Raw genomic sequence first — 57,671 nt, forward strand, 5'->3', positions numbered from 1 at the left:
AGGACGTCCGCCGGGAGGCGGACCGTGCCCGAGGCCGTGGCGAGCAGGTCGACACGGGCCCCGATCTCGTGGGCGAAGCCGGTCAGGCGGGCGGCGTCGGCGGGGGCGCGCGTGTCGACCAGGGCCACGACGACGTACCGCTCGCGCGGGTAGCGGGCGTGCAGGGCGCGGATGGTGTTCAGGACCGTGTTGCCGGTGGAGAACTCGTCGTCCACCAGGACCAGCGGGCCCTGGGAGGCCAGCAGGGCCGGGTCCTCGGGCAGCAGGAGGTGGGAGGTGGCGTGCGAGTGGGACTCCTCGAAGCCGCCCGCCGGGGCGACGCCGGGGACGGGTCGGCGCGTGGAGTGGAGGTACGGCGCGTCACCCAGGCCGTCGGCGACCGAGTGGCCGAGGCCGGTCGCGGTCTCCGCGTAGCCGAGGACGACCGCCCGGCGGGCCTCCTCCTCGCCCAGCAGGTCCCGTACCCGGCGGCCCAGGGCGAACCCGTGGCCGTACACCACCGACGGCGACTGCGGCACGTGCTTGCCCAGCACGTTGGACACCAGCAGATGCGCCCTCCTGGGGTTGCGGCGCAGCGCGAGCCCCAGCAGGCCCGTCAGCCCGTCGTCGCCCACCAGCTCGACCCCGAGCCGCTCGGCGACCCAGGTGCCGGACCAGACCCCGTCGTTCACTGCCTTGTTCATGCGTTCCTTGTCACGAGCCCTCGTAATGAACGGTGCGGTCAGTCGGGAACGGCGGCGGCGAGCAGCTCCACGAAGCCGACGTCCTCCCGGGCGACGCCGAAGACCTCGGCGCGCAGCAGGGTCCGCTCGGCCCACGCGCGGTGCGGCTTCACCTCGTTCATCTTGTTCGTGTACGCCGACCTCAGCACACCCCCGCCGCAGCGCTCCGGCCGCAGGATGTCCGCCGCGTCGCTGAACTCCTCGTGGCTGACCACCGACAGCGCGTGCACGGGCAGGACGTGGGAGGGGTGGATGCAGGTCTTGCCGAGCAGCCCGTTGGCGTGGTCCAGGGAGATCTCCCGCAGCAGCCCGTCCATCGCGTGCGCGATCAGTCTCTCGCGCAGCTCGACCGCCTGCACCTCCAGGAAGGGGCTCTGCCGCAGCTGCGGTTTGAACATGCGCTCCTGCACCCGGAAGTACTCCCACACCGGCCCGGTCACCGTGAACCCGGTGCCGTCGGCCCGCCCCAGCATGTTCACCACGTCGGCGATCACGGAGGCGACGACCTGGACGTCGTAGGCGGTCATGTCGGGGGCTCTGCGCAGTCCGTAGGAGGAGCAGAAGTCCGTCACGCCCAGGCGCAGCGCGAGCACCCGGTCCCGGTACTTGTCGACCGCGCGGAAGATCCCCTCCAGGGTCTCCACCCTCGACTCCCGGTACAGCAGCTCGGGCGACTCCAGGACCGGCATGGCGAACAGCCGCCGCCCGCTCGCCGCCTCGGCGGCCTCCAGCGCCTCCAGGAACGGCATGCCCCGCTCCCCGGTGAACTTCGGCAGCACGAATCCGGACAGCAGCCGCACCGCGGGCCCGAGCCGCCGCACCAGGTCCGGTATCTGCTCGGGGAAGCGGACCCGGACGAACAGCAGGGGAATCTCGGCCCCGGGGTCCTCGGCCAGCTCGGTGAACTGCCGGACCAGGTTCTCCTCGCCGTGCTCCACGTCCGCGTCGTCGATCGAGTCCTCCAGGCACAGCACCATCGAGACCACACCGCGTCCGGCCTGCTTGACGACGTCCTCGGCGAGCCGGGGCCGGGTGGCCGGGCTGTAGAGCGTGGCGCCCAGGGCCGCGGAGAGCAGCCGGGCCGGGGAGTCGGCGGTGAAATCGCACGGTTCCTGATGGAAGAGACGCTGCCGCACCTCAGGACCGAGATGCCCGAAATGACGCATATAGCTCCCCCCGTGGCGACACTGGCGGCCTGTGAAGACTGTCAAAAGCTGGCCGGTAATAGTACGTACGAACTCCTGTCCAAAGTTCCCACCGGGGGTGAATTTCCCGCGACCCGGCCGTGTACGCGCCCCGCGTTGTCGTGACCAGGACGGAGAAGGCAGGATGACCGCATGACGCACGCGATGCTGAAGGGGTCGAACGTCCCGCTGGACGCCACCACGGTACGGGCCGTGGTGCGCTGGACGTCCGGGCAGGGGATCCCGGACGTGGACGCCTCGGCACTGCTCCTCGGCCCCGACGGCCGGGTGCGCTCCGACGAGGACTTCGTCTTCTACAACCAGCCCCGGCACCCCTCCGGGACGGTGTGGCGGCTCGGCAAGAAGCGGGTCGTCGAAGGCCTGACGGACAGCGTCCAGACCGACCTCGCCGGTGTCGACCCGGAGGTCACCCGGATTCTGCTGGTCGCCTCGGCGGACGGCGTCACGTTCGACCACGTACGCGCGCTGCGCATCCTGCTGTACGACGCGGCGGTCGCCGACGGGGAACCGCTGGCGTACTTCGACGTCAAGCCGGAGACCGGCCAGGAGACCGCGCTGATCTGCGGCGAGCTGTACCGGCGGGGGGAGGGCTGGAAGTTCCGGGCGCTCGGGGAGGGCTATTCGAACGGGCTGAAGGGCCTCGCGACCGACTTCGGCATCTCGGTGGACGAGTCGGAGGAGGCGGAGGGGACGCAGGGGGCGGCGCAGCCGCTGCCGCCGGAGCAGCCGGCACCTCCGGTGCCTCCCGTGCCTCCGGCGGCTTCCGCGGCGTACGGGTACCCGCCCCTGCCGGACCCGGAGTTCCGGCTGCCGCCGCAGGGGCCGCAGTTCATCGGACGGTGAACAGGTGCTCGGCGGTGCTCCGCGGGGGTGGGACAGCCGCAGGGGTCACCGGTCGGCCTTGGACTTGTAGCCCCTGCCCCACTGCAGTCCCCAGCCGTACAGGCGGTCCAGTTCCGACTGGAAGCCGTAGACGAACTTCACCTCGCGGCGGACGACCAGTTCGCCCTTGACGTTCTCGATGAGGACGACCGCGCAGGAGCGGGCCTGGGGGTGGCGCTCGTCCAGGCCGATCTCGATGCGGGGGCCGTTGCTCGGGTACATCGTGACGATCGCGTGGGTACGGTCGAAGGCCGGTGTCTGGTCGTAGATGTAGACGAAGACCAGCAGCCGTTTGATGGCGTCCCGGTGGTCGAGGTTGACGTAGATGGTCTCACCGGACCCCGACCCGAACCGGTCGTCACCACTGAGTTTGACGTACGGCGGCGCGTTCACGTCGCCGAGGAAGTTGCCGAGCGGCTGGACGACCCCCTTGGTGCCGTCGGTCAGCTCGTACATGCAGCCGAGGTCGAGGTCGACGTTGACCATGGACTGGCTGTGCCCGATCACCTCCGGCGGCCTGAGCGCCTTGAGGGGGTGCCGCAGCAGGCTCTGCCGGGCGGCGCCGCCGATGTCGGAGGTCCGCATCCGCCAGGTCAGGTTGATCCGCAGGTGCCCGGTGGCCGCGCCCTGCTTGGTCAGCGACACCTGGTGGTGCCGTTTGGTCAGCTCGATCGCGCTGGTCGCCGCGCTGCCCGAGTCGAACTCGGCCGCCCGCCCGCCCAGCAGGCCGTCGAAGAGCCTCATGTCCCGCACCGCCCCCAGTCCACCGCACACCGGCCCCGCACGCACGTACGCGTGTACGCCACGGGGCGGCCCCGAGGACCCGGCTCAAGACGCCGTCGTCCGCTCCGGCCGCCCCGCACAGAAGCGTTCCTCACCCAGAGGTCCGTCACACCCCCGAGGTGGTCACACCTGTGACGAAACCTCGCTCTTCCGGTCAGGTCCCGCCGCCGCCTCGGCCGCCGCGAGAGCGCGGTTGCGGCGTACGGAGGACCAGAAGGACCAGGCGATCAGGACCACGCCGACCAGGCCGGTGATGACCTCGTTGATCTCGTACTGGATGGTGACCATGAGGATCACGGCCAGCGCGCCGATCGCGTAGTGCGCGCCGTGCTCCAGGTAGACGTAGTCGTCGAGGGTGCCCTGACGGACCAGGTAGACCGTGAGCGAACGGACGTACATGGCGCCGATGCCGAGGCCGAGGGCCATCAGGATGATGTCGTTGGTGATGGCGAAGGCGCCGATCACGCCGTCGAAGGAGAAGGACGCGTCCAGCACCTCGAGGTAGAGGAACATGAAGAACGCGGCCTTGCCGGCCAGGGCGACGGCCGAGCGCTTCTTGCCGGTGCGCGCGGCCTCTTCCTCCTCCTCGTGCTCGCGCTCCTCCTCTTCCTCGAGCTTGTCCTCGAAGTAGCCGGAGAGGCCGCCGACGACCATGTACGTGATCAGACCGGCGATGCCGGCGATCAGCACCGTCTGGGCCTTGTCGACGTGGCCGCCGCCGTGCTGGTGGGCGTGGGTGGCGAAGGTGAAGGCGGAGATCAGCAGGACCACCAGGGCGATGCAGACCGACAGCATGTCGACCTTGCCCAGTTTGGCCAGCGGCCGCTCGATCCAGTGCAGCCACTTGATGTCCCGGTCCTCGAAGATGAAGTCCAGGAAGATCATCAGCAGGAACATGCCACCGAAGGCGGCGATCGCCGGGTGGGCGTCGGTCACCAGTTCCTGGTAGCGGTGCTTGTCGCTGAGCGCGAGATCGACGGCCTCGAGGGGCCCCATCTTGGCGCTGATGGCCACGATCACGACGGGGAAGACCAGCCGCATGCCGAAGACCGCGATGAGGATGCCGACCGTGAGGAAGATCCTCTGCCAGAAGGCGTTCATCTTCTTCAGGATTCCGGCGTTGACGACCGCGTTGTCGAAGGACAGCGAGATCTCGAGGATGGACAGGATCGCCACGATCCCGAAAGCGGTCCACCCCCCGAAGAAGAACGCTGCGACCAGGCCGAGCGCGGTCACCGCGAACGACCAGCCGAAGGTTTTCAGAAGCACTGGCTACCCAATCCGTATCTGTACGGGATTCCTACGGGTCTCCCCCGCGCCGCACGTGGCTTTACGAAACGTTGACTCCGAAGTCTAGAGCGATACCCCGCAGTCCGGACGCGTACCCCTGACCCACGGCCCGGAACTTCCATTCGCCCTGGTAGCGATAGAGCTCGCCGAAGATCATGGCCGTTTCCGTGCTGGCGTCCTCGCTCAGGTCGTAGCGCGCGAGCTCCTGTCCGTCGGCCTGGTTGACGACGCGGATGAAGGCGTTGGAGACCTGGCCGAAGGTCTGGCCGCGCTCGTCGGCCATGTGGATCGAGACGGGGAAGACGATCTTCTCGCACTGCGGCGGCACCTTGCCGAGGTCCACGAGGATCGACTCGTCGTCGCCCTCGCCCTCACCGGTGAGGTTGTCACCGGTGTGCTCGACCGAGCCGTCCGGGCTCTTGAGCTGGTTGTAGAACACGAACCACTCGTCGCCCAGCACCCGGTTGTTGCCGGCGCACAGCAGGGCGCTGGCGTCGAGGTCGAAGTCGGCTCCGGTGGTGGAGCGCGCGTCCCAGCCGAGCCCCACCATGACGTTGGTCAGGTTGGGTGCGGCCTTGGAGAGGGAGACGTTGCCTCCCTTGGCGAGCGTGACGCCCATGATGCTGGTCCTCCCCGAGGTGGTGCCGATGTGGTTGTCCTGCACGTCCGGCGCCGCGCTGAAACGCGCGGCGCCGGACGGTCGGGATTGCTGCGGTCGTTCGGACCTGTGCTCAGACGTTCACGCCGAAGTCCTGGGCGATGCCGCGCAGGCCCGAGGCGTACCCCTGGCCGATGGCGCGGAACTTCCACTCCGCGCCGTGGCGGTAGAGCTCGCCGAAGACCATGGCCGTCTCGGTGGAGGCATCCTCGCTCAGGTCGTAGCGGGCGATCTCCGTACCGCCGGCCTGGTTCACCACGCGGATGTAGGCGTTGCGGACCTGGCCGAAGGACTGCTGGCGGTTCTCGGCGTCATAGATCGACACCGGGAAGACGATCTTGTCGACGTCGGCCGGGACGCCGGCGAGGTTCACCTTGATCACCTCGTCGTCGCCCTCGCCCTCACCGGTGAGGTTGTCACCGGTGTGCTCGACCGAGCCGTCCGGGCTCTTGAGGTTGTTGAAGAAGACGAAGTTCTGGTCGCTGCCGACCTTGCCCGAGTTGTTCAGCAGCAGCGCGCTGGCGTCGAGGTCGAAGTCGGTGCCGGTCGTGGTGCGGGCGTCCCAGCCCAGGCCGACGAGGACCGCGGTCAGGCCCGGGGCCTCCTTCGTCAGCGATACGTTGCCGCCCTTGCTGAGGCTGACTCCCACGAGTCCTCCATTGGTGTCCGGGGGCCGGGAGCCCCGTCGTGCATCGGATATGGGATCAACGACTCGATCCTAGTGACGGGTTCCCGGCCCATGCAGGCCCTGAAGCCGATGAATCACCGGTTTCGGGGCCCCCGGGTCGTCGGGTCCCCGGGTCACAGGGTGTCGAGCGCCTTCACGTACTCGTTCAGGTCACGCGCGTCCGGCAGGCCGTTGAGCACGGTCCACCGCACCACGCCCTCCTTGTCGATGATGAAGGTGCCGCGCACGGCGCAGCCCTTGTCCTCGTCGAAGACGCCGTAGGCGCGCGAAGCGTCGCCGTGCGGCCAGAAGTCGCTCAGCAGCGGGTACTCCAGGCCCTCCTGCTCGGCGAAGACGCGCAGGGTGTGGATGGAGTCGTTGGAGACGGCGAGCAGCTGGGTGTCGTCGTTGACGAACTTCGGCAGGTTGTCGCGCAGCGCGCACAGCTCGCCGGTGCACACGCCGGTGAAGGCGAACGGGTAGAAGAGCAGCACCACGTTCTTCTCGCCGCGGAAGTCGGACAGCTTCACGGTGCGGCCGTGGTTGTCCTTGAGCTCGAAGTCGGGTGCCTTGTCGCCGACCTGGATCGCCATCGTCCTGCTTCCCTTCGGTGGGACTGTTCGGGTGAGACCACCCTACGCAGTGATCACCGCAAGCCGCCGGACGGGCTGGACACAGGCCAGCCCGTCCGGCGCTTGAGTGGGGACGAGGCCGTTCGGGCCGGAGCGGGGTCCGGGGGCGCAGCCCCCGGGCCGGCCGCACCGGCCGACGGTCACCGGAGAGAAACGGTCACCGAGGGACGGTCACCGCTTCGACTTCGCCGCCTTCGGCGTCGCCAGACGGCTGCCGCTCCAGTCCTTGCCCACACTGACGCTCTTGCTCGCCGACAGACCCGCCGTGGTCGCGGCTTCAGAGATGTCGCTCGGCTCGACGTACCCCGTACGGCCGGTCTTCGGCGTGAGGAGCAGGATCGCGCCGCCCTCTTCGATGTACGCGGTGGCGTCCACCAGCGCATCCGTCAGGTCGCCGTCCTCGTCGCGGAACCACAGCACCACGGCGTCGGCCACGTCGTCGTAGTCCTCGTCCACGAGCTCGCTGCCGGTCGCCTCCTCGATGGCCTCGCGGAGCTCCTGGTCGACGTCGTCGTCGTAGCCGATCTCCTGGACCACCTGCCCGGGCTGGAAACCCAGCCTGCCGGCCGGGTTCGTCCGCTCCTCCGCGTGGTCCGCGGTCGCGCTCACGGGTTGCCTCCTGATGATGTTGCGATATGGGTCTTCTAGCCACGCGCGTGCGCGAAGCGTTGGCCGTAGTCCACACGGGCGGGCCGAATCGCGCAAGTACCCGGCGGTTCGGACCGTCGAAACGGTGACGATCCCGGCGGTGTCGCCGCAACTCCTGACACGGTATCGCGACCGGCGGCGACACACACCACGCCCTTCCGTCCGGTTTGCGTGTTCGGGAACCGCGCGCGGGCAGGAGACGCGGAGGGACGCGCTTGTTACCCCGGGGTAGAGATGACGTCCGGCTCGTGCGAGGTACACGATGGGGAGCGGTGCAGACACAGGCAGGCAAACCGACTGGAACCCAGGGAAACTCCAGAACAAGCCCAGAAACGTCCCAGATATGTCAGCCCTCTGACAGGTAAGGAACAGCGTGGCTTCCGGATCCGATCGAAACCCGATCATCATTGGCGGCCTTCCGAGTCAGGTTCCTGACTTCGATCCCGAGGAGACCCAGGAGTGGCTCGACTCGCTCGACGCCGCCGTCAAGGAGCGGGGCCGGGAGCGGGCCCGCTACCTCATGCTCCGGCTGATCGAGCGCGCCCGTGAGAAGCGTGTGGCCGTGCCCGAGATGCGCAGCTCGGACTACGTCAACACCATCCCCACCAAGAGCGAGCCGTTCTTCCCCGGCAACGAGGAGATCGAGCGCAAGATCCTCAACGCCACCCGCTGGAACGCCGCGGTGATGGTCTCCCGCGCCCAGCGCCCGGGCATCGGCGTCGGCGGCCACATCGCCACCTTCGCGTCCTCCGCCTCCCTCTACGACGTCGGCTTCAACCACTTCTTCCGCGGCAAGGACGACGGCCGCGGCGGCGACCAGGTCTTCTTCCAGGGGCACGCCTCACCGGGCATCTACGCGCGCGCGTACCTGCTGGACCGGCTCACCGAACAGCACCTGGACGGCTTCCGCCAGGAGAAGTCCAAGGCGCCCTACGGGCTGTCCAGCTACCCGCACCCGCGCTCGATGCCGGACTTCTGGGAGTTCCCGACCGTCTCCATGGGCCTCGGTCCGATCGGCGCGATCTTCCAGGCCCGGATGAACCGCTACATGCACGCGCGCGGGATCGCGGACACCTCCGACTCGCACGTGTGGGCGTTCCTCGGCGACGGCGAGATGGACGAGCCGGAGTCGATCGGCCAGCTGTCCATCGCCGCCCGTGAGGGCCTGGACAACCTGACCTTCGTGGTCAACTGCAACCTGCAGCGCCTGGACGGCCCGGTGCGCGGCAACGGCAAGATCATCCAGGAGCTGGAGTCCATCTTCCGCGGTGCCGGCTGGAACGTGATCAAGCTGATCTGGGACCGCTCCTGGGACCCGCTGCTGGCGCAGGACCGCGACGGCGTGCTCGTCAACAAGATGAACATCACGCCGGACGGCCAGTTCCAGACGTACGCCACCGAGTCCGGCGCGTACATCCGCGAGCACTTCTTCGGCGACGACCACCGGCTGCGCAAGATGGTCGAGCACATGACCGACCACCAGATCCTGATGCTGGGCCGCGGCGGTCACGACCACCGCAAGATCTACGCGGCGTACAAGGCGGCCCTGGAGCACAAGGGCCAGCCGACGGTCATCCTGGCCAAGACGGTCAAGGGCTGGACGCTCGGCCCGAACTTCGAGAGCCGCAACGCCACCCACCAGATGAAGAAGCTGACGGTCGAGGACCTCAAGCACTTCCGCGACCGCCTGCACCTGCCGATCTCCGACAAGGAGCTGGAGTCCGGCCCGCCGCCGTACTACCACCCGGGCCGCGACAGCGACGAGATCCAGTACATGCACGACCGCCGCAAGGGCTGCGGCGGCTACGTGCCGACCCGGGTCGTGCGCTCCGAGCCGCTGCGACTGCCGGACGACAGGACGTACGCGTTCGTGAAGAAGGGCTCGGGTCAGCAGGCCATCGCCACCACCATGGCCTTCGTCCGGCTCCTGAAGGACCTCATGCGGGACAAGGAGATCGGCAGGCGGTTCGTGCTGATCGCGCCCGACGAGTACCGCACCTTCGGCATGGACTCCTTCTTCCCGAGCGCGAAGATCTACAACCCGCTGGGCCAGCAGTACGAGGCGGTCGACCGCGATCTGCTGCTCGCCTACAAGGAGTCGCCGACCGGGCAGATGCTGCACGACGGCATCTCCGAGGCCGGCTGCACGGCCTCGCTGATCGCGGCGGGCTCCGCGTACGCCACGCACGGCGAGCCGCTGATCCCGGTGTACGTCTTCTACTCGATGTTCGGTTTCCAGCGCACCGGCGACCAGTTCTGGCAGATGGCCGACCAGCTGGCGCGCGGTTTCGTCCTGGGCGCGACCGCCGGCCGTACGACCCTGACCGGTGAGGGTCTGCAGCACGCCGACGGCCACTCGCAGCTGCTCGCCTCGACCAACCCGGCGTGCGTGGCGTACGACCCGGCGTACGCGTACGAGATCGCGCACATCGTGCAGGACGGCCTGCGCCGGATGTACGGCGGCGACGAGCAGTACCCGCACGGCGAGGACGTCTTCTACTACCTCACCGTCTACAACGAGCCGATCCAGCAGCCGGCCGAGCCGGCGGACGTGGACGCCGAGGGCATCCTCAAGGGGATCCACCGGATCGGCGAGGGCACCTCGGGCGAGATCCCGGCGCAGATCATGGCGTCGGGCGTGGCGGTGCCGTGGGCGCTCCAGGCGCAGAGGATCCTCGCCGAGGAGTGGAACGTCAGGGCCGACGTCTGGTCGGCGACCTCCTGGAACGAGCTGCGCCGCGAGGCCGTGGCGTGCGAGGAGCACAACCTGCTGCACCCGGAGGAGGAGCAGCGGGTGCCGTGGGTGACGCGGAAGCTGAGCGGTGCGGAGGGGCCGTTCGTGGCCGTCTCCGACTGGATGCGGTCGGTGCCGGACCAGATCGCGCGGTGGGTGCCGGGGACGTACCAGTCGCTGGGCGCCGACGGCTTCGGCTTCGCCGACACCCGGGGTGCGGCGCGGCGGTTCTTCCACATCGACGCGCAGTCGATCGTGGTGGCCGTGCTGACGGAGCTGGCCCGCGAGGGGAAGGTCGACCGCTCGGTCCTCAAGCAGGCCATCGACCGCTACCAGCTCCTCGACGTGACGGCGGCGCACCCGGGAGCGGCGGGCGGCGACGCGTAGGGCTGCTCCACGGGCGGCGGGGTCGCGGACCCCGCCGCCCGTGGCCGCGTCAGAACATGCCGTTGCCCCAGGTCGCCGCCCCGGCCAGCGCGACGATGGCCAGCAGCGTGTCGATGGCCCCCAGGACCAGGGCGACCAGAGCCGGCAGCGAGCGGTTGCCCGCCCAGCTGCGCCCCATCGCCAGCCAGCCGCAGACGACCGCCACCGGTCCGAGGATGATGCTCAGCACGAAGAATCCGGCGACCGCGCAGATGGTTCCGATGATTCCGAGCGTCGCACGGTCCGGCCCGGTCCGTGACCACGTCCGGCCACGTGACCGGGGGTACCCGCGCGCTCCGCGTCCGAAGCCAGCCATCATCAACTCCCTGAACCCGTCGTCGAGTTGGAGTTACCTTGGGTTCACGGATGCGGGTACCCCGGTTCCTTCCGTCGAAGCCGCCCGCGCGCCGCCCTCCCTCCAGCGGCGCGCCGCGGCCGCTCGCCCTCCACCCCCTGCGAAGGACTTGACCCACCGTCAGATGTGGCCGACCCCCGCGCCCGCCTCCGCGTTCTCCCCGCGCTTGGTGAGCAGCGCGACGAGAACGGCCACGGCCGCGATTCCGGCGGCGACGAGGGAGGCGAGGCTCATGCCGGAGATGAAGGTGTCGTGCGCGACGGAGGTGATCTTCGCGGTGATCTCCTCGGGCATTCCCTGCGACACCGGCGCCACGCCGACCTGGACCGCCTCGGAGGCCTGGTCCATCTGGGCGGGGGCGAGCGGCGGGAGGCCCGCGTCCCGCCAATTGCCGGGCAGGTCGTTCTTCACCTTGGAGGCCATCACGGCACCCAGCACGGCCGTGCCGAGGCTGCCGCCGATCTGCATGGCGGACTGCTGCAGTCCGCCGGCCACACCGGACAGCTCCAGGGGCGCGTTGCCGACGATGACCTCGGTGGCGCCGACCATGACGGGGGCGAGGCCGAGGCCGAGCACGGCGAACCAGAGCGACATGGTGGCGCTGCCCGTGTCCGTCTCCAGCGTGGACAGGCCGAACATGGCGAGCGCGGTGGCGGCCATGCCGCCGGCCAGCGGAACACGCGGACCCAGCTTGGTGATCATGAAGCCCGCGAGCGGGGAGGCGACGATCATCGCGCCGGTGAGCGGGAGGAGGTGCATGCCCGCGTCGACCGGCCTCATCCCGTGCACGTTCTGCAGGTAGAAGGTGACGAAGAACAGTCCGCCCATGAACGCGATGGCCATCAGGACCATGAGGACCACGCCCGCGGACAGCGGCACCGAGCGGAACAGCGCCGGCGGAATCAGCGGCTCCTTCACCTTCGTCTCCCAGAAGGCGAAGGAACCGAAGCCGATGAGGGACACGACGATGAACGTCCACGTCGTGCCGTCGCCCCAGCCCCAGTCCCCCGCCTTGATCAGGGCCCAGACCAGGCAGAACATGGCGGCCGAGAGCAGGACGATGCCGAGGACGTCGAAGGAGCGCGGCGCGTTCTCGGCACGGTGGTCGAGCAGGATCAGCACGCCCAGGACCAGGGCGAGGACGCCGACGGGCACGTTGATGAAGAACACCGACTGCCAGTTGACGTGCTCGACGAGGAAGCCGCCGAGGATCGGGCCGCCGGCGGTGGAGGCGCCGATGACCATGCCCCAGATGCCGATGGCCATGTTGAGCTTCTCGGCCGGGAAGATGGCCCGCAGCAGGCCGAGCGCGGCCGGCATCAGCAGCGCGCCGAACAGCCCCTGGAGGACCCGGAAGACGATGACCATGGCGATGGTGCTGGACAGCCCGATCGCCCCGGAGGCGGCCGCGAAGCCGGTCACGCCGATGAGGAAGGTCTGCCGGTGCCCGAAGCGGTCACCGAGCTTGCCCGCGGTGATCAGGGAGACCGCGAGGGCGAGGAAGTAGGCGTTGGTGATCCACTGGACGTCCGCGAGGCTGGCGCCCAGGTCCTTGGCGATGGCCGGGTTGGCGATGGCCACGATGGTCCCGTCGAGGGCCACCATCATGACCCCTACGGCGACGGTGACCAGGGTGGCCCACGGGTGCCCGCGCAGCCCCTTGGACGGCGCGGGCTTCGACGGGGCGGTCGAGGCGTTGTCCCCCGGCCCGGTCGATTCGATGGTGGTCTGACTAGTCATGGGTTCGAGGCTAATGACAGCCACTGACAATCGACAATCAGGTTCATCGGTCGGTCACCGACACGTCACTCCCTATAGGCTGGGCTGGGGAGACAGTGAGCAGTGCGGGGAAGGGGTCCGGAGAGTTCCATGAAGACGGCGGGGACCGCCGGGACGGCGCCACGGGCGGTGTCACGGCCGGGGCTGCGCGAGCGCAAGAAGCGGCGTACCAGGGACGCGCTGTTGCGGTCCGCGCTCGAACTGTTCACCACCCAGGGGTACGAACGGACGACGGTCGACGAGATCGCCGAGGCCGTCGACGTCTCCCAGCGCACCTTCTTCCGCTACTTCGGCGGCAAGGAGGACGCCGCCCTCGCCGTGCAGGAGATGGTGGAGGCGCACTTCGTCGACTCGCTGCGCGCCCGTCCGCCCGGGGAGCCCCCGCTGGAGGCGCTGCGCCGGGCGGTGCTGGAGGGCTGGGACACGATCAGCGACGCCGTCGTGACCGTCGTGCCCGTGGAGCTGTACCTGCGCATGTTCCGGGTGATCGAGTCGACACCGGTCCTGCTGGCCGCGCATCTGCGCCGCTCGGCCGAGACCGAGGAGCGGATCGCGCGCCTGCTCGCCGAGCGCGAGGGCCTGGACGTGGACGCCGATCCGCGGCCGCGGCTGGCGGTGGCCGTCTTCGGCGCGGTGATGCGGGTGACGAGCCGTCAGTGGAGCACGGGCGAGGACGCCGGCCCGGAGGCGATACGGGAACTCACCGCCGCGTACCTCGACCAGGTGGGCCCCGCGCTGACCGGGAACTGGCGTACGGCCCTCCGGCGTTGAACCGGGGACACCCCACCACTGCCGAACTCCCGTACACCTGAACCGCCTTGCACAGGCGTACGGACCGAAGCAACCCTCACGCCGCTCGAAACGTGATACCCGTCACTCGGTTAACGCGAGACCGTCTCGTTCTCCTAGTGTGTCCTCCCAGTGACTTCCTTCGACACCTCCCCGCAATTCAATGTCTGGCGCGCCCTGCTCGCGCTGGCCGTGGTCTTCGTGATGCTGGCCACCACCGGCTGGACCGCCCTGCGCGGCCAGCGCGGGACCACCGCCCTGCAGGCATCCCTGTCCGCATGGGAGCACGGCCGCCTGCACGGGCACCCGCTGCCCGCCCCGGACGCGGCCCCCGCCCTCCTCGGCCGCTTCTTCGCCTCGCTCACCGCGCAGGACCGCGGCCGGCTCGCCCACCGCTACCCGCTCGCGGTCGGCAACATGAACGGCGCCCCGGTCAAGCTGCGCTACCAGGCCAACCGCATCGCGCTCCGCCAGGCGCGCAAGGGCGAGCTGAGACGCATGCACGACAGCCGGCTCACCCCGGCCGGGCAGCAGGACGCCGGCCACCGTGTGCGCCAGTACACGACGCTGATGGCCAAGGACCGGCAGATCCTCGCCTTCGACCCCGGGGGCACCGGCCGCGTCGCCGAGGTCTTCGGCGACCTGCGCACGGCGGAGCGCATCTCCGTCGTCGTCCCCGGCGTCGACACCGACCTGTTCACCTTCCGGAGGACCTACCGCCCGTACTCGGCGCCGTACGGCATGGCGAAGTCGCTGTACGCGGCCGAGCGCGCGGCGGCCCCCGGCACGCGTACGGCCGTGATCGCCTGGGCCGACTACACCGCGCCCAGCGGGCTCGGCGTGGACGCGGCCACGGCGATGCGCGCCGAGGAGGGCGCCGTCCGGCTGAACAGGCTGCTGCGCGGGCTGCCCGGCACCTCGCCCGTCTCGCTGTTCTGCCACAGCTACGGCTCGGTGGTGTGCGGCGTCGCCGCGCGCGGGCTGCCGGACCGGGTGTCCGACCTGGCGGTGGCCGCCAGCCCCGGCATGCGCGTGCGCAGCGCCTCCCACCTGCACACCTCCGCACGGGTGTGGGCGATGCGGGACGCCACCGACTGGGTCCAGGACGTGCCGTACCTGGAGCTCGGCGGCCTCGGCCACGGCGCCGACCCGGTCTCCCCGGCGTTCGGGGCGCGGGTGCTGTCGGCACGGGGCGCGAAGGGCCACGCCGGGTACTTCGAGCCGGGCACCGACAGCCTGGCCAACTTCGCCGGGATCGGGGTTGGCGCATACGACTCGGTGCGGTGCGCCCATGCCGACGACAGGTGCCGGGTGGATTTGTCCGGTACGGCCGGGGCTGGACGCGCGTAGAGACAGCAGGAAGTGCGGTCTGCGCGGGGAGGGACGGAGAAGCTCGTGCCGCCTACGATGAGCCGCATGGGTGACGTACTGGCCGGATTTCACGCTGCCTGGGAGTTCGAGTCCGATTCCGTGCTCATCCGCTACGAACGGGGGATACGAACACCCAAGCTCTTCCAGGCACTCGGTGCCCGCCGGATTCCGCTGGCGGCGCTCGAGGGCGTGACGCTCGCCGCGGGCAGACGCGGCACGGTGGTCCTGCGCGCCGAGCCCAGGCCCGGCGCCGACCCGCTGGTGGACGCGGCCGACGGCCAGCTCGAGGAGGGCTGCGACCCGTACCGGCTGGTGCTGCCGGCCGAGCGGGGGACGCTCGCCGAGTACTACGCCGACGAACTGCGCGCACGCCTCACCGGGAGCGGCCCGGCCGACCGCCACCTGGTGGCGCCGCCCGCGGCACCGCTCCGGTTCAAGGCCTACGACGGGAAGGCGTCCTTCGACGGTACGGCGGTGCGCTTCCGGTGGTCGTGGACGGGGGCGTCCTCGGCCAAGTGGAAGGCCGGCGACCGGATCTTTCCCGTCACCGACCTGGGCGGGGTGGAGTGGCGCTCACCGGAACTCTTCGAGGGCCATCTGCGGCTGCTGCCGCGCGAGCCGGGCGCCGTGGCCACCGCCGCACCACCACCGCAGCCGGACCAGGATCCGGCCGCGGTGGTGTTCGGCCTCGGCTACGGCCCGGTCCACGAGTCCCTGCCGTTCGCGGCGGCCGTACTGGCCGCGGTCCGCTCGGCGAGCCCCCCGGCCCCGATCACGGTCCCGGCCCCGCGCCGCGACCCCGCGGACATCGCGGACCGGATCCGCCACCTGGGGGAACTCCACCAGGCGGGGTTGTTGACGGACGAGGAGTTCTCGGCGAAGAAGGCGCAACTGCTGGCGGAGCTGTAACGCCCTTTCCGTCGATGCGGGCGGCGGTGGTCCGGTCACGTGCGACTCGGACGGGGTGTGCCTCGTCGGTGTCCTCCTTCCGCTCGGTGGTCGGGCCGGGGAGAAGCAGGCGGAAGGTGCAGCCTTCGCCGGGGCGGGTGTCCAGTTCCAGACGTCCCCCGTGTGATTCGGCGATGGCCGCGGCGATGGCGAGTCCGAGGCCGGATCCGGGTTCGGTGTGCCGGCCGAGCGGTTCGGCCCGGTAGAAGCGGTCGAAGACATGGGCTGCCTCGTCGGCGCCGATGCCGGGGCCGTCGTCGGCGACCTCGATGACGCAGACGGGCGTGCCGGGCGCCGGCGGCGGGCCGGTGCTGGTGCGGTCGGGGCGGTCCGTGCCGTAGCCGTGTTCGCCGGTGCGAGCGGCGCCGACCCTGACCCGGACGCGGGCGCCGTCGGGGGTGTGGGTGCAGGCGTTGGACAGGAGGTTGCCGAGCACCTGGGCGAGTTGGTGGGGGTCGCCGGCCGTTTCGACGATGTCGAGGTCGCGCTCGTGGCCGCCGCAGCGGGTGGTGAGTGGTTCGAGGGCGATACCGCGCCGCGGGTGGCGGATGGCGGTGGTGGCGATGGCGTCGGCGGCCAGGGAGAGCAGGTCGACGGACTCGCGGTGCGGAAGGGGGGTGTCACCGAGTTTGGCGAGGAGGAAGAGGTCGTCGACCAGGCGGCTCATGCGCTCCGCGCTGTGGTTGATCAGGATGTGCGCTTCCTGCCGCCGCAGGTCGCTCATGTGGGGTTCGGCGAGGAGGAGTTCGGCGAAGCCCTGGATCGCCGTGAGGGGAGTGCGCAGTTCGTGACCGGCGTCCGCCATGAAGCGGCGCAGCTGCTGCTCGGAGTTCTCCGTGCGGTGCAGCGCGGTGCGCAGGCGGTCGAGCATCGTGTTCAGGGCCAGGCTCAGACGGCCGACCTCGGTGTCCGGGTCGGTGATGGGAACGTTGAGCTCCAGGGCGCCCTCGGTGATGCACTGGGCGGTCCGCTCCACGCGGGTGAGGGGGCGCAGACCCAGACGGACGGCGACGTTGCCCAGGACGACGACCCCGCCGGCGGCCGCGATGCCGAGGACGACGCTGAACCAGAGCAGTTTGGTGGTGGCGCCGTCGACGGTGTCCAGGGGAAGGGCGACGACGGCGTGCATGCGGTCGGCTCCCGGGTAGTGGATCACCCGCCAGCCGGATCCGGACGCGTCCTCGGACTCGACCGTGCTGGGCCGCCCCGCCGTCAGGTGCAGGTCGGCCGCCTTTTCCGGGAGTCGCGGGCCCGGACTGTCGCCGGTACCCAGGGAGGTGCGCAGCAGGTTTCCGTCCTGGCCGTAGAAGAAGACGCGGTAGTCCGAAGGCAGGGCGTTGTCCGCGCCGGGAGGCCGCAGGGTACCGCCCGCGGCGATGTCGCGGTGCATGTCGGCCGGGGGGCGGAAGTGGGTGAGCCTGTCGTCGACCTGAGCGGTGAGCCAGGTGCGCAGGACGGTCAGGCCGGCGATCTGGCACAGGACGACGGCGCAGGTCGCCAGCAGGCCGGCGGTCAGCACGAGACGGCTGCGCAGGGAGCGCGGGCGCAGTCGGCGCGGCCATCTCACCGTGCGGCCGTGTTCGTCTCGTCGCGCGGGAGCCGCAGGCAGTAGCCGACTCCGCGCACGGTGTGGATCAGCGCGGGCGGGTTGCGGTCGATCTTGCCCCGCAGGTTCTTGACGTAGGTGTCGACGATCCGGGTGTCGCCGGAGAAGTCGTACCGCCACACCTGCTGGAGGATCTCCGTCTTCTCCAGTACACGTTCGGGGTGGGACAGCAGACAGGCCAGGAGCCGGAACTCGGTCGGCGACAGCTTCAGGAGCCGGCCGGCGCGTCGTACCTCATGAGTGCGCTCGTCCAGGGTGAGGTCGGCGTAGCGCAGTGGGGGGCGGACGGCGGGAGCGGAGGCGGGGGCGCTGCTGCGGCGCAGGATGGCACGGATGCGCAGCAGCACCTCCTGGACGTGGAAGGGCTTGGTGACGTAGTCGTCGCCCCCCGAGCTCAGGCCGATGATGCGGTCCTCCACGCCGGTACGGGCGGTGAGGAACAGCACGGGGGTGTAGACGCCCTGGGCGCGCAGGTCGCGGGTGAGCTGGAAACCGTCGGTGTCGGGCAGCATGACGTCCAGCACGATCAGGTCGGGGCGGCGGTTGCCGGCCTCGAACATCGCCTCCTGCCCGTCGGCAGCGCTCGCCACGGTGTAGCCGGCCGCGCTGAGCGCGGAGGTGAGCAGGGTGCGGATGCTGGGGTCGTCCTCCACGACCAGGACGGTGTGCCGGGAAGCGGGCGTCCGCGCGGGGGTGTGTGGGTCGGTCACGTTCGGGCACCTCGGAGTACGGGCAGGAGGAGCCGCTGTGGGGGCGGTCCTGGTCGTGCGGTGCGATGGTAGCCAGGAACCCTGTGTACGAAAGGCGCACTTCCGGACCAGGCGGGCGGACCGGCATCCCGGGAGGCGTCCAGGGGGGTGGGGACGACCCGGGATGCCGGCGTTCTCAGCCGGTCACCTGCTTGTCCTTGGCGAGGGCCGAGGCACGGTCGGTGACGGTCTTCTCGAGCTTGGTGACGGCGGTGTCCAGTTCCTTGGAGTCGGCGCCCGCGGAGCGGGCCTGGTCCGCGACGGCCTGGAGGTCCTTGGCCGCCGTACCCGACTGGTAGAACTTCTGGTACAGCACTCGGTAGGCCTTCTTGTAGACGGCGTCGAACGCGTCGGACTCCAGGAACTTGGTCTTCAGGACATGACCCATGAGTCCGCCCTTGCCACCGGGCATGCCCTGGCCCGGATCGCCGCCCGCCGCCCCGCCGGGCATTCCTTCAGGCATCCCCTCAGGCATGCCGCCGGGCATCCCCTCAGGCATGCCCTGAGGCATCCCCTGAGGCATCCCCTGAGGCATCCCGTCAGGCATGTCGCCGCCCATGCCGCCGGGCATGCCGCCCATGCTGATGGAGTCGTCGGGCCCGGCCGTCGCGTCCCCGCTGAAGGTCAGGTTGTAGTCCCAGCCCAGAACGGAGAACTTCTTGGTGTCCAGGTCGTACCACAGCAGGTAGTTCTTGCCGGGACCGGCCATGTCGTCGAAGTTCAGCAGCAGGTTCTGCGTCGCGAGATAGGTGGCCAGCGAGTCGACGTCCACGTACGTGCCGAGGTCGCGGGCGAACTCCTCGTCCGAGGCCTTGTCGGCCCACCTGATGAGCTTCATCACCGGTTCGAGGTCCTGGCTGCCCTTCTTGTTGAGCTGCTTGAAGGAACGCTCGTAGTCCGTCGGATCGTCACCGCGGTAGGTGAAGCTGCCACCGGCCTTCGCCTTGTACAGCACCCCGTTACCGTCGGCGACACCCTCGGCGTAGTCGGTGTCGGGACTTTCGACCATGAGCCGCGTGACGGTGGGCCGGTTGTTCACCGTCAGCTTGGTGAAGGAGTACCGCTCGGCCTTCTGCCCGGTCTTCCGGATCAGCGACAGCGACAGCGCCTCGTTCAGCGGCACCTGGCTGTTGCTGCCGGGGCGCAGCGAGATCTCCCGCTCGCCCTGGTAGGCGCGGCCCTCGACGAACTCGTCGATCTTGACGAGCCAGGGCAGTTCCTCCGGCTTCTTCTCGGACAGGTCGTACTGCATCATCCCGCCCATGCCGCCGGCCCCGCCGGCTCCACCAGGAGCACCGGCACCACCGGCACCACCGGCCCCACCAGCTCCACCAGCTCCACCAGGAGCATCGGCACCACCGGCCCCACCGGCCCCACCAGGAGCACTGGCACCACCGGCCTCACCAGCTCCACCAGGAGCATCGGCACCACCAGCTCCACCGGCTCCACCAAGAGCACCGGCACCACCAGCTCCACCGGCACCACCAGCTCCACCGGCTCCACCGGCTCCACCAGCTCCACCGGCCGGAGCCCCCTGCGCGGCACCGGGCAGGCCGCGGCCGCCCCCGGGCATGCCCTTGTTGCCACGCAGTGACATCAGCGTGGAGTTGCCCTTGAGCCGGATCCCGACGTCGTTGAGATAGACCCCGTCGACGATGAGATCCGCCTTGATGTACTCCTTGGTCCCGTCGTCGCGGAACTCCTTCATCATTTTGTCGAAGTCGGTCTGCTTGTAGGTGAGTTGGACCGAGTGCGACACCGACGTGTCGTACAGGCCCACGGATCCCCCGACGTTCTCGGTGATGGGGTCCGCCTCGACCCGCGAGGACGACGTGACGTAGGGGGAGACCCGCGCGTCGCCCAGGAAGTAGACCATCGCGGCGAGCCCGACGCCCAGCGCCGCGGTCGGCTTCCAGTGGTGGCGCAACCGCACGGGCAGCCGGTCCCGCAGTCGGCGCCCGCGCCGCGCGGTGGTGCCGTCGGCCATCACAGGTCGGTGGTGTCGTAACCGGTCAGGACCGTCACCCGCTGTCCGGACGTCCGCTCCTGAAGGGCACTGACCAGGTCGCTGGGCTCGGCGCCCTTCTTCAGCCGCACCGTGTAGAAGATCTCGCTCAGCGCGCCGCCGCGGATCGTCTCCGTGCTCACCAGCTCGAACTCGCTGGTGTACTTGATCAGCACGTCACGGATCTGCGGCGTGTAGTCGTCACCGGCCGGGACCTGGACCTTGACGACCTGACGCTGCACGTTCAGCGCGAACCAGTTGAACTTGAACATCACGAGGACGACGGCGCAGATCACCACGGCGCCGACCGCGGCCAGCGTGTAGAAACGGGCACCGCAGGCCATGCCGATCGCCATGGCGAGGAAGACGAAGCCGACGTCCCTGGTCTCCTTGACCGCGTTCCTGAAACGGACCACGGACAACGCACCGACCAGTGAGAACGCGCGCGCCAGGTTCGATCCGACGACCAGCATGATCAGCGCGACGATCATACCGACGATGACCAGGGTCTGGACGTACGACTGGCTGTAGGAGACGTTGCGGTGCGTGTACCGGTACACGTAACCGATCAGCGTGGACAGGATGAACGACAGCGCCATCGCCGCCACGACGTCGGCCACGCTGAACGTGCCGCTCAGTTCCTGCAGATTGAGGTCGAAGTTCACTTTGCTCCTGCTTTCATCGGCGCGTCCTGCGCCGGCCGCTGCCGGTGCGGCTCTGCTTCAGTGGGGGTGGGTGGCGGGTAGTCCGCCTCGTTGACGTGGAAGACCGAGCGGGGGGCCAGACCGAACGCCTCGATGGACTGCACGTACTTCGAGACCCGTACGAGGTTGAGGTTGCGGCGCGCGGCCAGGTCGGTGATCCAGTGCGGGGTGCGCTCGTTGACCTTGATCTCCATGATCGACAGGTGCGGCGGGATCGTGAACCGGTTCTCCGGCGTCGTGGTGCCGAAGTGGAAGTCCCGGTCCCGGCCGCGGACACGGCGATCGAAGGTGACGCGCAGGCCGGTGTCCGCGTCACGGCCGACCAGCGCCTCGCGCTGGTAGCCGGTGATCGCGGTGGGCTGCAGGTTCAGCCGCACGACCAGTTCGAGGACCTCCTGGACGAAGGCGCTCTCCTTCGCCGAGTGCGGCACCATCTCCCGGTCGTCGCACAGCTGCCGCGCCACGCCGTAGGGAAGGGTGATGCGGCGCTTCTGCGTGACCCGGTTGACGCGCTGCTTGATCTCCACGCACACCGGCGACCCGTCGGTGACCCCGTCGAGGTCGCCGTAGTGGCGGATGCGCAGCTTGCGGCGGAACTTCAGCCCCTCGATCTTCTCCCAGTAGAAACGCAACTGAGGAGTGTCGTAGTACAGGCTCCACACGCCGTAGCCGCCGACCGGGCTGTGCAGGTCCCGGTCCATCCGCTCGGCCAGTTCGTCCCGGATCTGCGCCGCCTGTTCCACGGGGACCAGGTACTTCAGCTCGAACCGGTTGAACGCGTGCAGCCGGCTCGCCACATGCAACGGCTCCTCGCTCTCCTGCTCCCCGCTCTCGCCTGCTCGGGCCCGATCGACCCGGCCTTCGCGCGCCGCTGCCGCCTTCGACAGGAACACCATGCGCCTCCTTGCTCGTACGTTGCGGACCGACCGGCCACGCACACGCAACCAACGGCGCATGAGGAGCCCATGAGAATCACGGGTTGATTTCAGGAGTCCTGGAATTGGCGGGAAAGTGAACGCGGGTCAAAGTCCGCGGCCGGACATCACTGCTCCCGTTCCGCCCAAGTGAGGGACATGTCGGGATACCGGGTACCGGTCACCTCGGAGGCGATCGGCTCCGACAGCGCCAATTCCTCCTGCGTCAGGACGATCCGCGTCGCCGCCACGTTCTCCTCCACCCGGCTCGGCTTACGCGCTTACGCGCACCCGGGATCCGCACGACCGGCAGCCCGCGCACGGACGCCCGCCGCTGCACCCGGGCCGACGCGTTCTGCGCGAGCAAGGCGTCGTGGGCGGCGGCCACCGCCCGGAACGGCTTCAGCAGCGCCGTGTCGGCGGCCGCGTTCTCCCCCTGGAAGCGGGGAATGCCCCGGTCCGCCCTCGCCGAGCCGTACCGCGGGTTCCCGCCGTCGGTCACGGAGTGCCGCTGCTCTCCGCTTCGTGGTGGCGTCCGGCGTCCGCGTAGAAACCGATCTTGCGGTCCAGTACCGCGAGCGTGTCCTGGAGCTCGGCGATCCGGGCCAGGACGTCCCGGCGGGTCGCCTCCAGCAGCGCGTACCGCTCGCCGTACGTGCTCTCGCCCGCGCGCACCAGCTCCGCGTACCTGACCATGTCGGCGACCGGCATGCCGGTCAGCCGCAGCTTGCCGACGAGGTCGAGCCAGTCCAGGTCGCGGTTGGTGTAGCGGCGCTGGCCGGTGTGCGAGCGGTCCACGTGGGCCATCAGGCCGATCCGCTCGTACCAGCGCAGGGTGTGGGCCGTCAGCCCGGTGAGGGCGACGACCTCGCTGATCGTGTACCTGTCCTGCCCGTCGGGGCGCGGGTGCCGCCGGGGCCCGGCGGCGCAGAGGTCGGTACGGGTGGGGGCCCGCTCGGTCTCCTCGGTGGTCACGGCCGTGGTCTGCGTCACCGTCATGGCCCCCACGCTATGACCTTGGAGCGCGCTCCAGGCAAGCGAACCCGGCGGGGCGACCGGAAAAAGCGGGGGACGCGGGGCGGGTGCGGCGGCTAGCGTGCGCAGTCATGAGTCTCGTACGACGCGCTGAGCCCGAGGACGCCGCGGAAGTGCTGCGACTGCGGCAGGTGATGATCGACTCGGTGCCCGGTGCCGACACCTCCACCGACTGGCAGGCCGAGTCCCTGTCGACCCTCGAGGCCCGGCTCGCCGAGCCGGACGGGGACTCCGGGGACTTCGCGGCGTTCGTCGTGGACCACCCGGAGCGGCCGGGCGCGCTGGCCGCGCTGGTGGCCGGGACGCTCGAGTACCGGATCGGGCGGGCCGCCAATCCGCACGGGCGGGTCGGGTACGTCTTCAGTGTCGCGACCGATCCGGACGCCCGGCGCCGCGGGTACGCACGCGCGTGCATGGAGGCGCTGCTGGACTGGTTCCGGGAGCGGGGCGCGGCGCACGTCGACCTCAACGCGTCCGCCGAGGCCGAGCCGCTCTACGCCGGGCTGGGCTTCGTGCGCAAGCCGGACCCCTCGATGAGGTTGCGGCTGTGAGCCGCTTAGGCTCGATGCCATGTCGTTGAAGAGTCTGGCGTCGATCGAGAACTGGCCGGTCCCCACCGCCGCGGCGGGCGTGGTCCGCGCGGACGGCACGGTCGTGGGCACCCACGGCCCGACCGACCGGCGTTTCCCCCTCGCCTCGGTCACGAAGCCGCTGGCGGCCTACGCGGTGCTCGTGGCGTACGAGGAGGGCGCGATCGAGCTGGACGAACCGGCCGGCCCTCCCGGGGCGACCGTCCGCCACCTGCTGGCCCACACCTCGGGCCTGGCCTTCGACGAACACCGGGTGATGGCCCCGCCCGGCGAACGGCGGCTGTACTCCAACGCGGGCATCGAGCAGCTCGGCGACCACGTGGCGAAGGCGACGGACATCCCGTTCACCGAATACCTGCGCCAGGCGGTCCTGACCCCCCTGGGCATGACGCGGACGACCCTGGACGGCTCCCCGGCGAAGGACGCGGTCTCGACGGTCGACGACCTGCTCCGCTTCGCCGCCGAGATCCAGGCCCCGCGCCTGCTGGACCCCCGCACGGTCGCCGAGGCGATGACGGTCCAGTACCCCGGCACCAAGGGCGTCCTGCCGGGCTACGGCCACCAGAACCCCAACGACTGGGGCCTCGGCTTCGAGATCCGCGACTCCAAGTCCCCCCACTGGACCGGCACTTCCTCCTCCCCCCGCACCTTCGGCCACTTCGGCCAGTCCGGCACGTTCCTGTGGATCGACCCGGACGCGGGCGCGGCCTGCGTGGCCCTGACGGACCGCGCCTTCGGCCCGTGGGCGGTCGAGGCATGGCCGCTCTTCACGGACGCGGTACTGGCGGAACTCCGCTGACACCACCGGCCGGCACACCACCGGCCGGCCCCGGCCGCCCTCAGGCCGACCCGGCGCCGTCCTGCGCGAACAGGTCCTCCGCATGCGTGGCGTGAACCGCTCGCTGGGCCCAGGCCTTGAGCTGCTCGTGATCCGTACACGCCAGCACCCGCTCCCGGACGGCGTCCGACACCGGGATACCGCGCCACCCCAGAATGCTGAGCGTCATCTCGGCACTCTCCTCGACCCGCCCCTCTTCCCGGCCTTCCTCCCGTACCTGCTCGGCCACCGGGTGCCGGAAGAAGTAGTTGACCGGCATCATCAGCTCCTTCCAGATCTGCTTGGCCTGGACATCGACCAGGCGCGACTCGACGAACTACGCAAGCATTCCCGCGCTGTCGGTATCGGTGGCCACTGACCGTGGTCTCCGTTCGACAGTGTCACAATCCGGGTGCAGGCGGAGCTGTACTGACTCCGCCGACCATGCACTCGAACCAGACCGTCTTGCCGCGTCCGTCGGGGCGGACCGTGACCCCCCACCGGTCGGTGACGGCGGCCACGAGCACCAGCCCGCGCCCGCCGTTCGCGAGCGGATCGCCGCTCGCCCGTACCGGCAGCTCCGGGCAGTCGTCGGCGACCTCCACCCGTACCCCTCCGGGCTGGAGCAGGAAGCAGATACGACAGCGCCGACCAGGCACATGCCGTACGACGTTGGCGACCAGCTCGGTGAGCGCCAGCTCGGCGGCATCGGCCACACCGTCTAGCCCGGAGCCGGTGAGGTAGAGCCGCAGGATGCAGCGCAGGTGCCGGGCCGAGTGCTCGCCGACGGCGAACTCGGCGCGGTACTCACTGTCGATGTCCGCTCCGAGCGGACCAATTGCGTGATTCACGCCACAAGTCTGCGACTGTGCGCTTACGCTCCACTACGCAAAGAAACGAACGCCGTGAGGCGTTGCAAGGCGTAGTTCCGAAGTGAGGTGCCGCCGTGGCCAACATCCAGACGCTCGACCCGACCGCTTCCCCGCTCGACTACTACGGCTGGGAACTGCGCCGCCAGCGCGAAGCCCACGGTCTCAAGCAGGGCCAGCTCGGCAACATCATCTTCTGCACCGGGTCGCTGATCGGCCAGATCGAGACCACGAAGAAGGTCCCCACCCGGGACTTCTCCGAGCGCGTCGACGCGGCTCTCGGCACGGATGGCGCGTTCTCCCGCCTCGTCGGCCTGGTCCTGCGCAGCCAACTCCCCACCTGGTTCCAGCCGTACGCCGAGATGGAGGCGAAGGCGACGTACATCTCCACGTACCAGGCGCAGTTGGTGTACGGACTGCTGCAGACGGAGGAGTACGCGCGGGCGGTACTCGCCACGGGCATGCCGGACGACCTGGAAGGCCTGGTGGCGGCCCGGATGGAACGACAGCGCATCCTGGAGCGGGAACAGCCGCCGCTGACTTGGGTGATCCTGGACGAGGCGGTGCTACTGCGGCCGATCGGGGGCTGCGAGGTCATGCGACGCCAACTCGCCCGTCTGTTGGAGTTCACCGGCCATCGCTGGTTGCACGTGCAGGTGCTGCCGAACTCGGCGGGCGAACACGCCAGTCTGGATGGGGCGTTCAATCTCCTGCGCTTCGAAGACGACCCGGACATCATCTACACCGAGGACCTCATCTCCGGTCACATGACGGCCAACCCCGAGACTCTCAGGGAGGCCGCGCTCCGTTACGCTCGCTTGCAGGCCGCAGCCCTCTCCGTGGAGGACTCGGCGGCACTGATCGCCCGCGTGATGGAGGAACGCTATGGAGACCGGTCCTGACCTGAGGAACGCGCAATGGCGTAAGTCCAGCTACAGCGGCAGCACCGGCGGCGATTGCGTCGAGGTCGCCGACAACTGTCCCGCCGGCGCCCTCCCGGTCCGCGACAGCAAGAACCCGTCCGGCCCGGTGGTGACCGTCGGCACAGCCGCCTGGCAGGCATTCGTCGACGGCCTGCGATAGCCAACGCGCCCGCCCTCTGGATGTCCCTGTCGACGCCCAGAGGGCGGGCGACATCGCCGACGGCGAGGATCTGGTCGAGCCGTTGTCAGGAGTGCCGGGCCCGTCCCGGCAGGCGGCGATGGGGTGGGGAGACTGAACCCGGATCCACCGGCTTGATTCCGGAGTGAGCGTTTCGGGGGTTGTCCTGGCGGTCGGTGAGATGATCTGGCCGTTCGGGCAGGGGGTACTCGCTGGTCTGCCCAGCTCTTCCACGTGTTCGGTCGTCTCGGGCCCTTGCGGGCGGGGTGGTCAGGGCTTTTCAGGCGGTGGGTGGCGGTCCGTGCACCAGGTCGAAGAGCCGGGTGAAGTCGTCGGCCCAGGGCCAGTGTTCGGGCAGGTGGAGGGTGAGGCGCCGGGCCGAACGGGCCAGGCGGGCCGGCACGTCGATCAGGTGGTCGCGGATCGTTGCGGTGGTGGCCTTGGCGTGGAAGGCGGAGGCCAGGGCGCCGGCGGCGCGGGTCAGATTGTGTGCGAGAGCGGCCAGTGCGAGCCAGGCGGCGTTCGCCTGGAAGTGCCCGGAGGGGGCGTGGGCGAACGGGCCGTTCTTCAGGTCCGCGATCACCTGTTCCACGACAGCGTGCCGCCTGTGATCACGCTCGGCGTCCGTCAGTGGGAGCGGGGAGTCGGTGAAGGCTGCGTGGTAGCGCCAGGTGTCGAAGAGCGTGCCCTGCCCCTCGGGCAGGGCCGCCGGGTTGAGCCGTTTGACGCGGCGCACGATCAGACGGGCGGTGACCTGCTGCTTCTTCGGCTTGGAGGTGAAGGCGGTGTAGCTGGTCTCGGCTATCTCGGCGTCCGAGATCCAGCACTGCCCCTCCTCGTCCCAGATTGCCTTGGGGTACTTGATCGCCTTCCACGCGGCTTCGTCGATGCCCGCGATCGCGGCCTTGATGGAGGCGTTCATCCGCACCGTGATGGAGAACCGGACGCCCAGGGCCCGGCAGGCGTTGACGACATCGGCGCCGTAGAACGCGGAGTCGGCCCGCACGATGAGCAGCCCGCTTGCGCCGCACGCTCGCGCGGTGCGGATCGATTCGGCGACGAACGCAGCCGCACCGCGGGCGGAGTTGGACGGTCCCTTGCGCAGACGGGTGGCGGCGATCAGCGGAGCGGCCAGCGGGGTGGAGACGATCCCGATCAGCGCGTTGAGGCCCTTGACCTTGCTGTATCCGTAGCCGGCTCCCTGCTTGGCGTAGCCGTAGGTGCGGCGGATGGTGTCGTCGATGTCCACGTAGGCCACCTGGCCGGCGCCGGGCAGCAGCGGGGTGTGCGCGGCCAGGCGGGGCAGGAACCGGCGGGCCACCGCGTGCAGTTGCTTCACGTGTCCGTGGCTGAAGGAGCGCAGGAACGAGCCCAGCGTGGACGGCGCCCGCACCCCGCTGAACAGCCGCGGCAGCCCACCGTGCCGCAGCCGGTCCATGTCATCGATGCTGTCCGCCCCGGCGACCATGCCACCGACCAGCGACATCAGCTTCGCCGCGGGAAAGGCCCCGGTCCCGTCCTTCGAGGCCGGCAGCCGGACGTACTCGTCGACGAGTACGGGCAGTGCGCACCGCTCGGCCAGCCGCACCACCGGGGCCAGCCCGCCGTACCCGACCAGATTCGGATCATCGAACCGTGCGGAGACCCTCGCCGCGGCATGGGAAGATTGCATCTCGGAAGTGCCTTGCCGATCGTGCGTGCTGGAAGCGTGAAGAACTCCCATCCTCGCAGGTCACAAGGCACTTCCTCGTTTCAGGAGAAGCTATCCACAGGCATCAAGCCGGTGGATCCGGGCTGAAGGTAGAGAGGAGCGTTCCCCTCCGTGAATGGCGGGCTCCTTCCGAAGAGGAAGGAGTCTACGGCGAAGCGGCGACGCCGTTGGGGAAAGTTCTGCTGATGCGGTCACCGTCTTCGCGTGGAGACGTGTATTCGGCAGCAGAACGGCACGAGCGTTGGAGCCTGGCCCTCTCTGGTGGACACAGCATGGAGATCGACGCCCTCGGGGCTCCTGGAGTGATCTCGCAGAGAGTCCTCAAACGTGGAACTTCTGGGACTCTGAACGGGGATCGCTTCGAGATCACCGTTTCTTCGTCGTTGCGTCGCGCACATAGACATGTGTCCATGCATGGCCTGGGCATCACTTTCACACCTAGCGGCTCGGGTGCAGAACTCCGTGAAAACGGAAAGCGGGTTGCGCTGAAACGGTTGGGGGACTGGGAAGTGGCCGATGCCTCCGCAGGCGCTGTGCTCAGTGTTTGCCTCTTCGAGTGGGCGGAGATGGCCTTCTTTCTGCAGACTCCATTCTTGCGGTTGCTGTAAAGGTGGTGAGCATGGTGAATCTCGAAGAGTAGTCCGTGACGCGGCTATGTCTCGATGAGGCGCTCACTATCCTCACCAGCGGTGGAGCCGAGCTGAGGGTTGAAACTACTGTCCACATCGAGGGAGAGGGCGAGGCTTTCCTCGAGTTCGAACCGGGAGCGCCCGGGGGGGCCGCTGACCTACTTCAACGGAACATGCACGCTCCTCTTCACTCAAGGGGTGCGGATCTCGGTCCCCTCAAACCCGGACTTCGAGGCGTGGACCTACACCTCCCCAAGCGGGCGGACTGTGTGCATGCCAGGCGGCGACCTTGCCGTTTGGACGTCTGCGGACTTACGCCACCGAAGGTGAATCCCAAGACTGCCACCCTGCAGGTCCACTGAGCATCGCAGTCAACGTGACACCTGTCGGCATATCCACTGCAGGCTCCCTGCCCATATCGCCCCTGTTTGCGTTCTTTGCCTGGAATGCGGCAAGGTTGCCTGCTGGACCCGCCCCTTTCTTGGTCGGTGTCATTTTCAACATCGCCCGGTTAGTATTGGCCGGGGTGGCTGTGATGGCTGTTGGATTCGGCATGGGCAAGAGTTGGCGACAGTGGAATAAGACCAACTTCTTCTGAGGCCGTCGGGCACCTCTGGCTCGCCTGGAGGGGCTTTGACTTCGAAAGTACCGGTTCCGAATGCCCCAGCGGCTGCCCTGGACTTCGGAACCACTCGTCTTGTCCTGGCCGAGTACCGGAGGTGGGCGGCGTGGCTGTTGTCCATCGGGCTTGGCGCTCTGGTGGTCGCCTTGGCCGCCGCAGTGGTCGGCGGGGCGGTGGGAGTCAGGTGGCTGGGCTCACTGACCCCGTACATCTCAGGAGGCGGGCTCGTCGTCACAGCCATCGGAGCCGGTTCCCTGCGCATCGCCGGGCGCATGCGGGACCTGCTGTCCGGGGGGCCGTGGATCGCCTGCCCCGCGGTCGCACTGGCGACGGCTCCAACGCGACTTGTTCTGAGGGCACCTGACACCGACGAGGTGTGGGCGCTGACCGTGGTGGCTGTTCGTCAGCGTCACCGTCTGGCGTGGCCGGCGGCTTCTGGTGTGCTGTGGTGGTGCGGGGATCCTTTCTGGGGCGGAGTCGTCGCACAGCCAGGTGGTAAGGCGTTGGTGTGGGCGCGACCGACCCGGCGGCGTCGGCGAGAGGGCGACCTGCGTGCGGCTGTTTCCTCCGGGCTGTTGGAGCGTGCTGTGCCCCGGCAGCCCCAGGCGCCCTCGGCAGGTCCGGTTGTGACGGGCACGGTGCCTGTTCCGCCCGCCCGTCGTCGCCCCTTCTTTCGATGGGTCGCGCTGTTGGGCGCCGTGGTCCTGGGCTCGGGGATCGCCGGGTCCGTGGCGGCGGAGCGGGATCCGCAGGTGGATCTGACCGTGGTCCAGGAGGACGCGTCGGGGCGCTGCACCGTGGTCTGGAAGGACCCGTGGAGCGGGAGCAAACGTCGGGGGCCGTTCCAGTGCGATCCCGACCGGGATCCGATCCTGTGGGACTTCGAGAGCGGGTTTGTCGTCTCGTACGGTCCGTGGAAGGGAGATCTCTACAACGCCGATCTCGAGGGCACTCCCGCGTACGCCGTCAACGGCGGGCTGTCCTTCTTCGGCTTTCTGGTTCTGGTCGGCTCCGGGATCGGAGGCGGTGTCCGGCATGTCCATCGCGCTGTCCAGCGACGCGCTGCCCGAAGACCTCGCATGACCGGCGGTCCGTGGTCGGCCATCGGTTTGGGTGTCGGCACGTCCGAGCCGCCGTCGGCCGGCACCGAGAAGTCCGAGGATCTCTCCTACGCCGCATGGACGGAACTGGCCCGGCGCACCTCCATGCCGCCGTCGGTTTCTCCCCACCGGCGTGAAGCCGACGTACGTGCGGTGCCTTGGTGGCGGGTGCGGGCCCTGCGGGAATTGTCCCAGCTGGAAGGAATGACGCTGGGGGCGGTCTGTCTGCTCGTAGCGTTGCTTCAGTGGCTGTTCGGCGGTGGGGCGAGCGTCCCTGTGATCGCGATGGGGGCGATGGGCGGCGTCATGGTGATCGGATTCGCAAGGCGTGCCGTGTCTCACGGGCTTGCGGACGTTCGCAGGCTTGTTCGGGCGGCCAGGGCCCCCGTCTCCGTGCCGAGACCGTACGTTCTCGTCCACGATCCCTGTGACGGGACACCGGTGCTGATCCTGTTCCCCGCTCACGCCGGGCCGGACACCCAGCCCGACGCCGTGCTGGCGGTGCGTGCTCCAGGCACGGACAGGCGACCACGGCAGGGGCTGCCCGAGCCCGTCGGCACAGCCGACCTGCGGGGCTGGCTCGACGAGGAACCCACCGTGGTGCCGTGGATCGAGGACCGGGCGTTCTGGCCCCTGCACGGCTTGCGGGAGGTGCGTGCCGGCGTGACGGAGGACCGGAACTACCTTCGCCACCTCATGGGCGAGACGGAGAAGGCGTTCACCTGTCACCGCGTCAGCACGTTGTAGTGGTCGTCGCTCCGGCCATCTCCCACATCAGCAACTCCGCGTCCGTCACTCCCACCGCCTCCAAACCCCCGGCGGCATCCGTGATCCGCGCCGAGTCCCCCGGGCCCAACCGGTCCTCGCCCAGTCGTACTTCGCCCCGTACGACATGGACGTACACATACGCCGCGTCCGGTACCGCCGTCCGCTCCCCCGCTGCCAGGCGGCGGACGTGGAGCGTGGCGCCGGCCTCCGGGACGGCGTACGAGGTGGTGTCGCGCACGACCTCGTAGTGAGGTTCGCCGCCGGGGCGGAGTGGGGTCAGCCACATCTGGACGAAGGTCAGGGGGGTGTCGCCCTCGTTGCGTTCCACGTGGCGGACGCCGGCCGCCGCACTCAGGTGCTGGACGTCGCCGGGGCGGACCCGCGTCTCGTGGCCCGTGGAGTCGCGGTGGGTCAGTTCGCCCTCGACGACCCAGGTGACGATCTCCGTGTGGCTGTGCGGGTGCTCGTCGAAGCCGGCTCCGGGGGCGAGGTGCTCCTCGTTGCAGGCGATCAGGGCGCCGAAGCGGAGGTTGTCCGGATCGTAGTGCGGGCCGAAGGAGAAGGCGTGCCGGGTTTCGATTCCGGCTGTCGGCTCACCGCCCCGGTAACGCTCTGCCCCGCGCCATATTGCGATCGTCACGGAGACCACCGTAGTCCCCGGCCGTGCGGCCGTGAGGCCCGGAGAAGCCAGGGTCCCGACCCGGCGGCACGTACTGACGTCCGGATGAGGCAGTCTTGTCCCCGTGCCCGAACCCGAATCCCACCAGAGCCACGCCGCAGCGCACCGCGCCCTCCATCCGCATGCCGCGACCCTGAAGCGGCTGGAGAGGTCCTCCGGGTCACTGGCCGCGCAGGCCATCGCCCGCATGGACGAGACGCTGCCGTGGTACCGGGCGATGCCCCCGGAGAACCGTTCCTGGATCGGGCTGGTCGCCCAGGCGGGCATCGCCGCCTTCACCGAGTGGTTCCGGCGCCCCGACGCGCCCCAGGCCATCTCCACCGATGTGTTCGGCACCGCCCCGCGCGAGCTGACCCGGGCGATCACGCTGCGGCAGACCGTGGAGATGGTGCGCACCACGATCGAGGTCATGGAGTCCGCCATCGACGAGGTGGCGGCGCCGGGGGACGGGGGCGTGCTGCGCGAGGCGCTGCTCGTCTACGCCCGTGAGATCGCCTTCGCCACCGCCCAGGTGTACGCCCAGGCCGCCGAGGCACGCGGTGCCTGGGACGCCCGGCTGGAGTCGCTGGTCGTCAACGCCGTGCTCAGCGGGGAGGCGGACGAAGGGGCCGTGTCGCGGGCCTCCGCCCTGGGGTGGAACTCGCCCGAACATGTGTGCGTGGTGCTCGGGACCGCGCCCGACGGGGATTCCGAGCTGACCGTCGAGGCCATCCGGCGGGCCGCCCGGCACGCCAAGCTGCAGGTGCTCACCGGGGTGCTCGGGGACCGGCTGGTCGTGATCGCGGGGGGCAGTGACAATCCGCTCGGCGTGGCCAAGTCGCTGATCGGGCCCTATGCCCCGGGTCCTGTGGTCGCCGGGCCCGTCGTGCCCGATCTGCTCGCCGCCACCCGGTCCGCGCAGGCCGCCGCGGCCGGGCTGAAGGCCTGTTCCGCCTGGCAGGACGCGCCGCGGCCGGTGCTGGCCGACGATCTGCTGCCGGAGCGCGCCATCGCCGGTGACCCGGGAGCGCGCGAGCAGTTGGTGGAGGAGATCTACAGACCGTTGGAGGAGGCGGGGTCGGCCCTGCTGGAAACCCTCAGCGTCTATCTGGAGCAGGCGAGCAGCCTCGAAGGCGCGGCGAGGATGCTCTTCGTTCACCCGAACACCGTGCGCTACCGGCTCCGACGTGTGACGGACGTCACCGGTTGGTCACCCTCCGATGTACGATCCGCGTTCACGCTACGGATCGCGCTGATCCTGGGGCGTCTGGTCGATGGAGATCCCCAGGCCTAGGCTTTTGTCGGGGGTCCACAAAACCCCTTCGTGTTCTTCGTCCCTGTCCTCACGGGCGGCCCCGGCCGCCCCCAAGAGAGAGTGTGAGAGTGCTCGTACTCGTCGCTCCCGGCCAGGGCGCCCAGACGCCCGGCTTCCTGACCCCCTGGCTCGAACTGCCCGGTGCCGCCGACCGCGTGGCCGCCTGGTCGGACGTCATCGGACTGGACCTCGTCCACTACGGGACGCAGGCCGACGCGGACGCGATCCGCGACACCGCGGTGGCCCAGCCGCTGCTGGTGGCCGCCGGGCTGCTGTCGGCCGCGGCACTGGGTGACACCGGCGCGGGCGTGGTCGCGGGCCACAGCGTGGGTGAGATCACCGCCGCCGCGTTCGCGGGCGTCCTGGACGACACCGCCGCGCTGACCCTGGTCCGCAAGCGGGGCCTGGCGATGGCCGAGGCCGCCGCGATCACCGCGACGGGCATGTCGGCGCTGCTCGGCGGCGACCCGGAGGTGTCCGTCGCGCACCTGCGCAAGCTGGGCCTGACCCCGGCGAACGTCAACGGCGCGGGCCAGATCGTGGCCGCCGGCACCCTGGAGCAGCTCGCCGCGCTGAACGAGGACAAGCCCGAGGGCGTGCGCAAGGTCGTCCCGCTGAAGGTGGCCGGTGCCTTCCACACGCACCACATGGCCCCCGCGGTCGACCGGCTGACCGAGGCCGCCAAGGCGCTCACCCCCACCGACCCCAAGGTCACCTACGTCTCCAACAAGGACGGCCGGGCCGTGCACAGCGGCGCCGAGGTCGTCGAGCGGCTGGTCGGACAGGTCGCCAACCCGGTCCGCTGGGACCTGTGCATGGAGACCTTCAAGGAGCTCGGCGCCACCGCCCTGATCGAGGTGTGCCCCGGCGGCACGCTGACCGGTCTGGCCAAGCGCGCGCTGCCCGGCGTGAAGACGCTGGCGCTGAAGGGCCCCGCCGACCTCGACGCGGCCCGCGAACTCATCTCCGAGCACGCCTGACGACCCCTGAGGAGCCGACGATCATGTCGAAGATCAAGCCCGCCAAGGGAGCCCCGTACGCGCGCATCCTCGGCGTGGGCGGCTACCGGCCCACGCGGGTGGTGCCCAACGAGGTGATCCTCGAGAAGATCGACTCGTCCGACGAGTGGATCCGCTCGCGCTCGGGCATCGAGACCCGGCACTGGGCGTCGCCCGAGGAGACCGTGGCGGCGATGTCGGTCGAGGCCTCCGGCAAGGCGATCGCCGACGCCGGGATCGACGCCTCGCAGATCGGTGCCGTGGTCGTCTCGACCGTCTCGCACTTCAGCCAGACGCCGGCCGTCGCCACCGAGATCGCCGACAGGCTCGGCACCGACAAGGCGGCCGCCTTCGACATCTCGGCGGGCTGCGCCGGCTTCGGCTACGGCCTCACCCTGGCCAAGGGCATGGTCGTCGAGGGTTCGGCCGAGTACGTCCTCGTCATCGGCGTGGAGCGCCTGTCCGACCTGACCGACCTGGAGGACCGGGCCACGGCCTTCCTGTTCGGCGACGGCGCCGGCGCGGTCGTGGTCGGTCCCTCGCAGGAGCCCGCGATGGGCCCGACCGTGTGGGGCTCGGAGGGCGACAAGGCCCAGGTCATCAAGCAGACCGTGCCGTGGGACCGATTCCGGATCGGCGACGTCTCCGAGCTTCCCGTGGACAGCGAGGGCAACGTCAAGTTCCCCGCGATCACGCAGGAGGGCCAGGCGGTGTTCCGCTGGGCCGTGTTCGAGATGGCGAAGGTCGCCCAGCAGGCGCTGGACGCGGCCGGGATCAGCCCGGACGACCTGGACGTCTTCATCCCGCACCAGGCCAATGTGCGGATCATCGACTCGATGGTGAAGACCCTCAAACTGCCGGAGCACGTCACGGTCGCCCGTGACATCCGCACCACCGGCAACACCTCGGCCGCCTCGATTCCGCTCGCGATGGAGCGGCTCCTGGCGACCGGCGAGGCGAAGAGCGGCGACACCGCGCTCGTCATCGGCTTCGGGGCGGGTCTCGTCTACGCCGCGACGGTCGTTACCCTCCCCTAGGCACTCCGTGCCGGATCATGGTTCCGGCACGGGAGCCGCACCACCTGCCGCTGCCGCGGCGGGCGCCACACCCTCTGAAACAGTTACGAAGGAGCGCCGACATGGCCGCCACTCAGGAAGAGATCGTCGCCGGTCTCGCGGAGATCGTGAACGAGATCGCCGGAATCCCGGTCGAGGACGTCCAGCTGGACAAGTCCTTCACCGACGACCTGGACGTCGACTCGCTGTCCATGGTCGAGGTCGTCGTCGCCGCCGAGGAGCGCTTCGACGTCAAGATCCCCGACGAGGACGTCAAGAACCTCAAGACGGTCGGCGACGCGACCGAGTACATCCTCAAGCACCAGGGCTGATCGACCGATCACAGCCTTGGGCTGACTGCCCCGCCACCCGGCGGTGGCGCCGTACGAATCCTCGTATCCGTTGGAGAAAGAATTCCCGTGAGCTCGACCAATCGCACTGTGGTCGTCACCGGTATCGGCGCAACCACACCGCTGGGTGGCGACGCAGCCTCGACCTGGGAGGGACTGGTCGCCGGCAAGTCCGGTGTGAAGCCCCTGACCGAGGAGTGGGCGGCCGACCAGGCCGTCCGTATCGCGGCCCGGGTGGCCGTGGAACCGACCGAGACCATTCCGCGGCCGCAGGCCCGCCGCCTGGACCGCTCCGCGCAGTTCGCGCTGGTCGCCGCCCAGGAGGCCTGGAAGGACGCCGGTTTCACCGGCAAGGCCGGTGAGGACCCGGCCGTCGACCCGGACCGGCTCGGCACGGTCGTCGCCTCCGGCATCGGCGGTGTGACGACCCTGCTGGACCAGTACGACGTGCTGAAGGAGAAGGGCGTACGCCGTGTCTCCCCGCACACCGTCCCCATGCTGATGCCGAACGGCCCCTCGGCCAACGTGGGCCTGCTCGTGGGCGCCCGCGCGGGCGTGCACACGCCGGTCTCCGCGTGCGCCTCGGGCGCCGAGGCCATCGGCTACGCCATCGAGATGATCCGCACCGGCCGCGCCGACGTCGTCGTCGCCGGCGGTACGGAGGCGGCGATCCACCCGCTGCCCATCGCCGCGTTCGGCAACATGATGGCGATGTCCAAGAACAACGAGGACCCCGAGGGCGCCTCGCGCCCCTACGACGTCGACCGGGACGGCTTCGTCCTCGGCGAGGGCGCGGGTGTGCTCGTCCTGGAGTCCGCCGAGCACGCCGCCAGGCGCGGCGCCCGCGTCTACGCGGAGGCGGTCGGCCAGGGCATCTCCGCCGACTCCCACGACATCGTCCAGCCGGAGCCGGAGGGCCGGGGCATCTCGCACGCCCTGCAGAGCCTGCTGGACCGCACCGACCTGGACCCGGCCGAGATCGTGCACGTCAACGCGCACGCCACCTCGACACCGGCGGGTGACATCGCGGAGCTGAAGGCGCTGCGCAAGGTCTTCGGCGACCACGCCGACCACATGGCGGTCTCCGCGACCAAGTCGATGACCGGCCATCTGCTCGGTGGCGCGGGCGGTGTGGAGTCGGTGGCGACGGTGCTGGCGCTGTACCACCGGGTGGCTCCGCCGACCATCAACGTCGACACGATCGACCCCGAGGCCGAGGCGAACGCGGACGTGGTCCGCGGGGAGGCGCGCAAGCTGCCCGCCGAGGGCCGCATCGCCGCTCTGAACGACTCGTTCGGCTTCGGCGGGCACAACGTGGTGCTGGCGTTCCGGACGGTCTGAGCAGCTCCCGTACGCACGTGCAGGGCCCCCACCGACCGGTGGGGGCCCTGCTGTGTGAGAAGGCTGCTCGGGAGGCTGCTCCAGGAAGCCGCCCGGGGCTGTTTGAGAACCCGTCAGACCACCTGGTGGAGCCAGCGGACCGGGGCTCCTTCACCCGCGTAGCGGAACGGCTCCAGCTCGTCGTCCCAGGGCTTGCCCAGGAGCTTGGCGATCTCCGCCTCCAGGTCGGTCTCGCCCTGCTGGGAGCGCAGGAGGGCGGCGCGCAGGCGGTCCTCGGGGATGAGGATGTCGCCGTGCATGCCGGTGACGGCGTGGAAGATGCCGAGGGCGGGGGTGCAGCTGTAGCGCTCGCCCTCGGCGGTCGGGCAGGGCTCGGCGGTGACCTCGAAGCGCAGCAGCTGCCAGCCGCGCAGCGCGGAGGCGAGCTTGGAGGCGGTGCCGGCCTGGCCCTGCCAGGAGAACTCCGAGCGCCAGGTGCCGGGTGAGGCGGGCTGCCGGATCCAGTCCAGGCTGACGCGCGTGCCGAGCACGCCGGCGATGGCCCACTCGACGTGCGGGCACAGCGCGCGCGGCGCGGAGTGCACGTACAGAACTCCACGTGTCGTCACCGGGACCTCCGGGCAGAGCGGGACAGGGGCGGGCAGGCGGACAACGGTGGCGTTGAAGGCCACGTTGATGGCGAGGCTACCGTGAGAGGGCGCAAGGAGTGTGACGTACCGTCGGTCCGGGCGGCAGGAAACGCCCTTCATTCACCCGGGGGGACGCTTGTACGGGTGCGAGCCGCCCACTCGAGTGGGGACGGGAACCCTCGCGCGTTCTCATGGAGGGGGACACTGTTCGACGACCGAGGGGAGCACCAGGGCATGCGGAAGCGACGTCACCGTACTCGGGCCGCTCACGCCGTGGTGGCGGCGGCCGTGCTGGCCACCGCGGGCTGCGCCGTCGGTGACCGCGCCTCCGGGGTGAGCACCGGCGACAGGGCGTCCCGGCCGTCCGCCACGCCGTCACCCGAATGGAAGCACAGCCCGGACTCGATCGCCGCGATCGGCGACTCCATCACCCGCGGCTTCGACGCGTGCATGGTGCTGACGGACTGCCCGGAGGCGTCGTGGGCGACGGGCGGCGACGCCTCGGTCAACAGCCTGGCGGTACGGCTGCTGGGGGCGACCGGGGCGGCCGAGCGCAGCTGGAACTACGCGGTGACCGGGTCCCGGATGGCCGATCTGGACGACCAGATGGCGCGGGCCGTGCGGAAGAGGCCGGAGCTGGTGGCGGTGATGGCCGGCGCCAACGACGCCTGCCGGGAGTCGACGGCCGCGATGACGCCGGTGGCGGACTTCCGGGCCGGGTTCCAGGCCGCGATGGACACCCTGCGCCGGGCGCTGCCGAAGACGCAGGTGTACGTCGCCAGCGTGCCGGACCTGAAGCGGCTGTGGTCCGAGGGCCGTACGAACGCGCTGGGCAAGCAGATCTGGAAGCTCGGCATCTGCCCGTCGATGCTGGGCGACGCGGACGCGCTGGACGCGGCGGCCGTCAAGCGGCGCGACACGGTGCAGGCGCGGGTGAAGGCGTACAACGCGGTGCTGAAGGAGGTCTGCGCGAAGGACCGCCTCTGCCGCTTCGACAACAACGCGGTCTTCGACTACCGGTTCGGCACCGAGCAGCTGAGCCACTGGGACTGGTTCCACCCGAGCCGGAACGGGCAGGCACGGCTGGCCGAGATCGCCTACCGGACCGTCACCGCGAAGAACCCGTGAGGCGGACGTGATCCAGGGATCTAGAGTTTTCCACATGAGCGAACTTTTCGGCACACTTTCCGACGGCGCCGCGGTGCACCGCTGGACGCTGGAGCGGGCCGGGGTGCGGGTGCGGGTGCTGTCGTACGGCGGGATCGTGCAGTCGGTGGAGGTGCCGGACCGGGACGGGCGCACGGCGGACGTGGTGCTGGGCTTTCCCGGGCTGGAGGGCTATCTGGCCCACCCGGAGCCGTTCCTGGGCGCCTTGATCGGTCGGTACGCCAACCGGATCGCCGGCGGCCGCTTCCCGCTGGACGGGCGGACGTACGCGCTGGAACAGAACGAGGGGACGAACTCGCTGCACGGCGGCGACCGGGGCTTCGACAAGCGGCTGTGGGAGGTGGCGCCGGTCGAGCACGGCATACGCCTCACCCGGGTCAGCCCGCACGGCGAGGAGGGCTTCCCGGGCCGGCTGGAGGTCACGGCGACGTACACCCTGGACGCGTCGGGCGCGCTGCACATCGCGTACACGGCGGTCACGGACGCGCCCACGGTGGTCAACCTCACCAACCACTCGTACTGGAACCTGAGCGGCTCCGGGAGCGCCGGCGGCCACGAACTGCGGCTGGCGGCCTCCCGTTACACCCCGGTCGGCGCGGACCTGATCCCGACCGGTGACCTGGCCGAGGTGGCGGGCACCCGCTTCGACTTCCGCCGGGCCCGCGAGGTGGGCTCCGGCTACGACCACAACCTGGTCCTGGACAAGGGCGTCACCACCACCCCGGTGGAGGTGGCCGAGCTGCACGACCCGGTGTTCGGCCGTGTGCTGACGGTGTCGACGACCGAGCCGGGCCTCCAGCTCTACACCGCCGACCACCTCGGCGCCCCCTTCGCGCCGGGCGCCGGGATCGCCCTGGAGACCCAGCACTTCCCGGACTCCCCCAACCGCCCCCGGTTCCCGAGCACCGGGCTGCGCCCGGGTGAGGTCTTCCGCTCGGAGACGGTGTACGGCTTCTCGGCGCGCTGATCGCACACGCGTACGAACGCACGAGCCCCGGTCCAGGGTCAGGTCCCGGACCGGGGCTGCTCGTGGGCAGAACCGTGCCGGTCCGACGTTAACCGCTGTGACGGCGGTGCGGTCGGCGGTCCATCACCCCACCGCAACCTCGTACGAACCTTCACACATCCTCACGGCTTTCGGTGGGCTCCGAGAGTGCCGTGCCGTCCGTCTCCTCGCCCAGGAGGTCACGGGCGAGGAGGGTGGCGCCCGCGACCGCGCCCGGCATGAGGAACACCGCCACGAACGGCACCAGGAAGGCCAGGCCGAGCGGCGTGCCGAAGCCCCAGACCAGCAGCTTGCGGGAGCGCAGCAGCTTCAGGCGGGCGCGGAGTGCGACGCCCCGGCGCTGGAGGGCGACGGCGGCCAGTTCCTCGGTGAGGAAGAACCCGGTGACGAGGAACCCGATCACCGGTACGACCGTCTGGCCGACGAAGGGCAGGAACCCGAGCCCGAAGAGCAGCAGGCCCCACAGCGCGGCCCGGACCAGGATGCGGAGGCTGTCCCGGCCCGAGATCCACAGCTCGCGCCAGAGCGGCAGACCGGACTCGGGCGCCGTGCCGTCGGCGGACACGTCCCGGTCGACCCGCTCGGACAGGCTCTCGTAGAAGGGCTGGCCGATCAGGAGGGTCACGGCGGTGAAGGTGACCACGGCGAGCAGCAGACCGAGGGCGAACAGCACGGCGGTCAGCAGGCCGCGGAAGAGTCCGGGCCAGGGGCTCGGCCAGTCGTCGGCGAAGGGGGTCGCCCAGCCGACGGCGCCCTCGCCCCACAGGGCGAGCACGGTCAGCGCCGCGGCGTACAGGACGAGGGTGATCAGCCCGGGCAGCAGCCCGAAGCCGTACGACCTCCTGTGCCGCGCCATCCACCGCTGGCCCTTCAGGAGGTACCCGAAACCCACCCCGAGATCACGCATGGGAAGACTTTACGAGGGCCCCTGCCCGCACCTCGCACCGACCGCTGTTGAGTCGAACGGGGATGCGTCACCGTACCGATCCGCGGGAACCGCTGTGTCACCAGTGAACAGCGGTCAGGTTGAGGAGAGCCGATGACTCAGGAGATCCACGGCACCGTCGCCGACGGCTACGAGCCGGTGCGCGAGGAGTTCGCCGCGTTCGTGGCGTCGGAACGTCCGGACTACGAGGGGCAGTTGTGCGCGTACGTCCACGGCCGGCGGGTGGTCGACCTGTGGGCCGCGCCGGACGGTGACGGCGCCGGCGGCGGCTCGCTGTACGCGGCGTACTCGTCGACCAAGGGCGCCGCCCACCTCGTGGTCGCGCTGCTCGTGCAGGACGGCACGCTGGAGCTGGACCGCAGGGTGACGTACTACTGGCCGGAGTTCGCCGCCGAGGGCAAGGCCGCGCTGACCGTGCGCGAACTGCTCGCCCACCGCGCGGGCGTGGTCGGCACCGACACCGGCTTCACGGCCGCCGAGCTGGCCGACGACCGCGCGATGGCCGAACGCCTCGCGGACCAGCGGCCGTTCTGGCGCCCCGGCACCGCGTTCGGCTACCACGCCCTGGTCATCGGCGCGCTCACCGGCGAGATCGTACGGCGCGCGACGGGCCGTACGGTCCAGGAGCTGCACGAGGAGCGCGTCCGCGCGCCCTACGGCCTGGACTTCCACCTGGGTCTGCCCGCCGCCCGGGAGCCCCGCTACCGTCCCACGCAGCCCATGGCACCGGCCCCCGGACAGCAGGCCCTCCTCGACGCCCTGCCCGAGGGCCCGCACAGCCTCTCCTCCATCGCCTTCAACCGCCAGGGCCCCGAGCCGACCGACCTGCAGACCCTGCCGAACGACCGCCCGATCCGGGCCAGGGGCCCGGCCTCCGTCGGCGGCGTCGCCTCGGCACGCGGCCTCGCGGGCCTGTACGCGGCGGTGATCAGCGAGGTGGACGGGAAGGCGCCCCTGCTCAAGCCGGACACGGTGGCGGAGTTCGGCCAGATCCACTCCACCGGGTACGACCTGGTGCAGCGCGCCCACAAATCCTTCGGCCTCGGCTTCCAGGCGACCTCCGACACCTGGCACCCCTTCCTCGGCGCGGGCACCATCGGCCACAGCGGTGCGGCCGGCTCCCAGGCCTTCGCCGACCCGACGACCGGCCTGGCCTACGGCTACACCCGCCGCCGCTTCGCCTTCCCGGGCGGCGCGGCCCCGGAGAACGACCGGCTGGTACGGGCGGTGCACAGGGCGGCACTGACGGTGCGGGAAACGGGGTGAGCCCCGGCGCACGGGGCGCCGGGGCTCGTTCGGGAAAGGTGACCCGGCCGTCAGCCGAAGGCCTTGACCGTTCTCCAGTCCGTCGACAGGACCTTCTTCACGGCCGGGTTCGTGTTCGTCCGGGACGGATAGTAGAGGTACGTCAGTCCGTCGCTTCCGTATACGGCCCACATGTCGGGAATGCCGTCGCCGTTGACGTCCGGAATGCCGATCACGGTGGCGACGTTGGCCTCGGTCCAGTTGGTGCCGTAGACGACGTCTCCGTTGAGGGAGTTGGCGGCCAGCTTCAGCGAGTCGAGGTCGACGCTGCCGCTGACGGAACCGGGCTTGCCGTGACGGACGTACATGTTGCCGTTGTCCATGTTGCGCCACACCAGGTCGGGAGTCTTGTCGCCGTTGATGTCGACGACGTTGACGATGTCGCGGCGGGCCCAGGCGGTGCCCTCCATCAGCGTCGCCGTCTGGAAGGTCGCACCGGTGTAGCCGGACAGCGTCCAGAACGCGGTACCGGCCCGCAGCACCAGGTCCGGCAGCTTGTCGCCGGTGATGTCGCCGACGGCCTTGATCTGCGTCCAGGTCGAGGGCGCCGGGGCGTTCGCGGGCAGTCGGATCCTGATCCGCTGGTCGACGTCGAAGCTGCCGTAGCCGTCACCGGGGTAGAGCCAGAAGGTGCCGTCCGGGGTGACGGCGAACAGGTCGGTCACACCGTCACCGGGGTAGGCGTCCCCGTAGTGGGTGATCAGCGAGGCCTTGCCGGTGGTCGGGTTGTACCAGTGGTTCTTCGGACTCAGCTTCTTGTCCGAGGTGTACGCGGCAGGCATCCACGAGTACAGCTCTCCGTCCTTGTCTCCGACGTAGTTCATCAGATTGCCGCTGGCATTGATGATGAACAGGTCGGGGATGCCGTCGCCGGTGGTGTCACCGGGGGCGTCGGCCATGTCGCGCGGCGGGAGGTAGAAGTTGTAGCTCGCGGCTGCGCTCTTGTTGCCGACCTTGTCGAAGGCGTAGACGTTGATCCGGTTGGGGCCGGTGTGGCGCGGCTTCACGTTGGTGATGGTGGCCATGCCGTTGGCGTCGGCCTTCACATCCAGGTAGTTCAGTCCCTCGAAGGCCCACTGGAACTTGTCCGCGCCCGGAGAGGAGAACGTGAACGAGCCGGTCCCGCCGAGGGTGACCTTCGACCAGGTCTGGCCGTCGGAGGTGGATTCGGGGAAGATCTCGCTCTCGATCGTGGGCGGCGACGGGGCGGTGGCGTCGATGGCGATCCGGCAGGGCTCGGTGCCCGGCGGGAAGTACGAGGAGACCAGGCCGCCGGAGTCCTCGGAGCGCACGTCCCACGAGTAGGTGGCCTTGTCCTCCAGCGGGAACGTGGTGGGAATGGTGAGCGTGGCGGTTCCGTCGGCCTTCGGGGTGACCAGGGTTCCGGCCGGGACGGTGCCGCCGGTCTTCCAGAAGCGGAAGCGCAGCTTGCTCAGGTTGCCGTCGGGGTCCTTGCCCATCGCCGACAGCACGATGTTGGTCTTGCCGATCGTCACCTTGCCCGGGGCGGGCACGCAGGCGCCACCGGGCGAGGACGTGCCCTTGGTGGGCTCGTTCGGCGGACGGTTGTAGACCACCTCCATCACCGCAGAGGTCGCCTTGAACTTGCGCCAGGTCTGCGTGTCCGACTCGGTGGTCGCACGCATGCCGAAGGTGATGCTCGACCAGCCCTTGTCCGCGCCCTCCTGGGCGGCGGCCTTCGCGTTGAACGCCTCGAACTCGTCGGGGCAGGAGCTGGAGGACCAGCCGTGCGCGAACGACTTGCGCTCCAGCTCCTTGGACCAGCTCGGCTGCTTGTTCCACGTCGTGCCGGAGGAGATCGCCCCCGTCATCCAGAACTGGAACTCACGTTTGGTGCAGGACCAGGAGTGGTTGTTGAGCACCTTGAAGGTCGCCGAGGTGATCGTCGCGCCCTTCAGGCTGCTGCTGTAACTCATCCGCCAGAAGGAGCGGCCGGTACCGCCGGTTTCGGACTCGTGGCCGACGCGGGCGTCGGAGGTGCCGGAGCCGAAGTTGGTGCCGTTCCAGTAGCTCGTGTTCGGGTACGGCTTGTACGCCGTCGTCCACGCCTGCCAGCTGCTGGGGAGCGTCGGGTCGACGAAGAGCGGGAAGCGGACGTCCTTGTCGGTGAGCAGACCGGTCTCGGCGACCCGCAGGGTGAGCTGCGCGGTCCCGGTCTTGTCGCCCTCCAGACGGATCGGCATCGGGGCCTGGCGCGCCCCGGGTTCGATGCCGCTCAGTCCGGACAGCTTCAGCACGTCGGCGGGCGTCGCGACCGATGTGCGTGGCGCGCTCTGGTCCTTCGGCAGCTCGGGGTCACGGCCGTTGGAGTCCCAGGCGAAGGGCGTCGGGACGGAGCCGATCTCCTTGCCCGCCTTGTCGAGGATCAGGACCCGGCCGCCGTCCTCGTCGTGGCGGAACACGGCCGTCTTCGAGCGCAGCCCGTACGACACCGTCGCCAGCGCCTTGTTCTGCGCGGCCTCCGGCGTCTTGACGATCAGCAGCTGTCCGAAGCCGCCCTCCTCGCGGGCGACGAGCAGCAGGTCGACGCCGGGCAGCACCTCCGGGTAGAGGGCCCGGGGACCGTCGAGCACCGGTTCGGGCAGCGTGCCCGGCCAGGTGTAGGCGACGGTGTGGCCGTCGATCTCCACCTCGGCCAGCACCGTCTCCTTCGCGGCCGGGCCGTCGGCCAGCGGCAGGCGGGCGTACGAGCGGTCGGCGCGGGCGTCCTTGCCCGGCGTACCGCTGGAGAACCGCACCGGCACCGGGGGGTTGACCGGACGGACACCGAGGCCGCCGGCGGCGTTCTCCGTCCGCCGCAGCCGGTTGTCGACCGGCGCCCACTTGCCCTCGGCGTTCTTCGCCCGCTGGGGAGTGGCGGTGATCCGGGTGCGCATCGTGCCGTCCGGCTGCGCCCAGGTCAGGGAGGTGGCGGTGGTCGCCGTGTCGACGAGCACCTGCTTGCGGGTGCGTTCGGCCTCGGCCTGGGCGGCGGCCTCGTCACGGGGGCCGGTCGACGCCTGCTTGGCGTCCGTTGCCTTACGGGCCTGCGGTACTGATGGCTCTTCGGGTTGCCACCAGGGCAGCAGAGCGGCGGTCAGGGCGGCCAGGACAAGGCCGAGCGTGAGAGTCAGCCTGGTGCGCGTGCGCACGAACGGACTGAGAAAACGAGGCGGCGCGGACACGGCGGCGGTCTACTCCCATGTGGGCCGGGCGGATTGGGGCAGCACAGACAGCCCCGAACGGCAGGCCGTGGGGCATGGGCGCGCACACGATCACACGCTCTGCACAGAAGGGTCCAGGTATGAAGATTTTATGAATCCGTGACCAAGCGCGGTGATCTCCTCGGGGCCGGCGGCGGGTGTTCGCGTCTGCGGTTTTTGACCACCCGTCATTTCCTGATTGGCCGTTGGTTTCTACGCATCGCGCACACATCGCCGGAAGTGATGACTCGCGGCGACATGTTGCGTGACACACGTCACATCGACGCTCTCGGGCGCTCTTGCGGCGATCTTGAAAGCTGTAGCGCTCATGACAGAGAGTGCGGGCATGCACGCGCCCGGCGACGGGGGCGTGCTCTTTGGTGTGTCCGCACCTCGTCTGTTGTTTGTATCGCCCGGGTGGGAGTCGACGCGTATGCGTGCTCAAGGTCCACTGTCATGGCTGAGGCAGAGACGCCTGGCCATGACGGAGTCACAACGACGGCGCCGTCGGCATGTCCGCGTGGCGACCGTCCTTTTGTTGTCCTCGACGCTGACGGTGACGAGCCTCGGCCCGGAGGCGTTGGCGGTGCCCGGCCCCGGCATGAGCCGCGAGCGGGCGATCGCGAAGGTCGACCTGCCCGATCTGCCGGAGAACACCTCGGTCGAAGGGGACGAGGAGGGCGTAAAGAGTCTGACGACCGCGGACGAAGTCGCCGTCACCCCGTACGAACCGACCGCCGTCACTCCCTGGACGGAGAACAGCGGCACCGCCACCCTGGGCCCGGACACCGAGCCCGGCACCATGGTCGCCGTCACCAACGGCCTGCCCATCGCGCTCGGCGTGCCCGAGGGCACCGATCCGGCCGCGCTCGCGGGCAAGTGGGAGGTCGACCTGGCCGGGCCGACCGTGTCCCAGGACGCCGGCGTCTCCGGCCTGATCATGCAGGTCACCCCGCCGGCCACCGCCGAACCGGAGGCGCAGGTCGCGCTCACCGTCGACACCACCGGCTTCGCCGACCTCTACGGCCCCCAGGCCGCCGACCGCTTCGGCCTGGTGCTGCTGCCCGAATGTGTTCTGAGCTCCCCCGGCAAGGGCGACTGCGCCCCCGAGGACGGCGTGCAGACCATGTCGGGCAAGGCGGATGCCGACAGCGCCGAGCGGCTGAGCAGCACGGTCGAGGTGGTGCCGGCGAAGGAGGCGCCCACCGGGTCCACCGCCGCGAAGGACGCGCCCACCCGCAAGATCCTGTCCGGCTCGGTGCCGGTCGCCAACCTGCTCGGGGGCGAGACGGCCTCGAAGGCGACCGGCGCCTCCGTGCGTACCGCCGCCCTGCAGGCGGTGAGCTCCTCCGGCCCGCAGGTCGTCGGCGCCATGGACACCGGCGCGTCCGCCGCCGGTGACTTCACCGCGACCCCGCTGCTGTCCTCGGGTTCCTGGTCGGCCGGTGCCTCCTCGGGCGCCTTCACCTACGGCTACCAGGTGCAGGTGCCGGAGACCGCCGGCGGCCTGATGCCGAAGGTGGCGCTGAGCTACTCCTCGCAGACGGTCGACGGGCGCACCTCCGCCACCAACAACCAGGCCTCGTGGATCGGTGACGGCTGGGACTACAACCCCGGCTCCATCACCCGCACGTACGCCAACTGCCGTGAGGACTCGAAGAAGTCCGGGTCCAACAACGCCACGCACCGCACGGCCGACCTGTGCTGGGGCTCGAACAACGCGACCCTGTCGCTCGGTGGCATGACCACCGAGCTGGTGTGGGACAAGGCACAGGGCAAGTGGTTCACCGCCAACGGTGACGGCTCCAAGATCGAGCAGATCAAGGACAACACCAGCGGCAACGGCGCCAGGAACGGCGAGTACTGGGTCGTCACCACCCGTGACGGCACCCGCTACCACTTCGGTCTGCACAAGCTGCCGGGATGGAGCTCCGGCCAGCCGGTCACCGACTCCGTCCTGACCGTGCCGGTGTACGGGAACCACTCGGGCGAGGACTGCTACAAGTCCGGCGACTGGGCCGGCTCGTGGTGCACGCAGGCCTGGCGCTGGGGGCTCGACTACGTCGAGGACGTCCACGGCAACGCCATGTCCCTGTGGTGGAAGCGCGACAAGAACTACTACGCGCGCAACTTCAACTTCAAGGCACCGGTCTCCTACGACCGCGACGGCTACCTGTCCCGCATCGACTACGGGCAGCGCAGGAACACCCTCTTCACCGAGGAGGCCCCGGCCCGCGTCGGTTTCCAGATCGAGGAACGCTGCCTGGACGAAGGCACGTTGAAGTGCACGGACGCGAACTTCGCCGACAAGGACCCGGGCAAGTACCGCATCTGGTACGACACCCCGGCCGACCTGCGGTGCGAGTCCGGCAAGATGTGCTGGAACGCCGGCCCGTCGTTCTGGTCCCGCAAGCGTCTGGCCTCGATCACCACCTCGGCGCAGCGGCGCACCGACACCAGCGCGCGTCAGGTGGTGGACAAGTACACGCTCACGCAGAGCTTCCCGGTCCTGAAGACCGGTCCGAACACGGCCCTGTGGCTGGAGTCGATCCAGCGCACCGGCTACGCCCGCCGCGGCAGCACGGACGAGAGCATCACCCTCAACCCGGTGCGCTTCGAGTCCAACGCCGAAGACATGCCCAACCGGGTCATGCGGCCCAAGGACCCGCGCCCCGGCTTCTCGCGGCTGCGCATCGGGCGTGTCATCAACGAGTACGGCGGCGAGACGGTCGTCACCTACAAACCGGCCGCCGGCGACTGCGCCACCGGCACCAACCTGCCCGGCAAGAAGGACACGGCGGCGCTGAAGTCCAACACCCGCCTGTGCTACCCGTCGTTCTGGCACCCCGACCCCGAGGTCGAGGACATCGACTGGTTCCACAAGTACGTGGTGGAAGAGATAGAAGAACTTCCCAACGTAGACGGCCCGTTGGCCACCAAGACGGCGTACTCGTACAAGAACGCCGGGTGGAAGCTGGCCGAGGCTGAGTTCACCAAGAAGTCCACGCGCACCTACTCGCAGTTCGCCGGGTTCGAGCAGACCACGGTGATCACGGGTGAGGACGACCCGGCCATCGGCAGCAAGAAGTCCAAGGCCGTCACGCGCTACTTCCGCGGCATGGGCGACAACGTCCCGGTGAAGGACATCACCGGCGCCGAGATCGCCAAGGACCACGAGGCGTTCGCCGGCCGTATCGCCGAGGAGCTCAGCTACGCCGACGCGGAGGACGCGGACACGAAGTGGCTGTCCCGCAGCGTCACCGTCCCGGCCGTCACCGAGCTGGCCAAGCGCGACCGCGACGACGGTCTGAGCCCGCTGTACGCCTGGCGTGTCACGGAGCCGGTGGAGATCGCGTACACCAAGTCCTCCGGCACCGGTGAAGACGCCCGGCGCGAGCGGGTCGTACGGAGCGAGACGACCTACGAGCCGACGTACGGTCTGCCCACCCTGGTCGACTCCTTCGGCGACACCGGAAAGACCGGGGACGAGTCCTGCACCAAGCTGGAGTACGTCCACCACACCGGCAAGAACCTCATCGGCCTGACCAAGCAGGTGCTGGTCGCGCCGACCTCGTGCGCGAAAGCGAACTTCGCCGACCTGAGCACCTTGAGCGGCGCCGCCCGCACCGCGTACGACGGCGGCTCCTACGGCGCCGCGCTCGCCGACAGCACGCGCGGCCTGGCCACCGAGTCGTGGTCGCTGAAGGGTGACGGCACCGGCTTCCAGACCAACGGCACCACCGGTTTCGACGCGATCGGCCGTGTGGTCAGGATGACCGACCCGGACGGCAAGCCCTCCACGATCACCTACACCCCGTCCTCCGGGCAGGTCTTCGAGGTCACCGAGACGAACTCCCTCGGCCACTCACAGAAGCAGGAACTGGAGCCGGGCCGTTCGACCACCCTCAAGACGACCGACGCCAACGGCCATGTGAGCGAGGCGAAGTACGACCCGCTGGGCCGCCTCGCCGAGGCCTGGGCCCCGGGCCGCACCCCGTCGTCCTCGTCCGTGCCGGACTTCAAGGCCGTCTACACGCTTCCGACGAACGACCCGAAGAAGCCGGACGACCGCAAGCCGCCGTTCGTCACCACCTACGCGCGCGGGCACAAGGACCGCCTGGAGACCTCCGTCACCATCTACGACGGCCTCGGCCGCGAGCGGCAGACGCAGGACGAGGCCGACGGCGGCGGCCACCTGATCACCGACACGCTGTACAACAGCTCCGGTGAGGTCTGGCAGACGAACAACGCCTACCTGACCAACGAGGCCACGCCGGGTGAGCTGTTCACCCCGGTCGCCGACACGGCCGTCCCCAACATCACCCGCTACTCCTACGACGGTCTCGGCCGAGTGGTCGAGGAGATGCCCGTCCTCAAGGTCCTGGACGAGAAGACCAAGGAGGCCAGGTCCGAGCCGGTCCCGGCGCGGGCCACCCGCTACGAGTACGGCGAGGACTGGTCCAAGGTCGTCAACCCGGCCGGAGCCTCCTCCTACCGGGTCTTCACCGACGCGCTCGGCCGCACCTCCCGGGTGGACACCTTCAACCCGGCGGCTCCCGACGGGTTCACGTCGATGGAGTACAAGTACGACGCGCACGGCCAGCTCGCGAAGGCGACCAACTCCGCCGACACCGCGCACCCGTGGACCTGGACGTACGACCACCGCGGCCGGCTGGAGAGCGCCACCGACCCCGACTCGGGCACCACGAGGACCACCTACGACCACTTCGACCGCCCGCTGACCACCACCAACGCCCGTGGTATCACCGTCTGGAACGGCTACGACGTCCTGTCGCGGCCGACCGAGCAGCGTCTGAAGGACGCGAACGGCACGCTGCTGGCGCAGTACACCTACGACACCGTCACCGGCGGCAAGGGCATGCCCGCCACCGCCACCCGCTACACCGACGGCCTGGCGTACACCCAGAAGGTCAACGGCTACACCAAGGACTACCAGCCGACCTCGACCACGCTGAACCTGCCGTCGACGCTGGCCGCCACGTGGGGTCTGCAGACCTCGTACACGTACGGCTACACCTACAACGACACGGGCATGCTGGAGGATGCCTCGCTGCCGGCGGTCGGCAAGCTCGCCGCCGAGAAGCTCGTCGTCCGCTACAACAAGGACGGCCTGCCCCTCTCCGTCTCCGGCAAGGACTGGTACGGCGCCGAGACGGTCTACTCTTCCTACGGCCAGGTGCTGCGCTCGACCCTGGGCGCGCAGCCGTACCGGGTGTGGACGCAGAACTCGTTCGACGAGTCCGGCGGTGAGCTGCAGGAGCAGCACGTCTACCGCGAGCAGACCGGGGACAAGACCCTGGTCGGCGGGGTCCTCGTCTCCCAGCGGTCGTACGCCTACGACCCGGCGGGCAACGTCACCTCGATCCGGGAGCACTCGGACGGGATCGCGGAGCGGCAGTGCTTCAGCTACGACCCGCTGGGTCAGCTGAAGTCGGCCTGGACGTCCAAGGACCAGACCAAGTGCGGCGGTCCGAAGAACGGCGACGGCACGCTGAACGTGTCGGCCGGCAAGGACAACTCCGGCTACTGGCAGGAGTACGAGTACGACCTGGTCGGCAACCGCAAGAAGCTGACCGAGAAGGACCTCACCGGCGCCACCGCCAAGGACGCCACGACCACCTACTCCTACGGCAAGGCCGACGGCACCCAGCCGCACACGCTGACGAAGGTGTCGAAGACCTACACCACCCTGCAGGGTGCGCAGGTCAAGGCCGAGGCGGAGCGGCTGTACGAGCTGACGGGCGAGACCAAGTCGGTCACGTCCGTCCAGAACGGTGACAAGCAGGAGCTGACCTGGACGTACGACGGCCAGGTCGACCGGATCAGCGGTCAGGGCGCGGGCGGCAGGACCCCGTACGTGGGGCTTGCGGACAAGTGCCTGGACCTGGCCTCCGGCCTGGCGAAGGCCGGGCAGCCGATCCAGTTGTACTCGTGCAACTCGACGGTGGCGCAGAGCTGGCGCTTCACTCCCACTCCGGGGACGACGCAGTCGGACCGCGACCGGGGCACGCTGGACGTCCATGAGGACTGGTGCGTGCAGCCGGCCGCCAACACGGCCGGGTCGGCGGTGCAGGTGCAGAAGTGTGACGGCTCGGCCGGCCAGGAGCTGAAGCGGAACACCTCCGGTCAGCTGACCCACATCGCCTCGGGCCTGTGCCTGGCCGTGAAGGACGCCAACTCGGCGAACTCGACCCCGATCGTGCTGGCCACCTGTGACAGCACGAAGTCCGCGCAGGTGTGGGCGCCGCAGAACGACACCCGTCACATCTACGGCCCCGACGGCTCCCGCCTGCTGACGATCAAGGGCAAGCAGGCCACCCTGCACCTGGGCGAGGCCGAGGTCACCGTCCAGCAGGGCGGTGTCCTGGTCCACACCCAGCGCACCTACGCCGCCCCGGGCGGCGCGGTCATGCGCTACGCGAACGGCACGGGCGGCGAGGTCCTGGTCGCCCTCACCGGCGACCACCAGGGCAGCACCTATGCCGAGGTCGCCATGACCGACGGCATGCCGGTCCGGATCCGCAAGCAGGACCCGTTCGGCAACCAGCGCGGGGCGGGCACGATCGGCGTCAAGATGCAGGCCCACACCGGGTTCCTGGGCGCCACCCGCGACGACGCCTCCGGCTACCAGCCGCTCGGCGCCCGCCTGTACGACCCGGTCGTCGGCCGCTTCCTGTCCGCCGACCCGGTCCTGGACCTCAACGACCTGTTGCAGTCCAACGGCTACGCCTACGCGCACAACAACCCGGTGACGATGTCCGACCCGACGGGTCTGGCCATCACCCTGACCGCCTCCGAGCGGGCCGCGGCACTGGCGGGCGCGGGACTGTCGGCGGCCCAGGTCGCCCAGGCGCAGTCCACCATGGGCAAGTCGCTGTCCTCGGTGATCCTGGCCGTGGCGTGGGAGACGCTGAAGGACTTCATCGGCATCAACGACGCCTTGGCCTGCTTCGGCGGCGACATGTGGTCCTGCGGCAGCCTGATCATCGGGGCGATCCCGTGGACCAAGCTGGGCAAGATCCCCTCCGTCCTGAAGGCCGTCAACCGCACCATCAGCGCCATCCAGGCCTTCCGCACAGCGAAGAAGGCGGCCGAGCTGGTCCTGAAGACCGCGAAGGCGGCCGAGGCCACGGCGCTGAAGGCGAAGAAGGCGGCCATCGAGAAGGCCAAGAAGGAAGCCGCCCAACGAGCGAAGAAGAAGGCCGCCGAGCAAGCGAAGAGAACCACCGACAAGGCAGTCAGCCAAACCAAGAAAACGGGCAACCCGGTCCAGAAACAGGCCCAGTCGAAGGCGGCCCCGAAGTCGTCGTCCGCGTCCGGCTCCGGCGGTGGAGGCGGCGGCAAGAGCGGCGGCTCCAAGCCCGGCGGCAGCTCCGGCAGCTCCGCCCGCAGCAGCGGCGGAACCAGCGGCAGCGGCGGGTCCGGGAAGGCCGACGGCGGCGGGAGCGGCGCCTCCTGCCCGATCAACAACAGCTTCACCCCGGGCACCAGGGTCCTGATGGCCGACGGCTCCACCAAGCCGATCGAGGAGGTCAAGGCCGGAGACAAGGTCATCGCCACTGACCCGAAGACCGGCGAGCGGCGCATCGAAACGGTCACCGCCGAAATCAAGGGCCAGGGCCTCAAGCACCTGGTCAAGGTCACCATCGACACCGACGGCAAGAAGGGCACCAAGACCGCCCAGGTCACCGCGACCGACGGTCACCCCTTCTGGGTCCCCGAACTCGGCGAATGGATCGACGCCGCAGACCTCAAGTCCGGCCAGTGGCTCCAGACCAGTGCCGGCACCTACGTCCAGATCACCGCGATCCAGCGCTGGACGAGCCCCGGATCCACCGTCCACAACCTCACCGTCAGCGATCTCCACACGTACTACGTGCTGGCCGGGGCGGCGCCGGTCCTCGTTCACAACTGCGGAACCGGCGGCGGAGCCGATGTCGACTACCTCACTGACATTGTCGACGACATGACCCAGCTAGCCGGCGGCGGCGCCGGTTATCGCACCATGGGTGCGCTGCACGCCGACACCCCGGGCGGTGGCCTGGACATCGTCGCGGTAGGCGCTCGTGCAGACCTGACGCAGAGACAGTGGACGGCCCTTCCCTCGCTCGGGTCGGGTACCCTCGCCATCCGCGTCCCGCAGCCGGCCAGAACTGTGGCCAAGGAGGACCTGTGGCATGCCGAGGTGAAGATGTGGACCGAGGCGGCGGGTATTCTCCAGATTCAGCCGCGTCTGCTCGTGGTCAGCAGGCCGATCTGCCCCGCGTGTCGGACCTTCCTAACTGGTCGAGGCGCGACCATTACGTCGAATACAACGGCTGAGTGGTAGCCGGCCGATAACAGCCGTGGGGGGAGCGGGCGCGTCCGCTCCCCCCACGGCAGCCATAGCGATTGTCCAGGATGGAGCACACACATGCAGGACTTGACCCGCGGCGCCGCCCTGGCCTACAACGCGTCCATGGTCCTCCGGATCGGGAGCGCGGTTTTCGTCGTGTGTCCGGATGACCGTCTCCAGTCCCTGTACTACCGCGTCGACGGGGGGGTCAGGTCCGTGTGGCGCCATCTGCGCGGTTCCGAGATCCACCCCAGGCTCATCCAAGATGCAGAGGAGGCGAACCGTAAGTTGTGGGAGCAGGCTCCCGCACTCCCTCTGCCCGAGGAGTTCCTCGTCGGTTACCGAGACCTTGCTGCTGCCACCCTCGCGCATTTGGATCGGGACGAGGCCGTGCCCCGCGACGAGATGTCCGCGCGTGCCATCGAAACGGTCGGCTTCCTGGAGGCCGGGCTGGACAGTGCTGCGGGTGCCGTGGACTTCGAACGGTCGTGCCAGGCAGCCACTGAGTTGCTACTCGAGGGCTGGGCTGAGGACCCGCTGTCCACGATGAGGCGCGTACGCCGCGAAAGTGACGTGTGGGCCCTGGTATACCAGCGGTTTGTAAGGCCGGAGCTGGGTCTCGGTCACGGCCTCTCGGACTGACCGCTCCTAAGGAGGGCAGCGCTCCACCTGCGGGAGCGTCAGTCCCACCAGAACGACCGCACTTGCGCGCCAAACAGTTGCTCGGCGTACGCACGCAGGGTGTCTGGGCCGTTCTGGGCCGCCAAGGACCAGAACGGGTGCGGCGGCCCGAAGAACGGCGACAGCACGCTGAACGTGGCGGCCGGCAAGAACAACTCCAGCCACTGGCAGGAGTACGCGTGAACCGCCCCGGCTCGAATGGAGACTCGATTTCATGAAAAGACCGAGTCATGGCATGACCCTCCCGTTACCCGCTTGAGCTGCGCCGACGTGCGGTGCGCATGGTCGCCGAGGTGCGCGACGACCACCCGAACGAGACGGCCGCCCTGCAGAGGGTCTGTACGGTCAACGGTGGATCTTCAAGCAGGAAGTGACACCTGATGACAGACGTGACCGTGTCGGCTGAGGCCGTGGAGGACGTGCAGCCGGCGGGGCTTGGGCCTGACGCGCTGGACGACCAACTCATCAGCCAGCTGGTGGACCGGGCCAAGGCGGGCGGGATCAAGCTGACCGGCGAGGGCGGACTGCTGCAGCAGCTCACGAAGAAGATCCTCGAGTCCGCCCTCGAGGGCGGGATCACCGATCACCTCGGGCACGAGAAGCACGAGAAGGCGGCCGGCGGCAACACCCGCAACGGCACCCGCTCCAAGACCGTGCTCACCGATGTCGGCCCGGTCGAGATCGACGTCCCGCGCGATCGGGCGGGCTCGTTCGAACCGCAGATCGTCAAGAAACGGCAGCGCCGGCTGACCGGGGTGGACGAGATGGTGCTGTCGCTGTCCGCGCGCGGCCTGACCCACGGCGAGATCTCCGCACATCTGAAGGAGGTCTACGGCGCCGAGGTGTCGAAAACGACGATCTCCACGATCACCGACAAGGTGATCGACGGCATGCACGAATGGCAGAGCCGCCCGCTGGACTCGGTCTATCCGGTCCTGTTCATCGACTGTGTGCACGTGAAGCTGCGGGACGGCCAGGTCGCCAACCGGCCGATCTACGTCGTCCTCGCGGTCACCGTCGAGGGCACCCGCGAGATCCTCGGCCTGTGGGCCGGCGACGGCGGCGAGGGCGCCAAGTACTGGCTCCAGGTCCTCACCGAGATCAAGAACAGGGGCACGGAAGACGTCTGCATGGTCGTCTGCGACGGCCTCAAGGGCCTGCCCGACGCCATCGAGGCGGTCTGGCCGCAGGCGATCACCCAGACGTGCGTGGTTCACCTGAAGCCGTAAGGAAACAACACGTTGCTTCCCGGGAACTGTGTCGTTGATGTGGTATGCGCATATCCGACGAGGCCCGCCTGCAGCTCGCCCAGCGCTTCGAGGCCCTGTTACCGCACTTGAACGAACGTCAGCGGCGCCTGGCGATGGCGACCGAGGCACGTCTGCTCGGTCATGGTGGTGTGCGCCTGGTCGCGCGGACGGCCAGGGTCAGCGAGACCACCGTCCGCAGGGGCGTATTCGAACTCGAAGACGGTGCCGGACCGCTGTCCGAGGGGCGCGTCCGGCGTCCCGGTGGCGGGCGGATGCGGGTCGAGGCCGTTGACCCGTCTCTGGTTCCGGCGCTGATGGGGCTGGTCGAGCCGGACGAGCGCGGTGATCCGATGTCGCCGTTGCGCTGGACGACGAAGTCGTTGCGGAACCTGGCCGCCGAGCTGTCCCGGCAGGGGCACCGGGTGACCGCGCCCACCGTGGGCCGGCTGCTGAAGGAGAGCGGGTTCAGCCTGCAGGGCACCGCCAAGACCCTGGAAGGCGATCAACACCCCGACCGCGACGCGCAGTTCCGCTACATCAACGAGCAGGTCAAGGAGCACCAGGCTGCGGGCGAGCCGGTCATCAGCGTGGATTCGAAGAAGAAAGAGCAGGTGGGCCTGCTGCCGATGGCCGGGCAGGAGTGGCGGCCCAAGGGCGATCCGGTCCGGGTCGAGGACCACAGCTTCTTCGCCGGCCCGCGCGTGGAGACGGCGGTCCCGTACGGGATCTACGACATGACCGCGAACACCGGCTGGGTGAACGTCGGCGTCGACCACGACACCTCCGCGTTCGCGGTCGCCTCGATCCGCCGCTGGTGGCAGGCACGCGGCGCGCTCGACTATCCGCTGGCGACCCGGCTGCTGATCACCGCGGATGCGGGCGGCTCGAACAGCTACCGCTACCGACTGTGGAAGGCCGAACTGGCAGCATTCGCCGCCGAATCCGGCCTGACGATCACGGTCTGTCACTTTCCTGCAGGAACAAGCAAATGGAATAAAATCGAGCACCGGCTGTTCTCGCACATCACCATGAACTGGCGCGGCAGGCCCCTGACCAGCCACGAAGTCGTCGTCAACACCATCGCCGCGACACGGACCCGGGCCGGGCTGCGCGTCGAGGCCGCGCTCGACACCGGCTCCTACCCGACCGGCATCCAGGTCAGCCGCGAACAGCTGCAGGCTCTGCCGATCACCGCCCACGACCGGCACGGGAGCTGGAACTACACCATCACGCCGGCCGTCGGCGACACCCCGGCCCCGCCACCGCAGACCGCCGACGAACGCGCCGCCGCCCGCACGCTGGCCCTGCGGATGCTCGCCGATCAACGCCTGACCGGCATGACCGATACGGAACTGGACGCACTGCGGGCCCGGCTCGCCCCCGACCAGGAAGCCCGGCGCGAGCAACGCCGCTACGTCCTGCGCGGCGGCAGGCGCGTCGCCACCACCGGCCGCAACCGATCCCTGCTCTCGAACGCGGACGAAGTCCTGGTCACCGTGGTCTACCTGAGACAGGTCTGCCCGCAGAAGGTGCTGTGCGACCTGCTCGGAATCAACCCCGTCACCATCGGGCAGGCCATCAAGGCCACCCGGCAGCTCCTGGACGAACACAAGATCAGCATCACGCCGACCGTGGTCCGCTACTTCACCCGCGCCCAGGACCTGCGCGCCTTCCTCACCCATACCGAGCCGGACCGGAACACGCCGGAACCGACCCGCAACGCGCTCACCAGCCCCGTCCTGACTGGCATGAGCCGCCAGAGCCTGCACGCTCTACTCGAAGAGCTGATCGTGCCCTACGCGGCCGCGATCGAGAAGCGACGGCATCGGCACCGCGGCGGCGACCGCCGTCCCGGCACCCGTGGCGGCGTCTTCCGGCAGAAGATCACCGACAGCGACCGGATCCTCGCCACGATCCTCTACCGGCGCCGCATCTGCGGCCTGGACACCCTGGCCGAGCTGTTCGGTGTCTGCCGCAGCACCCTGTGGAACGCGATCAACGACGTCCTACCCGTTCTCGACGACCACCGCCTCGCCATCACCCCCGCCGAACACCGCTACGCCACCGCAGCCGACGTTCTGGCCTGGACAAGCGCACCCGACCCCAAAGACCACCATGTTGTTCTTTGACGGTTCCACCTGCTGCGGGCCGCGTAACGGAACGAGGCCCGCCAGGACTGGGACAAGATCTCGAAGGCGCTCAAGCCCGTCTACACCGCGCCGACCCAGGACGTTGCCGAGGAGAAGTTCCTGGAGTTCTGCGAGGCATGGGGCAGCAAGTACCCCGCGATCGTGAAGCTGTG

General features: G+C 69.6%; 44 protein-coding genes and 5 pseudogenes (1 of these 49 cut by a window edge). 25 read left to right on the plus strand and 24 right to left on the minus strand.

Annotated features, from left to right (window positions below):
- Both RH94_RS39110 and RH94_RS32535 read right to left on the minus strand, forming a co-directional pair.
- Nucleotides 1-683 (minus strand): phosphoribosyltransferase domain-containing protein (locus tag RH94_RS39110; protein ID WP_199881114.1); only part of this gene is annotated, 683 nt, incomplete at its 3' end.
- A gap of 38 nt (nucleotides 684-721) precedes the next feature.
- On the minus strand, nucleotides 722-1,888 hold the full coding sequence (locus RH94_RS32535; RefSeq protein ID WP_073951919.1) for an HpcH/HpaI aldolase/citrate lyase family protein: 1,167 nt from the start codon (nucleotides 1,886-1,888) through the stop codon (nucleotides 722-724).
- Nucleotides 1,889-2,059: 171 nt separating this feature from the next.
- Between RH94_RS32535 and RH94_RS32540 the strand changes: the two genes are divergently transcribed.
- Nucleotides 2,060-2,770 carry a TerD family protein gene (locus RH94_RS32540; protein WP_073951920.1) on the plus strand — a complete coding sequence of 237 codons (711 nt, stop codon included), beginning with the start codon at nucleotides 2,060-2,062 and terminating at the stop codon, nucleotides 2,768-2,770.
- Between the two features lie 45 nt (nucleotides 2,771-2,815).
- Here RH94_RS32540 and RH94_RS32545 read toward each other — a convergent pair whose 3' ends face one another.
- The 6 genes from RH94_RS32545 to RH94_RS32570 all read right to left on the minus strand — a co-directional run bounded on the left by RH94_RS32545 (nucleotide 2,816) and on the right by RH94_RS32570 (nucleotide 7,448).
- The gene (locus tag RH94_RS32545) at nucleotides 2,816-3,553 is read right to left on the minus strand and encodes a TerD family protein (RefSeq protein WP_073952012.1); all 738 of its coding nucleotides are present in this window, start codon (nucleotides 3,551-3,553) and stop codon (nucleotides 2,816-2,818) included.
- Nucleotides 3,554-3,715: 162 nt separating this feature from the next.
- Entirely contained in the window at nucleotides 3,716-4,861 is a 1,146-nt protein-coding gene (locus RH94_RS32550; protein WP_073951921.1) for a DUF475 domain-containing protein, read from the minus strand.
- A gap of 61 nt (nucleotides 4,862-4,922) precedes the next feature.
- Nucleotides 4,923-5,501: a TerD family protein gene (locus RH94_RS32555; protein WP_073952013.1), complete on the minus strand. Its 579-nt coding sequence runs from the start codon at nucleotides 5,499-5,501 to the stop codon at nucleotides 4,923-4,925.
- A 112-nt stretch (nucleotides 5,502-5,613) separates the two neighbouring features.
- A complete protein-coding gene (locus RH94_RS32560; RefSeq protein WP_073951922.1) occupies nucleotides 5,614-6,189 on the minus strand; it encodes a TerD family protein in 576 nt (191 codons plus the stop codon).
- A gap of 152 nt (nucleotides 6,190-6,341) precedes the next feature.
- Nucleotides 6,342-6,800 carry a peroxiredoxin gene (locus tag RH94_RS32565; RefSeq protein WP_073951923.1) on the minus strand — a complete coding sequence of 153 codons (459 nt, stop codon included), beginning with the start codon at nucleotides 6,798-6,800 and terminating at the stop codon, nucleotides 6,342-6,344.
- A 210-nt stretch (nucleotides 6,801-7,010) separates the two neighbouring features.
- Entirely contained in the window at nucleotides 7,011-7,448 is a 438-nt protein-coding gene (locus tag RH94_RS32570; RefSeq protein ID WP_073951924.1) for a DUF3052 domain-containing protein, read from the minus strand.
- A gap of 412 nt (nucleotides 7,449-7,860) precedes the next feature.
- Here RH94_RS32570 and aceE point away from each other — a divergent pair, with 412 nt between their 5' ends.
- Entirely contained in the window at nucleotides 7,861-10,608 is a 2,748-nt protein-coding gene (aceE, locus tag RH94_RS32575; protein ID WP_073951925.1) for a pyruvate dehydrogenase (acetyl-transferring), homodimeric type, read from the plus strand.
- 49 nt (nucleotides 10,609-10,657) lie between these two features.
- Here the strand turns inward: aceE and RH94_RS32580 are convergent, their stop codons facing one another.
- Together RH94_RS32580 and RH94_RS32585 are read right to left on the minus strand one after the other, a co-directional pair.
- Nucleotides 10,658-10,966, minus strand: a complete 309-nt coding sequence (locus RH94_RS32580; protein ID WP_107428883.1) for a small hydrophobic protein — start codon at nucleotides 10,964-10,966, stop codon at nucleotides 10,658-10,660.
- A gap of 156 nt (nucleotides 10,967-11,122) precedes the next feature.
- Nucleotides 11,123-12,742 (minus strand): MFS transporter, encoded by a 1,620-nt coding sequence (locus RH94_RS32585; protein ID WP_073951927.1) that lies wholly within the window; start codon nucleotides 12,740-12,742, stop codon nucleotides 11,123-11,125.
- 129 nt (nucleotides 12,743-12,871) lie between these two features.
- On the opposite strand from RH94_RS32585, the gene RH94_RS32590 reads away from it, so the two are divergent.
- The 3 genes from RH94_RS32590 (at nucleotide 12,872) to RH94_RS32600 (ending at nucleotide 15,850) form a co-directional block, all read left to right on the plus strand.
- Nucleotides 12,872-13,552 (plus strand): TetR family transcriptional regulator, encoded by a 681-nt coding sequence (locus RH94_RS32590; protein WP_073951928.1) that lies wholly within the window; start codon nucleotides 12,872-12,874, stop codon nucleotides 13,550-13,552.
- Nucleotides 13,553-13,702: 150 nt separating this feature from the next.
- Complete coding sequence (locus tag RH94_RS32595) at nucleotides 13,703-14,920, plus strand: alpha/beta hydrolase (RefSeq protein ID WP_073951929.1); 1,218 nt, start codon at nucleotides 13,703-13,705, stop codon at nucleotides 14,918-14,920.
- A gap of 66 nt (nucleotides 14,921-14,986) precedes the next feature.
- On the plus strand, nucleotides 14,987-15,850 hold the full coding sequence (locus tag RH94_RS32600) for a DUF4429 domain-containing protein (RefSeq protein WP_073951930.1): 864 nt from the start codon (nucleotides 14,987-14,989) through the stop codon (nucleotides 15,848-15,850).
- A 97-nt stretch (nucleotides 15,851-15,947) separates the two neighbouring features.
- Here the strand turns inward: RH94_RS32600 and RH94_RS32605 are convergent.
- The 7 genes and pseudogenes from RH94_RS32605 to RH94_RS32635 all read right to left on the minus strand — a co-directional run.
- Nucleotides 15,948-17,456 (minus strand): annotated as a pseudogene (locus tag RH94_RS32605) (sensor histidine kinase); the annotation flags it as partial.
- Nucleotides 17,453-18,205 carry a response regulator transcription factor gene (locus RH94_RS32610; RefSeq protein ID WP_073951932.1) on the minus strand — a complete coding sequence of 251 codons (753 nt, stop codon included), beginning with the start codon at nucleotides 18,203-18,205 and terminating at the stop codon, nucleotides 17,453-17,455. The pseudogene RH94_RS32605 and the gene RH94_RS32610, both read right to left, overlap by 4 nt.
- 175 nt (nucleotides 18,206-18,380) lie before the next feature.
- Complete coding sequence (locus RH94_RS32615) at nucleotides 18,381-20,231, minus strand: CotH kinase family protein (protein WP_073951933.1); 1,851 nt, start codon at nucleotides 20,229-20,231, stop codon at nucleotides 18,381-18,383.
- Nucleotides 20,231-20,914 (minus strand): DUF4956 domain-containing protein, encoded by a 684-nt coding sequence (locus RH94_RS32620; protein ID WP_073951934.1) that lies wholly within the window; start codon nucleotides 20,912-20,914, stop codon nucleotides 20,231-20,233. The genes RH94_RS32615 and RH94_RS32620 overlap by 1 nt, the downstream gene beginning before the upstream one ends.
- A complete protein-coding gene (locus RH94_RS32625; RefSeq protein WP_079189289.1) occupies nucleotides 20,911-21,750 on the minus strand; it encodes a polyphosphate polymerase domain-containing protein in 840 nt (279 codons plus the stop codon). Before RH94_RS32625 ends, RH94_RS32620 begins: the two co-directional genes overlap by 4 nt.
- Nucleotides 21,751-21,995: 245 nt before the next feature.
- A pseudogene (locus RH94_RS45215) lies at nucleotides 21,996-22,324 on the minus strand (aldo/keto reductase); the annotation flags it as partial.
- A 41-nt stretch (nucleotides 22,325-22,365) separates the two neighbouring features.
- Nucleotides 22,366-22,866: a MerR family transcriptional regulator gene (locus tag RH94_RS32635; RefSeq protein WP_073951937.1), complete on the minus strand. Its 501-nt coding sequence runs from the start codon at nucleotides 22,864-22,866 to the stop codon at nucleotides 22,366-22,368.
- Between the two features lie 107 nt (nucleotides 22,867-22,973).
- On the opposite strand from RH94_RS32635, the gene RH94_RS32640 reads away from it, so the two are divergent.
- Nucleotides 22,974-23,453 (plus strand): GNAT family N-acetyltransferase, encoded by a 480-nt coding sequence (locus RH94_RS32640; RefSeq protein WP_073951938.1) that lies wholly within the window; start codon nucleotides 22,974-22,976, stop codon nucleotides 23,451-23,453.
- Nucleotides 23,454-23,472: 19 nt separating this feature from the next.
- Nucleotides 23,473-24,291, plus strand: a complete 819-nt coding sequence (locus RH94_RS32645; RefSeq protein ID WP_073951939.1) for a serine hydrolase domain-containing protein — start codon at nucleotides 23,473-23,475, stop codon at nucleotides 24,289-24,291.
- A gap of 40 nt (nucleotides 24,292-24,331) precedes the next feature.
- On the opposite strand, the pseudogene RH94_RS32650 reads toward RH94_RS32645, so the two are convergent.
- Both RH94_RS32650 and RH94_RS32655 read right to left on the minus strand, forming a co-directional pair.
- Nucleotides 24,332-24,646: pseudogene (locus RH94_RS32650) on the minus strand (hypothetical protein); the annotation flags it as partial.
- A 64-nt stretch (nucleotides 24,647-24,710) separates the two neighbouring features.
- Entirely contained in the window at nucleotides 24,711-25,160 is a 450-nt protein-coding gene (locus tag RH94_RS32655) for an ATP-binding protein (RefSeq protein ID WP_073951940.1), read from the minus strand.
- Nucleotides 25,161-25,255: 95 nt separating this feature from the next.
- On the opposite strand from RH94_RS32655, the gene RH94_RS32660 reads away from it, so the two are divergent.
- Nucleotides 25,256-26,080 carry a helix-turn-helix domain-containing protein gene (locus RH94_RS32660; RefSeq protein ID WP_073951941.1) on the plus strand — a complete coding sequence of 275 codons (825 nt, stop codon included), beginning with the start codon at nucleotides 25,256-25,258 and terminating at the stop codon, nucleotides 26,078-26,080.
- Nucleotides 26,064-26,261 carry a DUF397 domain-containing protein gene (locus tag RH94_RS32665; RefSeq protein WP_073951942.1) on the plus strand — a complete coding sequence of 66 codons (198 nt, stop codon included), beginning with the start codon at nucleotides 26,064-26,066 and terminating at the stop codon, nucleotides 26,259-26,261. The genes RH94_RS32660 and RH94_RS32665 overlap by 17 nt, the downstream gene beginning before the upstream one ends.
- 298 nt (nucleotides 26,262-26,559) lie before the next feature.
- Here RH94_RS32665 and RH94_RS32670 read toward each other — a convergent pair whose 3' ends face one another.
- Nucleotides 26,560-27,951: an IS1380 family transposase gene (locus RH94_RS32670; RefSeq protein ID WP_073951943.1), complete on the minus strand. Its 1,392-nt coding sequence runs from the start codon at nucleotides 27,949-27,951 to the stop codon at nucleotides 26,560-26,562.
- A 746-nt stretch (nucleotides 27,952-28,697) separates the two neighbouring features.
- Here RH94_RS32670 and RH94_RS46850 point away from each other — a divergent pair.
- Nucleotides 28,698-28,949, plus strand: a complete 252-nt coding sequence (locus tag RH94_RS46850) for a DUF6188 family protein (protein WP_407697388.1) — start codon at nucleotides 28,698-28,700, stop codon at nucleotides 28,947-28,949.
- Nucleotides 28,950-29,969: 1,020 nt separating this feature from the next.
- Nucleotides 29,970-31,088 carry a hypothetical protein gene (locus tag RH94_RS32675; protein WP_143204104.1) on the plus strand — a complete coding sequence of 373 codons (1,119 nt, stop codon included), beginning with the start codon at nucleotides 29,970-29,972 and terminating at the stop codon, nucleotides 31,086-31,088.
- Here the strand turns inward: RH94_RS32675 and RH94_RS32680 are convergent.
- Nucleotides 31,075-31,749 carry a pirin family protein gene (locus RH94_RS32680; protein ID WP_407697389.1) on the minus strand — a complete coding sequence of 225 codons (675 nt, stop codon included), beginning with the start codon at nucleotides 31,747-31,749 and terminating at the stop codon, nucleotides 31,075-31,077. The genes RH94_RS32675 and RH94_RS32680 overlap by 14 nt on opposite strands.
- Before the next feature lie 103 nt (nucleotides 31,750-31,852).
- On the opposite strand from RH94_RS32680, the gene RH94_RS32685 reads away from it, so the two are divergent.
- The 5 genes from RH94_RS32685 (at nucleotide 31,853) to fabF (ending at nucleotide 36,826) form a co-directional block, all read left to right on the plus strand.
- A complete protein-coding gene (locus RH94_RS32685; protein WP_073951945.1) occupies nucleotides 31,853-33,061 on the plus strand; it encodes a PucR family transcriptional regulator in 1,209 nt (402 codons plus the stop codon).
- An 89-nt stretch (nucleotides 33,062-33,150) separates the two neighbouring features.
- Nucleotides 33,151-34,062, plus strand: coding sequence for an ACP S-malonyltransferase (locus RH94_RS32690; protein ID WP_073951946.1), 912 nt, complete (start codon nucleotides 33,151-33,153; stop codon nucleotides 34,060-34,062).
- Between the two features lie 23 nt (nucleotides 34,063-34,085).
- A complete protein-coding gene (locus RH94_RS32695; protein WP_073951947.1) occupies nucleotides 34,086-35,117 on the plus strand; it encodes a ketoacyl-ACP synthase III in 1,032 nt (343 codons plus the stop codon).
- A 101-nt stretch (nucleotides 35,118-35,218) separates the two neighbouring features.
- A complete protein-coding gene (locus RH94_RS32700; protein WP_073951948.1) occupies nucleotides 35,219-35,467 on the plus strand; it encodes an acyl carrier protein in 249 nt (82 codons plus the stop codon).
- 87 nt (nucleotides 35,468-35,554) lie between these two features.
- Nucleotides 35,555-36,826: a beta-ketoacyl-ACP synthase II gene (fabF, locus tag RH94_RS32705; RefSeq protein ID WP_073951949.1), complete on the plus strand. Its 1,272-nt coding sequence runs from the start codon at nucleotides 35,555-35,557 to the stop codon at nucleotides 36,824-36,826.
- A 113-nt stretch (nucleotides 36,827-36,939) separates the two neighbouring features.
- On the opposite strand, the gene RH94_RS32710 is transcribed toward fabF, so the two are convergent.
- Nucleotides 36,940-37,434: a DUF3145 domain-containing protein gene (locus tag RH94_RS32710; protein ID WP_073952015.1), complete on the minus strand. Its 495-nt coding sequence runs from the start codon at nucleotides 37,432-37,434 to the stop codon at nucleotides 36,940-36,942.
- A gap of 255 nt (nucleotides 37,435-37,689) precedes the next feature.
- On the opposite strand from RH94_RS32710, the gene RH94_RS32715 reads away from it, so the two are divergent.
- Together RH94_RS32715 and RH94_RS32720 are read left to right on the plus strand one after the other, a co-directional pair.
- Nucleotides 37,690-38,583, plus strand: a complete 894-nt coding sequence (locus RH94_RS32715; RefSeq protein ID WP_073951950.1) for an SGNH/GDSL hydrolase family protein — start codon at nucleotides 37,690-37,692, stop codon at nucleotides 38,581-38,583.
- 34 nt (nucleotides 38,584-38,617) lie between these two features.
- Nucleotides 38,618-39,589 carry an aldose epimerase family protein gene (locus RH94_RS32720; RefSeq protein WP_073951951.1) on the plus strand — a complete coding sequence of 324 codons (972 nt, stop codon included), beginning with the start codon at nucleotides 38,618-38,620 and terminating at the stop codon, nucleotides 39,587-39,589.
- A gap of 151 nt (nucleotides 39,590-39,740) precedes the next feature.
- Here RH94_RS32720 and RH94_RS32725 read toward each other — a convergent pair whose 3' ends face one another.
- Complete coding sequence (locus RH94_RS32725; protein ID WP_073951952.1) at nucleotides 39,741-40,535, minus strand: EI24 domain-containing protein; 795 nt, start codon at nucleotides 40,533-40,535, stop codon at nucleotides 39,741-39,743.
- 132 nt (nucleotides 40,536-40,667) lie between these two features.
- Here RH94_RS32725 and RH94_RS32730 point away from each other — a divergent pair, with 132 nt between their 5' ends.
- Nucleotides 40,668-41,840 carry a serine hydrolase domain-containing protein gene (locus RH94_RS32730; protein ID WP_073951953.1) on the plus strand — a complete coding sequence of 391 codons (1,173 nt, stop codon included), beginning with the start codon at nucleotides 40,668-40,670 and terminating at the stop codon, nucleotides 41,838-41,840.
- Nucleotides 41,841-41,890: 50 nt separating this feature from the next.
- Here the strand turns inward: RH94_RS32730 and RH94_RS32735 are convergent, their stop codons facing one another.
- The gene (locus RH94_RS32735) at nucleotides 41,891-45,064 is read right to left on the minus strand and encodes a DNRLRE domain-containing protein (RefSeq protein WP_073951954.1); all 3,174 of its coding nucleotides are present in this window, start codon (nucleotides 45,062-45,064) and stop codon (nucleotides 41,891-41,893) included.
- A gap of 538 nt (nucleotides 45,065-45,602) precedes the next feature.
- Here RH94_RS32735 and RH94_RS32740 point away from each other — a divergent pair.
- The 6 genes and pseudogenes from RH94_RS32740 to RH94_RS40070 all read left to right on the plus strand — a co-directional run.
- Entirely contained in the window at nucleotides 45,603-53,432 is a 7,830-nt protein-coding gene (locus tag RH94_RS32740) for a ricin-type beta-trefoil lectin domain protein (RefSeq protein ID WP_073951955.1), read from the plus strand.
- A gap of 84 nt (nucleotides 53,433-53,516) precedes the next feature.
- On the plus strand, nucleotides 53,517-54,080 hold the full coding sequence (locus tag RH94_RS32745; RefSeq protein ID WP_073951956.1) for a hypothetical protein: 564 nt from the start codon (nucleotides 53,517-53,519) through the stop codon (nucleotides 54,078-54,080).
- Nucleotides 54,081-54,179: 99 nt separating this feature from the next.
- Nucleotides 54,180-54,302 (plus strand): hypothetical protein, encoded by a 123-nt coding sequence (locus tag RH94_RS46235; protein ID WP_267893414.1) that lies wholly within the window; start codon nucleotides 54,180-54,182, stop codon nucleotides 54,300-54,302.
- Nucleotides 54,303-54,508: 206 nt separating this feature from the next.
- Nucleotides 54,509-55,339: pseudogene (locus RH94_RS32750) on the plus strand (IS256 family transposase); the annotation flags it as partial.
- Between the two features lie 53 nt (nucleotides 55,340-55,392).
- Nucleotides 55,393-57,498, plus strand: coding sequence for an ISAzo13 family transposase (locus RH94_RS32755; RefSeq protein WP_073951958.1), 2,106 nt, complete (start codon nucleotides 55,393-55,395; stop codon nucleotides 57,496-57,498).
- A gap of 27 nt (nucleotides 57,499-57,525) precedes the next feature.
- A pseudogene (locus RH94_RS40070) lies at nucleotides 57,526-57,671 on the plus strand (transposase); its annotated part runs 151 nt beyond the window's last position; the annotation flags it as partial.

Origin of the sequence: Streptomyces kebangsaanensis (assembly GCF_001906585.1) — a bacterium.
Lineage (GTDB): Bacteria > Actinomycetota > Actinomycetes > Streptomycetales > Streptomycetaceae > Streptomyces > Streptomyces kebangsaanensis.

Bases quoted from the DNA above. Each gene is read 5' to 3' on its own strand.
- RH94_RS32695 (WP_073951947.1), top strand. From the start codon at position 34,086: ATGTCGAAGATCAAGCCCGCCAAGGGAGCCCCGTACGCGCGCATCCTC.
- RH94_RS32755 (WP_073951958.1), top strand. From the start codon at position 55,393: ATGCGCATATCCGACGAGGCCCGCCTGCAGCTCGCCCAGCGCTTCGAG.
- RH94_RS32635 (WP_073951937.1), bottom strand. From the start codon at position 22,866: ATGACGGTGACGCAGACCACGGCCGTGACCACCGAGGAGACCGAGCGG.
- RH94_RS32715 (WP_073951950.1), top strand. From the start codon at position 37,690: ATGCGGAAGCGACGTCACCGTACTCGGGCCGCTCACGCCGTGGTGGCG.
- RH94_RS32535 (WP_073951919.1), bottom strand. From the start codon at position 1,888: ATGCGTCATTTCGGGCATCTCGGTCCTGAGGTGCGGCAGCGTCTCTTC.
- RH94_RS32590 (WP_073951928.1), top strand. From the start codon at position 12,872: ATGAAGACGGCGGGGACCGCCGGGACGGCGCCACGGGCGGTGTCACGG.
- RH94_RS32545 (WP_073952012.1), bottom strand. From the start codon at position 3,553: ATGAGGCTCTTCGACGGCCTGCTGGGCGGGCGGGCGGCCGAGTTCGAC.
- RH94_RS32700 (WP_073951948.1), top strand. From the start codon at position 35,219: ATGGCCGCCACTCAGGAAGAGATCGTCGCCGGTCTCGCGGAGATCGTG.
- RH94_RS32645 (WP_073951939.1), top strand. From the start codon at position 23,473: ATGTCGTTGAAGAGTCTGGCGTCGATCGAGAACTGGCCGGTCCCCACC.
- RH94_RS32670 (WP_073951943.1), bottom strand. From the start codon at position 27,951: ATGCAATCTTCCCATGCCGCGGCGAGGGTCTCCGCACGGTTCGATGAT.
- RH94_RS32585 (WP_073951927.1), bottom strand. From the start codon at position 12,742: ATGACTAGTCAGACCACCATCGAATCGACCGGGCCGGGGGACAACGCC.
- RH94_RS32580 (WP_107428883.1), bottom strand. From the start codon at position 10,966: ATGATGGCTGGCTTCGGACGCGGAGCGCGCGGGTACCCCCGGTCACGT.
- RH94_RS32640 (WP_073951938.1), top strand. From the start codon at position 22,974: ATGAGTCTCGTACGACGCGCTGAGCCCGAGGACGCCGCGGAAGTGCTG.
- RH94_RS32555 (WP_073952013.1), bottom strand. From the start codon at position 5,501: ATGGGCGTCACGCTCGCCAAGGGAGGCAACGTCTCCCTCTCCAAGGCC.
- RH94_RS32745 (WP_073951956.1), top strand. From the start codon at position 53,517: ATGCAGGACTTGACCCGCGGCGCCGCCCTGGCCTACAACGCGTCCATG.
- RH94_RS32730 (WP_073951953.1), top strand. From the start codon at position 40,668: ATGACTCAGGAGATCCACGGCACCGTCGCCGACGGCTACGAGCCGGTG.
- RH94_RS32600 (WP_073951930.1), top strand. From the start codon at position 14,987: ATGGGTGACGTACTGGCCGGATTTCACGCTGCCTGGGAGTTCGAGTCC.
- RH94_RS32615 (WP_073951933.1), bottom strand. From the start codon at position 20,231: ATGGCCGACGGCACCACCGCGCGGCGCGGGCGCCGACTGCGGGACCGG.
- RH94_RS32540 (WP_073951920.1), top strand. From the start codon at position 2,060: ATGACGCACGCGATGCTGAAGGGGTCGAACGTCCCGCTGGACGCCACC.
- RH94_RS32725 (WP_073951952.1), bottom strand. From the start codon at position 40,535: ATGCGTGATCTCGGGGTGGGTTTCGGGTACCTCCTGAAGGGCCAGCGG.
- RH94_RS32720 (WP_073951951.1), top strand. From the start codon at position 38,618: ATGAGCGAACTTTTCGGCACACTTTCCGACGGCGCCGCGGTGCACCGC.
- RH94_RS32565 (WP_073951923.1), bottom strand. From the start codon at position 6,800: ATGGCGATCCAGGTCGGCGACAAGGCACCCGACTTCGAGCTCAAGGAC.
- RH94_RS32665 (WP_073951942.1), top strand. From the start codon at position 26,064: ATGGAGACCGGTCCTGACCTGAGGAACGCGCAATGGCGTAAGTCCAGC.